Genomic DNA, 55,481 nt, shown 5'->3' on the forward strand with positions numbered 1-55,481 from the left:
GGTAGCGCGGGGCCGTGCCCCGCGAGCGCGCCGCGCGGTGGTTTTGATTTTCCGCCGGGCATGGCCCGGCGCTACCGGGCGGAGCGGTGGTAGCGCGGGGCCGTGCCCCGCGAGCGCGCAGCGCGGTGGTTTTGATTTTCCGCCGGGCATGGCCCGGCGCTACCGAGCGGGGTGGTGGTAGCGCGGGGCCGTGCCCCGCGAGCGCGCAGCGCGGTGGTTTTGATTTTCCGCCGGGCATGGCCCGGCGCTACCGGGCGGGGTGGTGGTAGCGCGGGGCCGTGCCCCGCGAGCGCGCAGCGCGGTGGTTTTGATTTTCCGCCGGGCATGGCGCGGCGCGGTCAGGTTGGCCTGACTTCCCTGCACACCAACTCAGCCAGCTCGCGACACGCGAAGAACAAGCCTTCAACCACGCCCTCATCCAGATGCCGGCGGGGCGTTGCCATGGTCTTGCAGCGGTTGGCGGCATGCAGCATCTCCACGGCGGTGAGGATGCCCGTGGCAGCGCGGTCGATGCGCGCGAGGGACTGACGTCGGCCGTCGGACAGGTTTTCTTCCGGCCACAACATTCCATCGGAGCCTTCTCCATCGCGGATGCGGGTGAGGCAGCCCTGGAAGGTGCTGATATCGGAGGCGGGGTTTTCGTCGTCGGTGACGGCGCCAACAGCATGGAGCGGCGGGTTGTTGCGAGTGGTCATGGCAGTAGCTTCCGTGGCTGTGCTTAACAGCGCCACCGCGCGGAGGCGGGGTGGCGGACGGTGCGTGGCTGCAAACCGGGAAGCATGAGTGCCATTGACCGGTGGGTACGAATACCCCCACGCACCGCCCGCCATATAGGCCGACGGATTGCCCGCCGGTACCGGTTTCCGGGCGGTACCGGCGGGCAAGCGCATACAACAGGCACATCAATACTTCGCGGGTTTGCAGACCCGGCCACCCGTCTTCGGTGGCGCGCCATGTTGGTTACGAACGCAGCCTCGTTTCAATGAGAAAAGTTAGACGATTTCTGACGAAGCGAGCGCGAGACAGGAATTGTTGCATGCAACTCAGATGGCATATGCGACAAGAGAAGACGCAAGCTCGCCGACTCGGTGGCAGCGACGACAGGGAGTGACGCAATCACCTCGCGAATCCACTACGCGTGTGACGCTATTCGCTTACAACAACTTGCAGGCAGCATTACACCGAATTGCCCGGATCCGCGTTTTGGAAGGGCGAGATGACGCATCGAGCCACTCGTGCGTGCCGGATGCGACAGCGGATAGGCTGACGGCGCCGCTGCGCTCGCCGAGCGTGGCCCGGCGCTACCTCCTTGGGTATGGCCCGGTTTTACCTTGCCTGGTCGTACTCGGCCTGGGCGCGTTCCATCTCGGGCCCGTAGTGCAAGGCCCAGTCGTACAACGCGGTAAAGGGCTGCTGCAGCGAACGCCCCAGCGGGGTGATGGTGTATTCCACGCCCACCGGCGTGGTAGGCAGCACGTGCCGTTGAATCAAGCCGTTGCGTTCCAGCCGCTTCAACGCATCGGCCAGTGCCTTGTGGGTGATGCCATCCAGCCGGCGCATGATCTCGTTGAATCGTGACGGGCGCGAACACAGCACGGTGAGGATGAGGATCGACCACTTGCTTGCGATCTGTTCCAGGATCGGCCGCGAACGGTGCACGTCGATCAACGCCTCTTCGGCAACGCAGTCGGTACGGGTATGCGGGCGGGCAGGGCGGGCCATCGGTTTACTCCACGATATCTACGCTAGCTTAAGTGCGTATTTTGCCGTAAGTATAAGCTGTATATCATCAGCCGCACTTACCCAAGCGAGGTCGTGATGAGCAGATTGCAGGACAAGGTGGCCCTGGTTACCGGTGGCGGCTCGGGCATTGGTGGCGCCATCGCGCAGCGCTTCGCTGCGGAGGGCGCAACGGTGTACGCCACCAGCCGCTCGGCGGCAGAGGCCACGCAGCAGCCCTCGGCAGAAACGGGAGCGGGGCGCATTCACCCGCTGCGCGCCGATGCGGGCACGGCAGCCGGGCTGGCACAGGTGTTCGGCACCCTGCGCGCCGATGCCGGGCGCATCGATGTGCTGGTCATCAACGCCGGCATTTCGGAGTTCGCGATGCTGGGTGATATCAGTGAAGACCTGTTCGACCGCACCTTTGCCCTGAATGTCCGCGCGGCGTTGTTCGCCGCGCAGGGTGCCCTCGATCTGATGCCTGCCGGTGGCAGCATCGTGCTGATCGGTTCCATTGCCGGTGCGATCGGCACCCAGGGCTACGGCGTGTATGGCGCGAGCAAAGCGGCACTGCGCGCGTTTGCCCGCACCTGGGCGAACGAGCTGGCGCCCAGGGGTATCCGCGTGAATGTCGTCAGCCCGGGGCCGGTGGATACGGCGATGTTCGATGCGGTGAGCGATGAGGTGCGCAAGGCGATTACCGGCCTGGTGCCGATGGGACGGTTGGGCCGGGTCGAGGAAGTGGCTGCGGCCGCGCTGTTCCTGGCCAGCAGCGAGAGCAGCTTCACCACCGGTGCCGAGCTGGCGGTGGATGGCGGGATGGCGCAGGTATAAGCCTGCGCGGTGCCTGGCTGGGCTAGGGCCCGTAGAGTTTTTCCGGGTCTATCCCGGCCAGGGCCAGCACGCGGTCGCGCCGCACTTGCTGCACCCATGCCGCGAACAGCTGGGGATTGCTGAACCTGCCGGTGGTGCCGCACGCGGGGCAGGTCAGCTCGATCTCCGATTCGACGTGTCGAAGGCCCCCTGGCTCTGAATAGCGCGCTTCGTCGCCGCAGTGCGTGCACTTGCAGTGCAGAGCCTCCACGCGGTCAATTGTTCCATCGAGGCGCAGCAAAGGACGGATCCTGAGGATCCGGAACGCGGAAGGCGGGGTCATGTGTCGTGCCTGTAGGGGGCTAGACACGGGGGCGAAGAATTCGCACCGCAGAGGAGCCAGATGTCTTCACCCTACAGCATGAATGGTTAAGGATGCTCACATGGTCTTGCCGTGTTCCTCTGCGTAGCGTTGATCGGCGGACATGGCCCGGCGCTGCCGCAAACCTGATCGCAGTGCTGCAGAGCCGAGCCCATGCTCGGCTCAATGTCCGTAGGCGCGATGGTCATGAGCAGCCGAGCGTTGGCTCCGCTCTACAGAAGCGGTGTTATCACCCGTTGCCGCGGCTGCGCTGTTGAATGCGCGCGATATCCTTGGCCGGCGACTGCCCAAACGCGCGCGCGTACTCGCGGCTGAACTGGGTGGGGCTTTCGTAGCCCACGGTGTGCGCGGCGCGGATGACGCTGCAGCCTGAGGCCAACAGATGCGTGCGTGCCTGCAGCAGGCGCACCTGCTTCTGGTACTGCACCGGGCTGAGTGAGGTGACTGCCTTGAAGTGGCGGTGGAAGGCGGACACGCTCATGGCCGCATCGGCGGCCAGTTCTTCCACCCGCCAACTGCGGGCATAGTCGCGACGAATCGATTGAATGGCGTGGTTGACGCGCGCCAGTGCGCTGTCGGGGCTGGCGATATCGCGCAGCATCCAGCCCATCGGGCCCTGCAGCACGCGGTACAGGATCTCGCGCTCGTACGCCGGGGCCAGGGCGGCAATATCGGTGGGGTGCTTCATCAGGCGCAGCAGGCGGGCCCAGGCGTCCAATAGTTGCGGCGTGACGGCGGCGACCGAAAAGCCCCTGGTCTGCGGGTTCGTCGCGGGTTCGGGAAGGTCGTTCAGCAGGGTGGCAAGCAGCACAGGGTCCAGGCTGAGCGCCACCGCAAGGTAGGGCGCACCCGCAGGGCTGCTGCGCACGACGCCCGCAGCGGGCAGGTCCACGGACATCACGAAGTAGGTAGCAGGGTCGTAGTGCAACGTCTGCGCGCCCACCGTCATCGATTTGCTGCCTTGCAGGATGAGGTTGACCATCGGCTCATACACCGCCGCCAACTCATGTTCCGGCACGGCGCCTTGCACCATCGATACCCGCGGGATGCCGGTTTCCGTGCGGCGGTTCTGGGCATGCGCGGTCAGTGCGCGCAGTTCTTCAAGCAGGCTGTCCATGGGCGCATTGGACGCCGCGCGCCAGGCCGGTGCAAGCGGCGAAGCAGGATTGGGCAGGAATGGGCGAGGAATGGGGCGGCCACGCGCACGCCGGGTGCCTATCGTGAGCACTGTCCTGAACACGGAGCATCCATGCCCATCACCCTCATTACCGGCGGCAGCCGCGGTATTGGCGCCAGCATTGCCCTGGCCTGCGCGCGTCGCGGCCACGGTGTCATCCTCACCTACCAGCAGAATGTCGAGGCTGCCGACGCGGTGGTGCGGCAGATTGCGAATGCAGGGGGCAGGGCCATTGCGCTGCCGCTGGATGTCGGTCGGGTGCAGAGCTTTGCAGGCTTCCGTTCAGACGTGGAGCGCGTGCTGGCATCGGAATGGCCTGCGGGGCAGCTGTCCGGCCTGGTCAACAATGCCGGGCACGGGCTGTTCAATCCGATTGCCACGGTGAGCGAGGCGCAGTTCGATGGGCTGTTCAACGTCCATCTGAAAGGGCCGTTCTTCCTGACCCAGGCGCTGCTTCCACTCCTGGCGCCGCAGGCAGCCATCGTCAACATCACCAGCGCAACGACACGGGTGGCGACTGTGGGGGTTGCACCCTACGCGTCGTTCAAGGGCGGGCTTGAGGTGCTGACGCGTTACATGGCGAAGGAGTTCGGGCCGCAGGGTATCCGCGTGAATTCCGTATCGCCGGGCCCGATCCGGACGGAGCTGGGGGGCGGCCTGGATGCAGCGTTCGAAACGGTGCTGGCATCGCAGACGGCGCTGGGGCGTGTAGGCGAGCCTGACGAGGTGGGCAGCGTCGTGGCCTCACTGCTGTCTTCGGACAGTGGATGGGTCACGGCGCAGAACATTGAAGTGTCCGGCGGCTATGTCATCTGACCACCACCAAGGAGCTGATTGATGTTGGACCATCTGTTTTTGACGGTTGCCGATACCTCGCGTGCGGTGGCGTTCTACGCGCGGGTTCTGCCGGTACTGGGTATTGATCGCCGCCTTGATTACGACGGCAGCCAAGGGCCGCCGGGGCACCCGGATCTGAAGGGTTTTGGTGCTGACGGCCGGGTGTTCTTCTGGCTGCGGCAGGGCCAGCCGCAGCCAGAGGCTGCGCATGTTGGTTTCGCCGCCACGTCAACCGCGAAGGTGGATGCTGCGTTTTCCGCCGCACTGGATGCCGGAGCGACGGTCATCCATCCGCCTGGCGCACAGCATCACTATGACCCGCGCTACTACGCTGCACAGGTGCGCGACCTGGACGGTTACAGCCTCGAATTCGTGCATAAACCCTGGCAACACGGAGCCTGATGGCCATGCGTGGATCGAGGGATGGCCTGCAACAGGCGGCCCATGCGCTTGTGGCGGCGACCAACGCGTTTGACGTCGATACAGCACTGTCCTTGTTTGCGGACAACGCGGTGATTGATGACCCGTCTACGGGTGAGCGCTTCGAGGGGGTGGCCGGTGTGCGTGAGTATATCGAGCGCTATTTCGTGGCGTACCACACAGTGACCCGGATTCTGTCGGTGGAGCCCGATGCGCGTGCACAGGCGTGCGTTCGCGTGGATTTCAAAGGTGACTTCGGCCACGAGACGGGGCGCCTGGTGATAGCGCTGGACGCGGCGGGGCGCATCCGTCGCATCAATGCAGATCTGGATTGAATTTCCACCAAACGAGTCCTTGCCTGGGAGATGGCCATGAGCCTGTTGGATCACGTTGAATTTGCAGTAAGCAATGCGGATACGTCGCAAGCGTTCTACGCCAGAGCGTTGGCGCCGCTGGGCATGGTGCATCTGGTTCACGTGCAGACTGCTGCAGGCGGCGACCGCCACGGTTTCGGCCGCGAGGGCTATCCCTGCCTGTGGTTCCATGACCAGGATGTGCCTGGGCACGGCACGCATATCGCCTTTGCGGCGGGAACGAGGGCGCAGGTGGACGCCTTTCATCGGGCGGCGTTGGCCGCGGGGGGCATGGACAACGGGGCGCCTGGTGTTCGCGAGCGCTACCACCCGGGCTACTACGCGGCCTACGTGCTGGATCCGGATGGAGTGAACGTGGAGGTGGTGTGCCAGTAGGGTGCTGCGCTCGCCGGGCCCATGCCCGGCTGCGGCACGCGCTGCCAGCCATGGGCTGGCACTACTGAAGTGGGGCGCCCTGGCTGTAAGCTGGCCGCCAACCCCTGGCGGCGTTGCTGATCCCATGGACCTGATCCGACTGCTTCGATCGCTTGAGGAGTTCCTCTACGAGCTGGTGGGCTGGCTGGTGTTCTACCCGCGCACGCTGTGGCGGGTGCTGGTGCGGCCGGGGGAGGTGGCGCGTTACACGCGGCGCGAATTCGCCAAGGATCCGGAACACCGCTTTGCCGATGCGATCAGCCCGGTGCTGATGCTGATCCTGTCGGTGGTGCTGGCGCATGCGCTGGAAATGGCGATGCGCACGGCGCCGCTGTCCCTGTCCGGGCCGCTGGGCAAGCTGCTGTTCTCGAGCGAGCAGGGCCTGCTGCTGACCCGCTCGGCGGTGTTCTGCATCTTCGCGCTGGGCGCGGCGCTGAGTACGTTGTGGCGGCAGCGCCTGCCGATCAACCGCGACACCCTGCGCGAGCCGTTTTCCATCCAGGCGTTCCTGGCGTGCCCGTTCGTGCTGCTGCTGGCGGTTTCGCAGGCGGTGGGTGGATCGGGGACGGCGGAGGCCCGAGGCTGGGGCGCGGCCATCGGGGTGGTGGCCGTGGTGTGGTACCTGTGGGCGCGCACGCGCACGTTCGTGGCGTTGAATGACGTGGGGTATCTGCCTGCGGCAGGGTTCGTGCTGGCGTCGTTCCTGCTGACCTCGGCGCTGGTGTTGGCGCTGGGGTTTGCCATCGTGATGTAGGCCGTGTGCGGTGGGCTGTAGAGCCGAGCCCATGCTCGGCTCCGTGATGCCGGACGGGGTACGTGCTGCCAGCCATGGGCTGGCACTACTGGGCGGGCGCGTGGGAGCAGCCGAGCGTGGGCTCGGCTCTACACGTCCGCGGTTGGATCGTTTGTAGCGCCCGAGCCTGCGCTCGGGCGGCGGGATCCGCCGGACATGGGCGATGCTTGCTTACGCGGCAATCAACAACATCGGGTCGATCAGCGGAATCTCCCGCTTGTCGGGCATGGCGATGCTCTGGCTGCAGAACACATACCCCAGTGGGTTGTCGGCCCGCAGCTGCTTGCGCGGCACGCTCTCGATGTCGCCCACTTCATCCACGGCCAGGCCGATTACATCCACCCCGGCGCGCACCAGCGCCATGGCCGGGCAGGTGTAGGTAAACGGTGTCAGCCCGCTGAGGCGGCGCAGATCGGCAACGCGCAGGACGTTTTCGCGCACGGTCAGCGTGAGGCGTCCTTCGCTGCCGGGGCGGTCAAAGGTTTCCGGGCCGCGTATCTCGACGGTGGCCTGCACATCCACGGCAAACCACTGTTCACCGGCCCGTACGGCCAGGTATTCAAAGAAGGAACGCGACGGCGAGGCCGGTGATCCGGCCGAAGGGGAAGACGGCTGCAAAGGAGATCCAGTGGAAGGGGCAATGCTGCTGCGGCGCCATCATGCCGTCTTGGCGAGCTCAACGGTGTCAGCAAAAGATGAATGCCGAAAATCCCGTTCAGCCAATACTCGGCTCAGACCGGAACGTACGGCACCGTGTGCAGCGCGGCCAGATCGGTGGCCCTGATCGGGCGTGACAGCGCAAAGCCCTGGATTTCATCGCAGCCATACGCCTGCAGCAGGGCGACCTGCTCGAATGTTTCCGCCCCTTCGCCCACGGTGTTGTAACCCAGGCCATGGGCCAGGCCGATGACGGCCTGTACTTTCAGCTGTGCGCGGGTGTCGGTGGGCAGGTCGTCGATCATCGACTTGTCCAGCTTGATCGTGTGGATGGGCAGTTCGGTGAGATAACCGAAGTTGCTGTAGCCACTGCCGAAATCATCGATCGCCACGCGCACGCCGGCCGCCGCCAGCTGCTTCAGTTGTTCGCCGGGCAAGGAATCGGCGCGCAGCCATTCGCCCTCGGTGATCTCCACTTCCACGTCGGTGCAGGACAGGCCCTTGCACAGCAGCGTGGCAATGAAGGCATCGGCCATACCCTTGCGCGCGACATCGCGCGCGGAGAGGTTGATGGACAGGGTGAGTGACAGCCCTTCGCGCCGCCACTGCGCCAGCTGGGTGAACGCGTGGTCGAGCACCCAGGCGGTGACGCCGTGCATCAGCGCGGTGCGTTCGAACACGGGAATGAACTCGGCAGGGCTGACCGCGCCCAGCTGCGGATGGTCCCAGCGCAGCAGTACTTCGGCCGAGACGGGGGTGAGGTCTTCGGCGCGGAAGCGGGGTTGATAGACCAGGTGGAACTGGTCCTGCTGCAGCGCCTGCTGGCCGTCGGTGGCCAGCCGATAGCTGCGCTGCAGGCCTTCATCGCGCAGGGACGAGTACCAGCAGCAGGTGACATGGCCGGCGAGCGCCGAGTGCATGCCGATCATCATCTTGCGCAGCACATCGTCGGCACTGTCGCGGCCCAGCGTGGCCTCGCACAGGCCGGCATGGAACTGCGGCGCCAGCGGTACGGCGGCGGCCATGATCGGGCGGATGAGATCGTCATGCAGCAGGTGGACCAGGCGCTCGATCGCATCGCGGTCGGGCAGTTCGATCACGAAGGCGAAGCGCGTGGCTTCCACGTGGTAGACCTGGGCCACGCCGTCCAAGGCAAGGTTGATGCGCACGCCGGCACGGCGGATGAGTGCTTCCAGCGGTACCATGCCGAGCACCTGGCCGGCCTCGTTGGCCCGTGGCAGGTCGAGCACGTCGATCATCACGGCATAGCACGGCTGCCCGGGCGTACGTACCGAACGCGCGGCGTAATCGATGGCGAACTGGTGGCGGTTGGGCAGGCCGCTGACCGGATCGCGACGGCCACTGAGCGTGCGCAGCTCCAGTTCGTTCATCACTGCCATGCCCAGTGTCTGCAGCTGGCGGCGATCATCGGCGGAGAACTGCCGGGGCACGCTGTCCATCACGCACAGCGCACCGATGGCCACGCCGTTGGCGGCGATGAGCGGGGTGCCAGCATAGAAGCGCAGGTGTGGCGGCCCGGCCACCAGTGGCAGGCTGGAAAAGCGTGGGTCCAGGGCGAGGTCGTTGATGACCAGGCCCGCGGTGGAGCCGATGGTGTGCGCGCAGATGGAATCGCGGATATGCGAACCGGCCGAGGTGAGGCCCTTGCGCGAGATCAGCCGCTGGCGGTCGACTTCGATGAGCGAGACGAAGGCCACCGGCGCGTGGAAGGTGCGTGCGGCCAGATCGGTGAGGCGATCCAGCGAGGCCCCGGCAACGTCATCCAGGACATCCAGGCTGCCCAGCGTCGACATGCGTTCTTCGGTACGGGTCGGGGCCATGTGCTTTTTCCGGTTGAACGGGAGCGCGAGAGCCGGTCGGGGGTGCTGCGGGCAAGTAGGGGTGATGGCAGGGTTGCAGGTACGCGGCGGCGATGCCGTGTAGATGCGGCCAACAGCGCGTCAAGACGGCGGTGGAGGCTGCTGGCTGCGCTTGCGGTAGAGCACGCTCTGGTTGCGGCCGCCGTGTTTGGCGCGGTACAGCGCCTTGTCGGCCTGGCGGATGGCCAGATCGGGGTTGGACTGGGTTTCAGGGTAATGGCTGACCCCGGCAGAAATCGTGACGTGCCCGACCTTGGCAAATGCCTGCGCTTCGATGGCGGCGCGCAGGCGTTCGGCCACCTGCAGCGCGGTATCGGCGCTGACCTCGGGCAGCAGGACCAGGAATTCCTCGCCACCGAGGCGGCACAGCACGTCCTGCGGGCGGGCATTGGCGCGCATGCTCTGGGCGACGCCGGCGATGACCTGGTCACCGGCGTCGTGGCCATGGCGGTCGTTGACGTCCTTGAAGTGGTCTACATCGAGGGTGATGACGCCGAACGGCACGCCGGAGGCCGTGAGGGCACTGAGCGCGCGTTCCAGCCCGCGCCGGTTGAGCAGCTGGGTGAGGGGATCGGTGAGTGCAGCCAGGTCGAGCTTGCCGATGCGATCGCTGAGGTTGCGGAAACTGACCAGCACGGCCTGCTTCAGCTGCGCGGCCTCGAAGTACCAGGAATTGACCGCCTTGACCTGGGAAATGGCGGCGCCGACATCGCCTTCCTGCGCGTGCTGCGCGAGCTGCTGCAGGGGCGAGGCGATGCGACGCGAGCACAGCCAGATCAGCAGCAGCGACAGCAGGCCCAGCGGTGCGGCGTTGCGCAGCACGGTGGCGAACAGGCTGCCCATGGGCGCGGTGGCGGCATCAATGGGGCGCTGGGCGACGATGCCCCAGCCGGCAGCGGGCACCGGTGCGAAACCGGCCAGCATGTGCGCGCCGCGGCTGTTGTGCGAATGCAGGGCACCGGCGCTTCCCTGGCTGAGCGCTTCGACGGCGGCGTTGCGGGTGGCGGGCTGGCCGACCCGGTCCGGTTCGGGGTGGTAGAGCAGGGTGCCATCGCGGCTGACCACGTACAGGTACGAGCCATCCTCGTAGGGGTGCGTGCCGAGCAGGGAATGCAGGACGTTCGGGTCGCGCAGGTGGATGGAGGCGGTGATGTAGCCGGCGTAGCCGCCGTCGGCATCGAATACCGGATGGGAGAGGGTGACGACCAGGTTGCCGGTGTGGGCGATGAAGGGATCGCTGACCATCGGCAGCCGCTGCTGCAGCGCTTTGCGGTTGGCGGCGCTGGTGAGCGCCTTGCCCTGCAGTTCCGGCAGGGCGGGTGAGGTGCCGACCACCACGCCTTGGGCATCCACCGCGATGACGCTGTTGAAGGCATCGGTCTGCAGCTTGATGCGTTCCACTTCATCATCGTGTGCTGCCGGCTGGTCGAGCCCGCGGCTGAGGCGCTCGGCCCCGACCGCGAGCTGCTGCTGCGCGTTCAGCACGAAATGCTGGGTGGACTGGGCCAGCGAGTGCGCGTAGACCCGGTTGGCTTCCAGGCTCTTTTCGACGAGCTGCTGGCGCTGCACCTGGTAGCTGGCCCACAGCGTGTTGCCCAGCATGACCAGCGCCGACAGCGTGGCAAGCGCGAGGATCAGCCGCTGCAGGTTCACCTGCCGGATCGATGCATTCACGCCTGCGCCTCCCTGGCGGCCGGTAGGGGCTCAGGTTACAGCCGAGGGGGCAGGGGAACCGTGCGCGCGGTCTTCACGCGGAAGCCGGTGGATCTGATCTTGTGCCGACCAACGGTCGGCACCCACCAGCCCGACCCGTGCCGACCAACGGTCGGCACCCACCAGTCGGTTCAACCATCCGTGCTGTGGCTCAGGGCTTCCCACTGGTCAATGCTGGTGCCCAGTTCCTGCAGCTTGCCGCGCACCAGCTGCACGGCATCGCTGCCCAGCAGCAGGTGGGCGGGCGGCGCGGGGCTGTCGATCAGCTGCAGCATGGCCTGCGCGGCCCTGGCCGGATCGCCCAGCTGCTGGCCGCTCTTGGCTTCGCGCGCGCTGCGGATGGGATCGAACAGCGCGTCGTAATCCTCGATGGCGCGGGGCGAGCGCACCATCGAGCGGTCGGCCCAATCAGTGCGGAACGAACCGGGCGCGACGGCGGTGACATGGATGCCGAAACCAGCGACTTCCTTGGCCAGCACTTCGCTGATGCCCTCCAGCGCGAACTTGCTGCCGCAGTACCAGGCAATGCCGGGCAGGGTGATGAAGCCGCCCATGGAGGTGATGTTGAGGATGTGGCCGCGGCGGCGCGCGCGCATGTGAGGCAGCACCGCCTTGATGAGTGCGGCAGGCCCGAACACGTTCACTTCGAACTGCTGGCGCAGCTCGGCGAGGGTCGATTCCTCCAGCACGCCTTCGTGGCCGTAGCCGGCGTTGTTGACCAGCACATCGATGGCGCCGATGTCGGCTTCGATGTGGGTGACCAGGGCAGTGATGGCGTCGGCATCGGTGACCTCGAGCAGGCGGCCGAACGCGCGGCCCGGGGCGAGCGCTTCGAAGTCGTGACGGGCGGTGTCGTTGCGCACGGTGCCGACGACGCGATGGCCGGCCAGCAGAGCGTGCTCGGCCAGCGCACGGCCGAAGCCGCTGCTGACGCCGGTGATGAGGAAGAGGCGGGATGTGGTCATGGGGTGGCTCTCGGTTGGGAGCTTGCACGTTAGTGCTTGCACTATGAGCATCCCAGGCCTAGCCTTCGGCCATTCTTGCCTATTCCTATGAGCTGCCCATGCTTTCTGCGGAACAGACGATGCAGGCGCGCATGGTGGGCCTGCTGCAGGCCCTCGCCACGGACGAGGGCTACACGCTGACGGCCCTGCCAGGCGTGCGCCTGCTGCGCTCGAACCGACCGCTGGCGCGGACGCCCGTGCTGTACGACCCCGGCATCGTGATCGTCTGCCAGGGCGTGAAGCGCGGTTACCTGGGCGGGCAGGTGTACCAGTACGACGCGCAGCACTACCTGGCGGTGTCGGTGCCGGTGACCTTCACCATGGAAACCGAGGCGACGGCCGACGCGCCGCTGCTGGCGATCTACCTGCACCTGGACCTGCAGCTGGCCGCGGACCTGATGCTGGAGCTGGAGGCGCACGCGGCCCATGCCCCGGCATCGGCGCAGAGCATGATGGCAAGCCCGATGCAGGCGGCGATGCAGGCGACCGTGCTGCGCCTGCTGGAAGCGCTGGGCGATCCGCTGGAAGCGGTGGTGCTGGGCCCGGCGCTGGTGCGGGAGCTGTATTTCCGTGTTCTGACCGGGGCGCAGGGCGGTGCGATGCGTGAGGCGCTGGCGATGCGCGGGCGCTTCGGGCGCATCGGCAAGGTGCTGCGGCATATCCATGCAGCTTACGCGACGGCGCTGGATGTGGATGCGCTGGCGGTGGAGGCGGAGATGAGCGTGCCGACCTTCCACGACCATTTCCGTGCCATCACCGGTACCTCGCCGATGCAGTACGTGAAGTCCACCCGGCTGCACCAGGCGCGGCTGCTGATGCTGCGGCAGGGCATGACCGCCGAGGCGGCCGCATTGGGCGTGGGCTATGCCAGCCCGTCGCAGTTCAATCGCGAGTTCAAGCGGCTGTTCGGGTTGCCACCGGCGGCCGAGGTGGCGCGGATGCGGCGCAGCTTCGCGCTGCCGCCGGCGCCGGTGGACGCGGTGTATGTCTCATCGCATTGAGGGCGGGGATCGTGGCGGTCGTTGGTCACGCCATCCGCACGGGCGGCTCGTTAACGTGTCGCACGTTTTTCAAGCGACCCCGGCGCAGGATCCTGTGCCACGCTTTCCTCATTTCCGGAAGTACCCATGTCTGCCCTGCCTCTGCATGCGCTGGCCTATCAGAGCACCTTGCCGTGCGCGCTGGCGGCCGATTCGATCGACGAACTGCTCATCGACGCCATGGCGCGCAACCAGGCGCTGTCCGTCACCGGCATCCTGCTGTTTGATGGACACCGGTTCTTCCAGTACCTGGAAGGCCCGGAAGAAGCCATCTACCAGGTGTTCAGCCGCATAGAGGCCGCCACCCGGCACGGCAACGTGGTGGTGCAGTTTGACCAGGCGGTCAGCGAGCGCTACTTCCGCACGTGGACGATGGTCTGCCGAAGTGTGGACGTGTCAGCCCTGCATGCCATTGCCGCCGGCAAGTGGAAGCGCCACTTCCCCACAGTGCGCGATGATCGTCGTGCGGTGCCCGGGCTGGGGCCGCTGGTGGATTTCTGGGAGCTGCCCCACGCGTGAGCGTGCTCACTCGGGCATGACGGGGTGCCCGGCTAGTGTGGCTGAACTCACAAGGGGCAGATGATGGAAGAGTCAAACGGCGGTATGGTGCGCTGGCTGAGTTTCCGCCTGCGCAATGGTCAATCGATCGGCCCCGGCCGCCTGCGCGAAGCGTGGAGCTGGGCGTGTCAGTCACCGCGTTCGGGCGTCCGCCGCGAGCAGTTGGGCGAAGAGCATTGGGTCTACGCCCTGTATGGACCGGAGTTGATTACCTGCCCGCGCACGGCTGAGCAGCGCATGCGTAGCTTCCTGCTGGACGCGGGCTATGTTTTCACGATGGGCTCGCTGGGGAGGCGCGAGGTCGCCTGACGTCCGGTATCGGCAGATGAAATTCCCTCAACCTGCCGCCCCGCCCAGCGCGGGGAAGTGCGGGCGCAGCAGCGCGGCCAGCAGATCCATGCCAGGGCTGGCGATGGCAGTGCGCTGCCCGAATTCGTCCCACTGCGCATTGACCAGGCCAGACACCACGATCTGCCCGGTTTCGACCCGGGTCATCGCCCAATAGGGCACGGCGCGCGCCTCTATGCGTGCATCCAGCACCTGCACGATGGCGTGGTGCGAGCGGCTTTCACGGACGCGGCGCATGACGGTATCCAGCCCGTCCGGTGGCCCTTCGAGGTACTGGAAGAACTGCGTCCCACTGATCAGCAATGCGCCAGTGACGCCGGCAACGCGGTTGAATGAGGCCGACTGGGCGATGATGCTGCGGATCTTTTCGTCGGAAAGACCAGCCGACATGTGGCTGGAATAGGCAAACGCACGGAGCATGGAAGGGGTTCTTGTGTGACGCGCGTCACTATACGAAGCGCTACTGCCTGGACTGTGAGGCTTTGTTCACACGCTGAGCGGCTTGGCCACCCGTGAGCCTGCGTTGACAGCGGCTCCGGCCCGGATGCCGTAGATTGGCGCCAACAGTCTCACTTTCTGCAGCGGGCGGGACGCCCCTGGGGTGCTGCGACTCCCGCTTTCCACCAGGAATTGAAGTGCAACCCCATTTCCCTGTGTTTCCCCGTGCAGCCGGCGCTGCGGCTGAGCGTGTGCGCGACCACGACTGGTCGGCGACCCCCCTTGGCCCTGTCGCCCAGTGGCCCGCTTCGCTGCGCTGTGCGGTGGAACTGATGCTCAATTCCCCCGAGAGCATGTACCTGGTCTGGGGGCCTGAACTGATCTTCCTGTTCAACGATGCCTACGCGCCGATCCTCGGCCCGCGCCTGGATCATGCGATGGGCGCGCCGCTGCGCAGCCTGTGGGCCGATGCCTGGCCTGCGGTGCGTGAGCCGATCGAGCGGGCCTTCGCCGGGCAGGGCTCGCGCTTTGAAAATGTGCCGGTGGCGATGAACCGCTACGGTGCACCGGAAGATACCTGGTGGACGTTTTCGTTTTCCCCGCTTCATGGCGAGGATGAGCAGGTAGCGGGTGCCTTCTGCGTGACCAAGGAAGTCACCGGGATGGTGGTGGCCCAGGATCGGCTGGCGCGCGAGAACGAGCGGCTGATCGCGCTGTTCGAGAAGTCCCCGCTGTTCATGGCATTCCTGACCGGACCGGAGCACCGGATCGAGCTGGTCAACCCGGGATACGCCAGCCTGATCGGTCACCGCGAGGTGCTTGGCCGGCCCATCGTGGAGGCGTTGCCGGAAGTGCTGGACCAGGGCTATCTGCATCTACTGGATGAGGTCTACCGCACGGGTGAGCCATACATCGGCCGCAAGGTGGCCTATGACAGTGGCATCGCGCAGGCTGGCAGTGGCCCGTGCCACATCGTCGATGTGGTGTTCCAGCCGTGCAAGGACGACGCGGGCCGGGTCAACGGCATTTTCGTGCAGGGCCTGGACCTGACGCCGCAGGTGGCATTGGAGCGGCACCTTTCGCTGACCGAGGCGCGGCACCGGCAGATCATGGACAGTGCCCGCGACTACGCGATCATCGCCTTCGACATGGACGGCCTGGTGACGCTGTGGAACCGCGGTGCCGAGGAAATTCTCGGCTGGCACGAAAGCCAGGTGCTGGGCCAGCATGGTGAAGTGCTGTACCTGGACGATGACCGGCAGGCCGGGCGCTTCCGCCACAACATGGAGCAGGCGCTGCAAAAGGGCGGATTGAGTGGTGAGCGCTGGTTGCGCCGGTGCGACGGTGGCCGATTCTGGGCGCACGGCTCGATGACGGTGCTGCGTGGCCACGAGGGTGAAGCGGTGGGCTATGTCGTGGTGTTCCGCGACCGCACGGCCGAGCGGCACGCTTCCGAAGCGCTGGTGCAGAGCGAGCGACGCCTGGGGGCGCTGGTTTCTGCGGCGACCCAGTCGTTGTACTCCATTTCCGCAGACTGGCAGCAGGTGGACCTGATCTATGGCCAGGGCGAGGCGATAGGCCTGCACGACACATCAGGCGCCTGGCGCGAGCGCTTGATCCATCCTGGCGATCGGGGAGCTGTGGACGCTGCCATTGAAGCTGCGCGCGATACGGGATCGGCGCTGGAAGTGGAGCACCGCACCCTGCTGGATGACGGCGCGGTGCGCTGGCTGCAGATGCGTGCGGTGCCATTGCTGGATGAGCAGGGGCGGGTGAAGGAGTGGTTCGGGGCCGCGGCTGACATTACTGATCGTCGTATCGCGCAGCAGCGGTTGCAGCAGCTGACCCTGACCCTGGAAGAACGAGTACAGGCACGCACGGCCGAACTGATGGCCATGGAAGAGCGCCTGCGTCAAAGCCAGAAGATGGAATCGCTGGGCCAGCTGACCGGCGGCATCGCGCACGACTTCAACAACATGCTGACTGCTGTTTCGATGGGCCTGGAGCTGCTGGAGCTGCGGGTTGGCCAGGGGCGCACGGAGGGTCTGGGGCGCTATCTCGAGATGGCCCGCGGTGGCGCTGATCGGGCCGCCGCGCTGACCCAACGCCTGCTGGCGTTCTCGCGACGACAGACTCTGGCCCCGTCCTCCGTGCAGGTTTCGTCGCTGGTGAGCGGCATGCTGGACATCCTCAGCCGCTCCATCGGGCCCTCGATCGAAATCGAAACGCGGTTGCAGGATGGGGGTGACGACGTGCTGGTGGATGCCCCACAGTTGGAGAACGCCCTGCTCAATCTGTGCATCAATGCCCGCGACGCCATGCCGGAGGGTGGAACGCTGGTCATCTCCACTGAGGTCGAGGCGCTGGCGGGACCGCGCAGTGAACAGCTTGGACTGCCCGCAGGGACCTATGTGCGCCTGTCCGTATGCGATACCGGCACGGGCATGGATGCGAGCGTGCTGGACAAAGTGTTCGAGCCGTTCTTCACCACCAAGCCGATCGGGCAGGGCACCGGGCTGGGCCTGTCGATGATCTATGGGTTCACCCGGCAATCGGGCGGACAGGTGGACGTCGAGTCGACGCCAGGGCAGGGGACCACCATTCACCTGTATCTTCCCCAGTTCAATGGTCCGCCGTCGGTTGATGTCCAGCCGCTGTACGACACTGAGAGCACGCCAGTGATGTCTGGTCGCGCAGTGTTGCTTGTCGAGGATGAGGCATCCATTCGTGCCCTGGTGCGGGATGTCCTGTGCGCCCAAGGCCATCGCGTGACCGAAGCAGCCAATGGCAGCGAGGCGCTGGCGCTGCTGGCGACGGGGCAGCCCTTCGACCTGCTGGTGACCGATGTCGGCCTGACGGGCACCTTGAATGGCCGCCAGGTGGCTGACGCGGGGCGGCAGACGCGGCCGGCGTTGCCTGTGCTGTTCATTACCGGCTATGCCGCTTTTGCAGCGGTAGGGGGTGAACACCTTGAACAGGGGATGGAGATACTGACCAAGCCGTTCTCGGCTGCAGAACTCGAGCGCCGTGTGGACCGGCTGCTGGCAGGCGATCTCAGATCGTATTGTGCACCGACTGCAGAAGCTGCCGTAACGAAAATGGTTTGAGCAGAAGGGGAATGTCCTTGGGCACGGACTGCGGATCGCCTGCGCGCTGGCCTGCGTAACCGGTGACCAGGAGTACGCGCAGGGCGGGGTCCAGGGTCATCGCATGGCGTGCAAGCTCGCAGCCGTTCATGCCGGGCAAGCGGATATCGGAAATCAGCAGGTCGAACGACTCAGCTGCGGCAAGTGCATGGACCGCCTTCTCCGCATCGCAGACAGCGATGACCTCATACCCGCTTTCAGTGAGAACATCTTCGGTGAGTTCGCGGATGGCCGTATCGTCTTCGACGAGCAGGATGCGTTGTGTGGTCGACAGAGTCACCGCGCGTGGATTCTCAATGCTGGGCGAGGATGAACCTGCCGGCGATTCCCTCCGGAGAGGGCACCTGGCCGCCGCGCCCTGCGGCTGCGGCGGCTGCGACGGCACTCAATGACGTGCGTCGTCCTTGGCCTTACCCACCGCGCTCTGCACCTTGCCCACGTCCTTCTGTGCCTTGCCCTCAAGTTCCTGGGTCTTGTTGCCGGTGACCTTGCCGGCCACTTCCTTGACGGTGCCCTTGACCTGGTTCTTGGCACCTTCGGTACGATTCTTGTCCATTGCAGAACACCTATGCGTAAGGCCCGGGATGGGCGACCTGATCGTGCGTTGGCGCCGGTGTTGCGTCAGTGAACGAATTGGTAGGGCCATCTTCACCTGCGGCGGTTTGCCGGCCAGCGGCCGGCACTACCGACTTTGGCACCGCGCGCAAGGACGCGGTAGCGCCGGGCCAAGCCCGGCGGAATGTGCGCGCTGCACGAGCGCTCGGCTGGGACCGCCAGCGCTGCGGATCAGTCAGCCAGCACGGCGCCGGCACGCTCGCTGTAGCCAGCGCGGGCGCTGCCGCAGCGCGCAAAGGCGGCAGCACTGGCCGGCAGGCCGGTGGCCTTGATGCCGCGCTGCGTGTCGCCGTCGAACACTTCGGCATAGCGTTCGGCAGCCAGCGTGCCGTCAGGCAGTACGTACAGCAGAACGTGCTGCAACGTGGATTGCCCCTGCAACGGCTGCCCCTGCCGGAACGCAGGCACCTGCACGCGCGCGCTGTGCCACCGCGTGGGTGCATCGACGGTCTGCCAGCGCACCTGCAGCGGCTGGTCGAGTGGCAGCAGCGCGACGCCGGCCGGATAGCCATAGGCGGTGCAATCCGCGGGCACGGCCGGGATGTTCTCGATGGCCTTGTCACCGATGTCCAGTGCGATGCCATCGGCCTCCATCCGCACGATGGGCGCGTGGCCATAATTGTGGATCCCGAACAGCACCAGGCCCTCGAAGCGGCTGCGCTGCAGATGGTCGGCAGCCGATCCGCTGAGGCGCGCGAGCGTGGGTACGACCTCCACATGATCGCTGTAGTGGTAGTAGAGGTGTACCAGCTCGGGTGTGCCGGTGCTGCGCCATCCGGCGTTGAAGCGTGTGGTGTCCGGATACGGCCGGCGGACCAGTGGCACCTCAGTGACGGCGCGATCGCCGGATGGCGTGGCGTACCGGTAGTGTTCCACGGAGCGCTTCAGGCGCGCGTCCTGGTACGGAAACGCGCGGTCCACATCGGACTGCGCGTTGGGATAGCGATGGAAGGCCACGAAGCGCTCGGGCGTATCGCCTTGCATGGGCAGGTCCGGGCCAGCGCCGGAGCCGGTGGACGCATACGGCGAGGTGTCCAGCCACAGCGGCTGACCGCTGAGATTGATGTGCAGCTCGGCAACAGGGTCACGCGACCCGCCCACCATGTTGGCCCAGCTGTGCTGTACGGACTCCCAGAACGGAATGATGAGCGCGGCCGCCACGGTGGGCAGGAACATCCACGCGTGTACGCGGCCGGGCACGCGCCCGCGCTGCCGCACCATGTAGCGCAGCCACGCCAGCAGCAGAACCAGCAGCAACGGGCCACCGATGCAGATTGCCACAGTGGCCAGCGCAACGACGCCCCAGCCCAGGTTGGGCGTCGCCACCGCGATGAGCGAGAGGGTGGCGATGAGCGCAGCCAGCAGCAGCGACACGCCGATGCCAATGCGGTAATTCCGGTACGGGCTGTCAGTCATCACCGTTCCATCGGCAGTGCAGGGCAAGCCCCTATCTTGCAGCGGTGGTGGCGCCGTGGAAAGCCGGTTGAGGAGGCACTCAGCAGCCGACCAGCCGGTCCGCGCCGATCCCGTTGCGATGCTGGCTACGGTATTCGGTTGGGCTGGCGGCCGCCTGGCTGCGGAAATGACGGCGGAACGATTCCTGCGATCCAAATCCGGCCTGCTCGGCAATCCATTGTAGTGGCCGGTCGGTGGTTTCCAGCAGCTCGCGGGCATAGGCCACGCGCTCGCGGATGAGCCAGTCGATGGGCGACAGGCCGGTGGCTTCAAGGAACTGCCGCTGCAGCGTGCGTTGGCTCAGCGCGGCCTGTTCGGCCAGGCTGGCCAGCGAATGCGCCTCGCGCAGGTTGTGGCGCATCCAATCCATCAGCCTGGCCAGCCGCGTGGGCTCGCCATTGGGAATGGCACGGCTGACGCGCTGGCTGCGCTCGGCATCGCGCCATGGCGCCAGCACCAGGCGTTCGGCCACCAGGTTGGCCACGCGCGCGCCGTAATCCTTGCGCACCATGTGCAGCATCATGTCCATGCCGGTGGCCGAGCCGGCCGAGGTGATGATGTCGCCGGTATCGACGTACAGCACATCCTCGCGCACATGGATGCGCGGGAAGTCACGCGCCAGCGTCTCGGTCAGCCGCCAGTGCGTGGTGGCCTGGCGGCCATCGAGCAGGCGAGCCCAGGCCAGCACGAACGCGCCCGAGCAGATGGACGCGATGCGCGCGCCGCGCGCATGGGCGCGGGTGAGCGCATCAAGCAGCGCCTGTGGCGGGCGCTCACTGGGCTCGCGCCAGCCGGGGATGACGATGATGTCGGCGTCATCGACGGCATCGAGCGTGCAGGGCAGCTGCACCTGTGCACTGCCGAGCATGCGCAGCGCACCAGGTTCGCCGGCGCAGAGCTGGGTGCGGTACCAGGCCACGCCCAGTTCCGGGCGGATGGGCGCGAACAGGCCGACCGCGCAGCCGAACTCGAACAGCCCCTGGCCGTGGCAGGCCACGATGGCGACGGTGGGCGCGGTCGGGTCGATGCTCATGGCCTGATGCTACCGAGGTGGTTGCGGTGGGCGCAGCGGCGCGCGGGCATGTGGTGATGCCAGTGGAGCATGTGCGCGGGGGCGTTCGTCTGGCTTGGCGTACCCGACTGGGTAGAGTCGACTGCTAGTCGACTGCTGTTGGCGACACCGTTTGGAAGCCCGCGCTGCGCGCGATAGTCGACTAACAGTCGACTCTACCCCGCCGACCGCCGACCGCCGACCGCCGACCGCCGACCGCCGACCGCCGACATCACTCATCCCCCCGTCGTCCGTCGCCATCCCATGGACATGGCATCGGGCGGCGTGGCGCCCAGCGTTGCCTAACCTCATTACCAGCGGTCATGTGGCTGGCCGGATATGACGGCTGGGTGACGCGATATCCGCTGTTGCGGCGCTGGCCGGGGCCTTTGAATGGAGGTGTGTCTCCGGCCCACCCCCACGAGCCCCCATGCCTGCCGCCCATTCGCCTGTCCTGAACACCCTCGCTGTCCTGATTGCAGCCACGCTGGCCGCAGCCTCCACCCATGCCGCCGAAGCGGATGGCCCCGCAGATGCAGCGACGGCCACGTCCGCCAACCTCGCCGCGTCCACGCTGGATGCCGTCGTGGTGACCGGTTCGCGGAGCAGTACGCGCACCGTCAAGAACAGCTCCACGCCCATCGACGTGATCTCGGCGGAAGATCTGGCGGCCACCGGCCAGGCCAACCTGCTCGAAGCGCTGCAGCGCAGCCTGCCGTCGCTGAGCCAGATCGGTGGCTACCAGAGCGACCAGGAAAGCCTGATCCGCGGCTACCAGCTGCGCAACCTTTCGCCGGGCTACACGCTGGTGCTGGTGAATGGGAAGCGCCGCAACGCCAGTGCCTATGTCAGCGGTGCCAACGGTGGCGGTTACTCCGGCCATGCCTGGGCCGACCTCGCGCTGATTCCGGTGGCGGCCATCGACCATGTGGAGGTGCTGCGCGACGGAGCCTCGGCCATCTACGGCTCCGATGCCATCACCGGCGTGGTCAACGTGATCCTGAAATCGCAGGCGCACGGTGGCGATGTCTCGGTGGAAAGCGGGCAAAGCATTGATGGCGACGGCACCCGCACCAGCGTGCGTGCAAACGTCGGCCTGCCGTGGGGTGAGGATGGCTTCGTGAACCTGTCCGGTGAAACCACGCGCCAGCACCATGCCATCCGCACGCGGCGCTACATCGACGGCTACCTGAGCTACCCGGCGGTGGATGCCAGCGGCAACCTGGTGGCGCTGCGGCCGAACAACCAGCTTCCGGCCGGGGCGACGCCGAACCCGGCTGAGGCCACGCGCGATGCCGAGGCCAACACCATCCTCAGCTCGCCTTCGTACTCGCTGAGGGCCTTTGCGCTGAACGCCGGCCATGGCCTGGGTGAGAACGCGCAGTTCTACGCCACCGCCACGGCCAGCGACCGCAGTGCACAGGCAATCCAGAACTTCCGCCTGCCGGCCACCATCTTCACCACGTACAAGGCGCCGAGCGTGCTGAGCGTCTGGCCCGATGGATTCCTGCCCGTGCTGGAAACCAAAGAAAAGCAGTACACCGGCAGTGCCGGGGTGAAGGGCCAGCTGGCGGGCTGGGATTACGACGCCAGCCTGACCGGCAACCGCAGTACGGTACGCACGTATACGCGCAACTCGGCCAACTTCTCGCTGCCGTATCCGGGGTCGCCCACTGATTTCTATGACGGCAAGCTGGACTACCAGCAGGGCATCGCCAACCTCGACCTGCGCCGTGGCTTCGAGGTGGCGGCGTTCGCTTCGCCACTGGAGGTGAGCGCCGGCGCCGAGTACCAGCACGAGCAGTACGAGCGCGGGGCAGGGCAGTGGGAGTCCTACACCGGCTTCGGCGCGGCGGCCTTTGTCGGCTACTCGACCGCCGATGCGGTGAAGGCCACCCGCAACAGCAAAGCGGTCTACGTGGGGGCGGCCAGCAACATCACCTCGCGCTGGTACCTGGATGCGGCCGCGCGCTGGGAAGATCATTCGGATTTCGGCAGCGTGTCGACCGGGCGCCTGACCACGCGCTTCGACTTCACCGATGCGCTGGGCGTGCGCGCAACGGTCAGCAACGGTTTCCACGCGCCCAGCCTGGGCGCGCAGTTCTACCAGGCCACCGGCAGTTGCCCGTGCGGTACCACGCTGGTCGCACAGGTTTCATCACCGGCGGCCATCGCCCTCGGCGCAACGCCATTGAAGCCGGAGAAAGCCACCAACTACAGCCTCGGTGTGACCTGGGACCCGAGCCCCGCGTTCCACCTGGCGGTGGATGCCTACCAGATCGACATCCGTGGACAGCTGGGCCAGTCCAGCCAGATCGGCTACAACGCCCAGGACCCGGCACGCATCACCGACAACAGCGGTACGGTGCTGACCGCTGCGCAGAAGAACACCATCGACACTCTGCTGGGCACGGCCGGCATCAGCATCCTGCCCGGTGATGCCTTCTATGCCAGCTACTTCACCAACGTGGGCAACACCCGTACGCGCGGCGTGGAACTGACCCTGGAAGCGAACCAGGAAACCGCGTGGGGCAAGCTGCGCTGGACCTACGCGGCCAACGTCGGCCGCACCACCATCCAGAAGGTCAGCGCCATTCCCGGCGCGCTGCAGGGGCTGCCGAACATCAACCTGCTGACGAAATCCAGCGAGTACGCGCTGCGCTTCCGCACGCCCAGCTACACGCAGGTGGCGGGGCTGGGCTGGCAGAACGGGCGCTGGCGCTCGAACCTGGACTTCGCCTACTTCGGCCCGATCAAGCGCCTGAACAACGGCGTGGAATACAAGCAGCCGCCGGTGCTGGTGACCAATCTGTCCGGCGGGGTCGAACTGGGCAGCGGCTGGAGTGCGGCGCTGGGCATCAACAACGTGTTCGACAAGCGCACCCGCAAGGTGCCCGAGTACGCGCGCAGCGCTACCGACGTAGCCAGCATCGAGACCACCTGGGATACCGGCGATGTGCTGAGCACGGTGGGTGCGTTCTGGTACGGGCGGGTCAGTTACCGGTTTTGATTGAAGGGAGCATTGCATGTCATCTGCATTGAACGTGGTTGCATTGATTGGTTCGCCGACGAGCTCGGCGACGTCGCGGACGCTGCTGCTGGTGCGGCACCTGCTGGAGGCACTGCAGCAGCGGCTGCATGCCAGCGTGACGCTGGTCGAGCTGGCGCCGATCGCGCGCTCGCTGGGGCAGTCGCTGTCGCGTGCGGAAGCGTCGCCGGAGGTGGAGCAGGCGCTGGCCACGGTGGAATCGGCCGATCTGCTGGTGGTGGCTGCGCCGGTGTATCGCGGTTCCTACCCGGGGCTGTTCAAGCACCTGGTGGATTTCATCGAGCTGGACGCGCTGGTGGATACGCCGGTGTTGTTGGCCGCCACCGGCGGCAGCGAGCGCCATGCCCTGGTGATCGACCACCAACTGCGTCCGTTGTTCAGCTTCCTGCAGGCGCACACGCTGCCGATCGGTGTGTATGCCACGCCGGCCGACTTCGCGGGGGCGCAGGTCAGCAGCACGGCGCTGCAGGCGCGCATCGACCTGGCCGCCGAGCGTGCAGCCGGTCATCTGGCCGTGCGGGCGGTCGTTGCACCGGCGCCGTTGCGGCGGATCGCGTGAGCGCCGAACGCGCGGCATAACCGGCAGCATTCTGCTTATGGCCAAGGCGCATCTGCGTGGCCGGATGTGACCGCCGATTGTCGCGCGATGGCGCAGAGGCAGCGCCGGTCTTCTCTAGCATCGAATACGAAGCGGCAATGCATTGCCGGACCTGATGAGGACGATACCGTGGCTGTAGACGCAACGCCCAAACCCATCCTGTTCCTGCTCGACCGCGAGTTCGAGGACGGCCAGTTGCCGGGGCAGCGGTTCTTCTGCCGGCACAGCCTGCTGCTGGAAGGCGCGCTGTCGAGCATCGGTGGCCTGGACAGCCAGCTGGACGTGCGCCGCATTGGCTTTGCCCGGCCGCGACGCGAGGTGATCGCGGAGATCGGCGAACAGGACCAGTCGTTGCCCAAGCTGGTGCTGCCGCAGGGCGTGCACAGCGAGCACGCCACCGGCGCGCACCACGAGCGGCAGTACGTCTCCGGCGCTGAACCGATCCTGGCAGCGCTGAACGGCCTGCTTGGCATTCCCGTAGCCCATCCCTGAGCGAGGACGCGCACATGAGCTACCTGACCAGCGTATTGGACAAGAGCCCCGTAGCCGACGGTGGCACGCCCGAACAGGCGCTGCGCAACAGCCTGCAGCTGGCGCAGCGCGCCGAGCAGCTGGGTTACCACCGCTACTGGTTTGCCGAACACCACGCCGCACCCGCCCTGGCCAGCCCGGCGCCGGAAGTGCTGGCAGCCTGGGTGCTGGCGCAGACCCGGCGCATCCGTATCGGCAGCGGCGGGGTGATGTTGCGCCACTACGCGCCGTACAAGGTGGCCGAGAACTTCAACCTGCTGGCGGCACTGGCGCCGGGCCGCGTGGACCTGGGCGTGGGCAAGGCGCCGGGCGGTCTGCCCGCGTCCACGGCCGCGCTGGCGGCGGGGCGGCCGGCCTTCGCGGATTTCGCCCAGCAGCTGCGCGACCTGGAAGGGTATCTGTCGGGAACGCGCGATGACGCACAGGCGCGACCGCTGCCGCAGGCCGCAGCGGAGCGGTTCCTGCTGGGCGCCAGCCCGCAGAGCGCGCGACAGGCGGCCGAGCTCGGTTGGCGTTTCGTCTATGCCGCCCACTTCGATGGCGACCCCTCCCATATCGAGGCCGCCTTCAATGCCTACCGCGCGCTGTCGACGCAGGCGCCGCTGCTGGCCACCGTGGCCTTCGCCGCGCCGACCAGCGAAGCCGCTGCACGCCATATCGGTGCGCTGCGCGTCTACAAGCTGCACCTCGGCCCGGGGCAGACCGTCAACCTGCCCAGCCCCGAGGCCGCGGCCGAGTACGCGCGGCAGGTCGGGGTGAGCGACTTCCGCATCGAGGAAACCCGGCCCAGCGTGCTGTCCGGCGATGCCGCGCACGTCCGCGGCGAACTGGACGCACTGCACCGGCGCTTCGGCGTGGGTGAATTCATCCTCGATGCCCCGGTGGCCGACCTGGATGCCCGCCTGACTTCCCTTGAACTGCTGTCGCCCGCGCCGCGCGCGGCGGTGGCCTGACCTGCAGGAGCGACCCCCATGAGCACCACCCCGCGCCACATTCCGTTCGGCATCATGCTGCAGGGCCCCGGCAGCCACATGCATGCCTGGAAACACCCTTCCAACCCGGCCGATGCCAGCGTCAACCTGCAGTTCTACATCGACATCGCGCGCACCGCCGAGGACAACGGCATCGCTTTCGGTTTCGTGGCAGATGGGCTGTACATCAACGAAAAGTCGATCCCGCATTTCCTCAACCGCTTCGAACCGATCTCGCTGCTGTCGGCGCTGGCTACGGCAACGAAGAAGATCGGCCTGACCGGTACCCTGTCCACCTCCTACAGCGATCCATTCACCGTGGCCCGCCAGTTCGCCTCGCTGGATCTGCTCAGCGGCGGCCGCGCGGGCTGGAACGTGGTGACCTCGCCGCTGGAAGGCTCGGGCCGCAACTACGGCCGCCCGCACCCGGAACACGCGCTGCGCTATCAGATTGCCGATGAGTACCTGGAGGTGGTGCAGGGCCTGTGGGATTCCTGGGACGACGATGCGTTCGTGCGCGCGCGCGACAGCGGTACGTTCTTCGCCCCGGAAAAATTCCGGCGCCTGGACCACAAGGGAAAGTTCTTCCAGGTGGAAGGCCCGCTGAACATCCAGCGGTCGCCGCAGGGGCAGCCGGTGATCTTCCAGGCCGGCTCGTCCGACGATGGCATCGCCTTGGCCGGCAAGTACGCCGATGCGGTGTTCACCCATTCGCCTTCCCTGGACGAGACGCGGGCGTTCACCCAGAAGGTCAAGAACTCCGCCATCGCCCACGGGCGCAGCGGCAACGACGTGAAGATCTTCCCGGGCATCGGCCCGATCGTCGGCCACACGGCGGCCGAGGCCGAGGCCAAGTACCAGGCCATCGCAGCGCTGGCGAGCCTGGAGGACGCACTGGCCTATCTGGGCCGCTTCTTCGACCACCATGACTTCAGCCAGTACGATCCGGATGCGCCGTTCCCCGAACTGGGCGACATTGGCAGCAACTCCTTCCGCTCCACCACCGACCGCATCAAGCAGGACGCGCGCGAGCAGGGCCTGACCCTGCGCCAGGTGGCGCTGCAGGCAGTCAGCCCGCGGCCGAACTTCATCGGAACCCCGCAGCACGTGGCCGACGAACTGATCCGCTGGTTCGACGCGGGTGCCAGCGATGGGTTCATCCTGGGTTTCGCGGCGCAACGCGAAGGGCTGGATGACTTCGTGCGGCTGGTGCTGCCGATCCTGCAGGCGCGCGGGTACCACCAGCGCGAACTGGAAGGGCAGACCCTGCGTGACCATCTCGGCCTGCCGCGCAAGGCCAGCCGCCATGCGACCGACGCCGAGCCGGCGCGGAAGGTGGGGTAAGACGATGAGCGGAGACACATCGGTAGCGCCGGTCCATGCCCGGCGGAACACGCCGGCAACAGGTGTATTGCCCGAAATTGCCGCGCGCGCCGAAGCGGCCATCGCCTTGCGGCACGACCTGCATCGCCACCCCGAACTGGCGTTCGAAGAGCACCGCACCAGCGCCCGCGTGGCCGAGCTGCTGCAGCAGTGGGGCTATGCAGTGACCACCGGCATCGGTGGCACCGGCGTGGTGGGTACGCTGCAGCGCGGGCAGGGCAGCCGCCGGCTGGGACTGCGTGCGGACATCGATGCGCTGCCGATCCGGGAAGACTCCGGCCTGGCCTATGCCAGCCAGAACGAAGGCCTCATGCACGCCTGCGGCCATGATGGCCACACCGCCATCCTGCTGTCGGCCGCGCATTACCTGGCCCACCACGGGCGCATCGATGGCACGCTGCAGCTGGTGTTCCAGCCGGCTGAAGAGACCGGGTCGGGCGCCTCGAAGATGATCGAGGACGGCCTGTTCGAGCGTTTCCCGGTGGATGCCATCTATGGCCTGCACAACTGGCCGGGCGTGCCAGTGGGTCACTTTGGTTTCGTCGATGGACCGGCGATGGCGTCGGTGGACTGGGCGCGGTTGAAGGTGATCGGCAAGGGTGGCCACGGCGCCGAGCCGCAGGGCAGCGTCGACCCGATCCTGGTGGCGGCGCATATCATCACCGCGCTGCAGAGCGTGGTGTCACGCAACGTGGACCCGCGGCAGATGGGCGTGGTCACCGTGGGCTCGATCCACGGCGGGCACGCGGCCAACGTGATTCCCGATGTGGTGGAACTGACGCTGACCGTACGCGCCTACCTGCCGGAGGTGCGCGATACCCTGCGCCGCCGGGTGACCGACATCGCCGAGCAGACCGCCATAGCATTTGGTGGACGTGCCGAGATCGAGTTCCCGCGCGGCTTCCCCAGCGTCATCAACCACCCGCAGCAGACCGCCTACATCCGCGAGGTGGCGCTGCAGGCGTTCGGCGCTGGGCAGGTCGTTCCCGAATTTGCACCGCGCACCGCCAGCGAGGATTTCGCTTTCCTGCTGCAGGCACGTCCGGGCAGTTTCGTGTTCGTCGGCAATGGTGACAGTGCGCCGCTGCACAGCCCGCGGTATGTGTTCAACGACGCTGCCATCGCGCCCGCCGCCAGCCTGTGGGCGCGCCTGGCCGAGCACTACCTGGTGGGGGACGCGGCATGAGCGTGCTGTACGACAACGAGCGTTTCCTCTACACCTCGGTGGATGACCCGCTGGCGCGGCCCCTGTTCGATGGCCTGGAACAGGAATACGACAGCCGTTATGCCGACGTGCGACGTCGCATCGGCGGCAGTGCCCGCGAAGAACTGCAGCGCTATCCGGCACAGGCCTTCGCCGCGCCGGTGGGCGCTTTCCTGCTGCTGCTGCGCGATGGCGTGGCGATCTCCGGCGGCGCCTTCATGCCGCACCGCGATGCGCACACCGCCGAATTCAAGCGCATCTGGACGCTGCCCGGCCTGCGCCGCCAGGGCATCGCCCGCCGCGTGCTGCAGGAGCTGGAAGACCAGGCCGCACGCCAGGGCTATCGCCGCGTGTTCCTCACCACCGGCTTCCGCCAGCCCGAGGCGGTGGGCCTGTACCTGGGCCATGGCTACACCGCGCTGTTCGATCTGCAGGCGGACCCGGAAACCATCGCCCATCTGCCGTTCGAGAAACACCTGCACGCGGCGGCACCACTGCCGCACGCCGACGCGGCCGTGCGGCACGGAGTCCATGCATGAGCACGCCCTCGACCGCATTGGACGGCATCGCTGCCCGTCCGGCCACCGCACCCTCAACGGCGTTGAAGATCGTTCCGGCGCGCCATCCGCTGCAGACCGTCGGCACGGTGCTGGCGCTGGCACTGATCCTGATCGCGCTGCAGTCGGTGCTGGGCAACCCACGCTGGGGCTGGGGGACGTTCGCCGAATGGTTCTTCGCGCGCCCGGTGCTGGAAGGGCTTGGCCGCACCTTGCTGCTGACTGCGCTGGGCACGGGCCTGGGCTTCGCGCTGGGCACGCTGCTGGCGCTGGCGCGGGTGTCAGGCTCGCCGCTGCTGTCGGCGGTGTCGTGGGGCTATGTGTGGCTGTTCCGCTCGATCCCGCTGCTGGTGCTGTTGCTGCTGCTGAACAACCTCGGCTACCTGTACAGCACCATTGAACTGGGCGTGCCATTCACCGGCATCAGCCTGTTCTCGTACCCGACCACCCAGCTGATCGGGGTGTTCACTGCCGCGGTACTGGGCCTGACCCTGAACCAGGCGGCGTTCTCGGCCGAAGTGATCCGTGGCGGCATCCTCTCGGTCGACCATGGCCAGTACGAAGCGGCGGCCGCGCTGGGCCTGCCGCGCGGCCGCCAGGTCCGCCGCATCATCCTGCCGCAGGCGATGCGCTCGATCCTGCCGGCGGCCTTCAATGATGTGATCGGGCTTGCCAAGAGCACCTCGGTGGTCTACGTGCTGGCGCTGCCCGAACTGTTCTACACCGTGCAGGTGATCTACCGCCGCAACCTGGAGGTGGTGCCGCTGCTGATGGTGGCCACGGTCTGGTACCTGGTCATCCTCACCGTGCTTTCTCTGCTGCAGCGACGCGTGGAGCAGCGCTTTGCGCGTGGCCAGCTGCAGCGTGAGCGCAGTGTCTCCCGCGTGTCTGCACCGCCACGGCCCGTTGTGCAGGGCGTTGCACCCGTGGCCAGCCGCCCGCGCATCGCCGCCCAGGTCGAGGCCGGGCAGGGCGCATCGGTCGTGCTGCAGGGCGTGGGCAAGGCCTTCGGTGAACAGCCCGTGCTGGAAGACGTGAACCTGGAACTGCGCGCTGGCAGCGTGACCGTGCTGATCGGTCCTTCCGGTGCGGGAAAGTCGACCCTGCTGCGGCTGATCAATCACCTGGAACGCGCCGACAGCGGCTTCGTGACGGTCGGCGGCCAGCTGATCGGCTACCGCCGCGACGGTGACACCCTGTACGAACTGCCCGAGCGCGAGATCCGCCGCCGTCGTGCCGAGGTCGGCATGGTGTTCCAGGGTTTCAACCTGTTCCCGCACCTGACGGCGCTGGAGAACATCATCGAGGCACCGATCGCGGTGCGTGGCCTGCCGCGTGCGCAGGCCGAACAGCAGGCGCGTGACCTGCTGCAGCGCGTTGGCCTGGCTGACAAGGCGGACGCTTTCCCACGACAGCTGTCCGGTGGCCAGCAGCAGCGCATCGCCATTGCCCGCGCGCTGGCATTGCAGCCGAAAGTACTGCTGTTCGATGAGCCGACCTCGGCACTGGACCCCGAGCTGGTGGCCGAAGTGCTGAGCGTGATCGAAGAGCTGGCCCGCTCGGGCACCACCCTGGTGATCGTGACCCATGAACTGAGCTTCGCCCGCCGCGTCGCCGATACCGTGGTGATGATGGACCAAGGCAGGGTGATCGAGCAGGGCAATCCCGAGGCGCTGTTTGAGCGGCCGCGCCAGCAACGTACCGCCGATTTCCTGGCCAAGACCCTGTAATTCCCCAAGGATCACCATGAGCCCTACAGCATCGCGCCTTCCCTCGCGCAGCACCCTGTTGATCGGCGCCGTGCTGGTCATCGGCATTGCCGGCATCGTCTATTCGCGCGTGCAGGCGCCAGCCGCCGCGCCCGGCGCCAGCGTGACCCTGGCCGGTGCCGATGCGCCTGCACTGATTGGCACGCCCGACCCGAAGGCGCAGTCGCTGATTCCCGCCGGCTACCGTTTCGTAACCCCCGGCGCGCTGACCGTCGCGACCCATCCGGCACAGCTGCCGCTGGCTGATTACGGTGCTGACAGCAAGCAGGTGGTGGGCGTGGAGCCGGACATCGCCAAGCTGATTGCCGATGGCCTGGGCTTGAAGCTGGTGCTGGTTCCAGTGGCGTGGGCTGACTGGCCGCTGGGGCTGGAATCAGGCAAGTACGATGCGGTGCTCTCCAACGTGACGGTTACTGAAGAGCGCAAGAAGAAGTTCGATTTCTCCAGCTACCGCTTCGACCTGCTGGGCATCTACACGCGCGCCGATGGGCCGATCCGCAAGATCGAGAGGCCGGCCGACGTGGCCGGGCTGAAGGTGGTGGTCGGCGCCAGCACCAACCAGGACCAGATCCTGCGGCACTGGGACCAGCAGAACATCGCGGCGGGCCTGAGGCCCGTGGAGTACCAGTACTTCGATGATGCGGTAGTGGGGCGGTTGGCGGTGATCACCGGCCGTGCCGATGTCTCGTTCGAGCCGAACGCCACCGGTGCCTACTCGGCACGTGATGGCAAGGTGCGGCGGGTGGGCCTTTTCCCCGGCGGCTGGCCGGATGCTGCGGCGATTTCGGCGACCACGCGCAAGGGCAGTGGGCTGGCCGATGCGATCACCGCCGCGTTGAACACACAGATCCGCAGCGGTACCTATGCGCAGGCGCTGGCACGCTGGAACCTGGCCGAGGAAGCCGTGCCGCAATCGCAGACCAATCCACCGGGGTTGCCCAATCTCTGACGCGGGGCCATGCGCAGTGGCATTCACCAATGCGCCTCCAGCGTACTGAACGGCTTCGCCACGCGCACACCATCGGCATCGAAGCCGCTGACCGGCCGGCCATCCACCCGTACCGCCTTTGGCATCGTGCGGTCCGGCCACCAGACTTTCACTGCCGTCCTGCGGTGCAGTCCCTCAGCCAGCGTGATCGTCAGCACGCCGTCGCGTTGCCGCGCCTGCATCTGCAACGTGCCATACGCCGTTGGCAGGCGCTCTACCGCGAGCCCGTCACCGGCCACCCACGACGGCGGCGTGCCCGGCAGCAGTGAGAGCGCATCGTCGTCTTCGCGCATCAGCATGCCGAACAGCGTGCGACCGTACTCGGCACCGATCCAGGTGTGCGGCATGTCGCCCAGGTAGCGCGGGAAGCGAAGGCGGGAATGCACGACTTCGGCCAATACCTGCCACTCAAGCGGGCGCCGATCGTGCAGCAGTCCCTGCAGCAGTTCATCGGCCGCGTCAGGCTGGCCCAGATGCACGTAGCTCAACACGTTGCGGATTTCATAGGGCGTATAGGCGTACAGAGCACCGGGCTGACTGCGCTTTCGGACATCGTCGAGGTAGCGCGCGAACGTGGTCCTCAATGCTTCGGCCGGCAGCACGCTCTGCGCCCCGGTCGGGTCCAGTGCGATCGATACGCCGGTGGGATCGCCATCGCCGAGGTCGGCCGAAGAAGGAATGAAGTCGATGCCCTTCCACGCCATCGTCGCGCGGATCGAGGCATGCAGCGCGTCGTACAGCAGCTTGTACTGCTCGCGTGCCCACGCGGCTGTTTCATGATCGCCGAGTGCCTCGGCCAGCCATGCACCGTCGTGCCAGCCCTTCAGGCCCCAGTAGTCGTCCCAGTAGCTGTGGGTAGGCGAGGGGTAGCCCTCGTGGCTGATCGACGGCGCAAGAATGCCGGCGAAACGTTCCGGCGCGGGTTGGTCGGCCTTGTAGCCCGGCACCAGCGTGCGCTCGCGCAGTTCCTGCAGGAAGCGCAGCGCTGCTTTCACTTTCGGCAGGTACTCACGCACCGATTCCGGCCCACCATCCAGGCGCGCGACATCGGCAACCAGTGCAACGTACTGGCCCTGGCTGTCGTACTCGATGTCCGAACCGAAGCCGGTGTTGACGCTGCCATCGTCGTTGAGAATGGGCGAGACCAGGCCATTGGCATGCACGCCGTGCGTGCTGTACCAGGCCAGGTAGTCGCGTGCGACGGCTGCTTCGCCCATGCGCAGCAGCACTGCCGAAGTGGCCATGCCGTCGCGGATGAAGGATCGGTTGTAGTTGCGCGGCCCGGGCTGCATGGCCGGACCGGTCTGGTTGATCAGCATGTAGGCGGCCTGCGCGCGCAGCATGTCGACCAGGGAGGGATCGGGCAGGCGCAGGCCGACCGTGCCCAGCCGTGCCTCCCAGTCTGCCGATGCCTGCGTGGCCAGGGTCTCGAACGCCGCATTGGCATCGCGCGGGAGCGCGGCCAGGTCCAGCGCAGGTGCCTCGGGCAGCACTCCATTGGCATTCGCCGCGGCCGTACCCAAGGGGAATGCGACCACGATGGCATCGCTCGCGCCGGGTGCCAGCGAGACGTGGTAGTTGAGCGCGGCTGCGGCAAGCCCCTGGTCATCCTGCGCCTGCTGCGCGGCAGGCAGTTGGCCAGCAGCGAGGGTGGCGGTGATCTCCGTTGCGCCGTCCTTGCCGAAAGGCGCCACGCCGGACGCCGCTACCGGCGTGAGCGACTGCAGCAGCGTGCGGCCATTGACGCGCACGGTGTGTCCGTCGACGGCCACCTCGCGGATCGGCGAGAGCCCACCGTTCTGCCACGGTGGATTCATCTGCATCGGGCGCACGACCAGGCTCAGCGTGCCGTCGATCGGGGTGCTGCCGGTGTTGTGCAGGCGATGGCGCAGGAAGGTCACCGGCTGCCCATCGCGTTCGATGGCGAACACTTCACTGCGCAGCTCCAGGCCAGGCTGCGGCACCCAGGTGACGGACGGCATCGGCTTCCAGCCATCGCGCAGGGCATGCTGCATCGCCTGGCCAGCGGCGCCTGCGGTATGGCCGTCGGCATTGCGCCAGAGGGGCTGCACCAGCGGCGCGCCTTTGAATGCCTCCAGATTGCCATGCTCGTCGAAGATGGATTTCTGCCTTCCCCCGTGGATGCAGACCGCGGTCCAGTAGGTCTGCTGCATCTGCAGCGACGCGGGGAACAATGCGCGCTGGGCGCCGCTGGCGGTGATCTGGTACTGCTTCATCGGCGTCATCACGGCTTTCGGGCCGAGCAGCCGCAGCCGCGCAATCTGCGGTGCAGCGCCGTCCACGCTCAGCCGGAACGCGCGCAGGGGTTGCGCTGTGCCGGCGGCCAACCAGCTCTGCCGATGGTGGGCTGCCTGTGCATCATGTGCGAGTTCCTGCCAGTGGCCGTGTGCATCCTGCGCCTGCAGGCGGGCAGGGCCGCGCGCGCCATCGGCCCAGTCGATCACCAGGCCGGCGGTGGATTGGGCCTGCGGCAGCGTGATCTCGAGAACACGGGAACCGCCTTTGCCGCGAGGGATCGCCACGGCGCTGCCGCCTTGCCAGAGTGCGGCTGCCTGCGTTGCATCGACACCGCCGATGCGTGCACTGAGCGTGGCGTCCAGCGGCTCCACCTCGAAGATGGAGACGCCCCAGTCGGACGTGCGTTGCGGGCTGGCCAGCCGCAGGTAGCGCGCCTGCCGTGGCGAAAAGTACAGGGTTTCCACATCGCCCAGCGAGTCGGCCATGGTGTATGCGGTCTGCCACTGCGTGCCGTCCACCGAGGTCTGCAGCGAGTAGCCCTCAGGATTGGAGACATCCCAGGTCAGCCGCGCGCCTGCCAGCAGTGCGGGTGCGCCCAGGTCGATCTGGAACCAATGGCCGGGGCTGAAGGCGCCGCCGGTGACGGTCTTCGGGTCGCCGTCGATCAGGTGGCCGATGGCCATGGCCGGCACCTGCTGCGAGGAACTGCTGGCCTGCCATTGGCTGCGCGGGGGAAGGGTCTGGGCCTGAGCGGACGCTGCCAGCGCGGCGAGCAGCAGGGCAGTGGCGGGACGGCACAGGAGAAGAGGGCGGGAGACCTTGGAGCGTTCGGCGCACAACGTCATTGCGGGCAACCTCGCGGGTTCGGCCGTAAGCGGGCGAGGGATACGCTAGCAAGGGATGTAAGCGGTTACATGACGCGCTGCAATAGCTCTTCGGGGTGTCAGCGACGTGGGTCAACGAATCTCCAGGCGGGGCCATCCCGTCTTGCTGACGTGTGTGGCTCTGGACGCGTGGATGGGACCGGCTATCGTCAGATCGGGTATTGGATTTCATTGGGTTGTCAGTTGACAACTCGCCCATGCCATGGGCAGACTGTGGAGAACTGGGAATGTCTCGAGCGCGTCATCCCGACAAGGACATCGAAGCGGCATTGCAGTTCGCGGAGGATCGAGGGTGGAGGCTTCGCGTGGCGGGCGGCAATGCGTGGGGCCGGATGTATTGCCCCTTCAACGACACCGATTGCCGATGCGGAGAGTTCTGCATCGTCAGCATCTGGAGCACGCCCCGCAGTGCAGGCAATCATGCAAGGGCCTTGCGGCGCGTAGTCGAGAACTGCAGTCGTGAGCAATGAACTCAGGCTTCGTCAGAAGCGAGGTGGTCAATCATGGAATTCAACTTCACGCTGAAGTACCGCTTGCCGGACACCTGCGATGAAATCGATGTCCTCGAGCAGCGCTTGGCTGAAGCCGGGTGTGACGATGCACTTGTGGGCATCGGTCTGCCTGGACGACTGGCGCTGGCGTTCTGCCGTGAGGCGGGCAGCGCAGGGGCTGCCCTGCGTTCGGCGCTGGATGACGCGCAGCGGGCGGTGCCTGGTGCCGAGCTGGTCGAAGTGAGCCCCGACCTGGTGGGGCTCACCGACGTTGCAGACCTGCTGGGAATGTCGCGGCAGAACATGCGCAAGCTGATGCTTGCCAACCCGCAGTCGTTTCCGTCCCCGGTCCATGAGGGGTCGACCTCGATCTGGCATCTCGCCGACATTCTCGGTTGGCTGCGGGCGCGGGGCAGCGCGAAGGTCACCACGGAGATGACCGAACTCGCCGCCGCCGCGCTGCAGCTCAATCTTGCGCGGGAAGGGCGCAGGCTGCAGCCGAAGGCGTAGCGCCGGCCTGGATCGGCGCCCACTGCGTTACCGCTGCACCTGCTCCCACCAGCGGGAGCCGGCGTGCGGCGCCTGCATGTCCAAGGCCTCGCCCATGATCGGCGTGGTCACAGCGACGTTCCTGGCCGCCGCCAGTGCAGTGATCCGCTCGAACGGCTGCTGCCATTCGTGCAGGGCAAGATCGAAGGTGCCGTTGTGGATCGGCAGCAGCCACTTGCCACGCAGGTCCAGGTGCGCCTGCAGGGTCTGTTCGGGCTGCATGTGCACGAACGCCCAGCGCTGGTCGTAGGCACCCGTCTCGATCATCGTCAGGTCAAACGGACCGTACTTCTCGCCGATCGCCTTGAAGCCATCGAAGTAGCCGGTATCGCCGCTGAAGAAGATGCGGAAATCGTCATCCTGGATGACCCACGACGCCCACAGGCTGCGGTCACTGTCGCCGAGGCCGCGACCGGAGAAGTGCTGGCCCGGGGTGGCGGTCAGGCGCAGGCCGTTGGCTTCGGTCGACTGCCACCAGTCCAGCTGTTCGACCTTGGCCGCATCCACGCCCCAGGCAATCAGCTGGTCGCCCACGCCCAGCGGCGCGATGAAGCGAGCGGTCTTGCCGGCCAACTGCATGACCGCAGCATGGTCGAGATGGTCGTAATGGTTGTGCGAGAGGATCACCCCGGCGATCGGCGGCAGGTCCTCGATGCTGATCGGCGGCGCATGGAAGCGCGCCGGGCCCATCCACTGCACCGGCGAGGCACGCTCGGAGAACACCGGGTCGGTCAGCCAGTACTGTCCGCGCAGCTTCAACAGGAGGGTGGAGTGGCCAAGCCGGAACAGGCTGCGATCGGGCGCGGCATCCAGCGCCGCACGGTCCAGTGCCTGCACCGGGATGGGCGCCGTCGGCACGGTGCCCTTGGGGCGGTTGAAGAGGAACGTCCACCACAGCTCGGCGCCGGCGCGCAGGCCCATCGCCGGTTTCGGCAGGGCGTTGCGGAACTTGCCATCGCTGTACTGCGGTGAATCGGGGAAGTCGGGGAGGGACCAGGACTTGCAGAAGGTATAGGCAGTCACGGCAAGGGTTCCGAACAGGAGGACAAGGAGCAGGCGCTTCATCGGTGACGTCCGCTGGGTACACTGCACAGTGTAGTTTCCGATTTCAGGAAAGTACACCGGCCGGTGTAAAATGCGCGCATCCGTTCAGTTTCCTGGTTCCCGCCATGACCCGTGCCCCGCAACGCCTGACCGACCGCAAACGCGAAGCCATCGTGCGCGCGGCGGTGGAGGAGTTCCGCAGCGCCGGCTACGAGGCGACCAGCATGGACCGCATCGCCACAGCCGCAGGCGTCTCCAAGCGCACCGTCTACAACCATTTCCCCAGCAAGGAAGAACTGTTCGGCCACATCCTGGAAGAACTCTGGGAAAGCAGCATGGCCGCTGTCGTACTCCCCTATCGCGCCGATCTGCCGCTGGACGTGCAGCTCCTGCAGTTGCTGGGGCAGAAGCTGGAACTGCTGGGCGATGCCAACTTCATCGATCTGGCCCGCGTGGCGATGGCCGAGATCATCCACTCGCCGGAGCGCGCGCAGGCCATCGTCTGCCGCATGGGCGAGAAGGAAGGCGGGGTGAGCGCGTGGATCCGCGCGGCCGTCGCCGATGGGCGCCTGCGTGAGGTCGATCCGGAATTCGCCGACCACCAGTTGCAGGGCCTGGTGAAGGGCTTCGCGTTCTGGCCGCAGGTGACCATGGGCCAGCCACCGTTGGGGCCGGCGGAAAGGCGCAAGGTCGCCGAGTCGGCGGTGGCGATGTTCCTGGGCTTCTACGCGCGCTGAGTCACGGCGCGCTCACCGCGCGCCAAGCTGCTGCAGATAGGCGCAGAACATGTCAGCGACCGCATCGGCGTAGGTGCTGATCTCCACCGCCGTACGCGGCATGCTGGAAAACTCGCGGCCGGTGGCACCCAGCGTGGTGTGGATCAGATCGACCGCCAGTTGCTGTTGCGCTGCGCTGGCATCGGGGAGTGTTTCGGTCATGAATGCGAGCATGGCCGCGTCGGCGCCATTGCGGGCCTGCTCGGCTTCCGGCGCATCGCGGTAGAGCGGCGCGGCGTCAACCAGCGCACCGCGCATCTGCGCCTCTTCGCATTCGGACTGGATGAACGCCTGTACCAGTGCGCGCAGACGCTGCAGCGGCGGGCCGTCGGTGCGCTGCAGGATGTCGCGCAGCATCGCGCTGGTCTGCTGCCACTCATCGTGTTGCAGCCGGAACAGGATCGCTGCCTTGTTGGGGAAGTACTGGTACAGCGACCCGATGCTGACGCCGGCCCGCTCGGCTACCCGCGCGGTGGTGAAACGGGGCGCGCCTTCATCGCGCAGAACCTGAGCAGCGGCCTGCAGGATGGCTCCGACCAGGTCGTTGGAACGAGCCTGGCGAGGCTGTTTTCTCGAGGAAATCTGCGGCGGACGGCGCTCGGACATGGGGCGGTTCCAATGCGAATAGTCAGCCCAGGGGAGGGCGCCTAATCTTGTTTGCGACGGATTACTCGCATTCTAGCCGCCGGCTGGCGCCCGTGAAACGTCATTGACCCCTCTCTGGAAGCCCTGCATGACCACCCTGACATCCTCCCCCGTGGCGCCGCTGCTGCAGCGCCTGTTTGACGAAGCCGACAGCGCCCTCAGCCCGGCCCTGACTGCGGTGCCGCCGGCCGAACGGCAGCGCCTGCTGGGCAGCCGCGGCGAGTACACCCGGCTGTATGGCGAGCTGCTGAAGGACCTGTGGCTGCCGGTGTCGGCCGACACCGGGAAGCTGCTGTACCTGCTGGCGCGGAGCAGTGGCGCGCGCCACATCGTTGAATTTGGTACCTCGTTCGGTATTTCCACCATCCACCTGGCCGCAGCGCTGCGCGACAACGGCGGCGGCCGCCTGGTCACCACCGAATTCGAACCGGGCAAGCTGCAGCGCGCCGCCGCGCACCTGCGTGAGGCCGGACTGGATGACCTGGTGGACCTGCGTGCGGGCGATGCCCTGCAGACGCTGGCGCAGGACCTGCCCGCCCCGATCGACCTGGTGCTGCTGGATGGCGCCAAGGTGCTGTATGCCGAGGTGCTGGACCTGCTGCAGCCGCACCTGCGCCCGGGCGCGCTGATCGTGGCCGACAATGCCGACGATAGCCCGGCTTACCTGCAGCGCGTGCGTGCGCCGGGCAGCGGCTACCTGTCGTTGCCGTTCGCCGAGGATGTGGAATTGTCGATGCGGCTGGGCTGAGCGCGGCGCATGCCTGTGCTGCGCTGCTGCGGCAGCGGCAGCAGGGCGAGCACTGCATGGTTACCCACGGCGATTCTCAGCGTGGTGGACAGCTTCGGGAACGCCCGCTGGGTGAAACCGTTCCTTGATCGCTATGGGGCGACCGCCGATGAAACGCGTGTTGGCTTCCATCGCTTCCTCCGATGCCCCTGGCGAGGGATGCATGTTGATGTTGTGACCGGATTGCCTGCGCGTTCACTGGGCTTGATGCGACACTGGATCCAACCCCACGGTACGCGCTCAACCATGCCATTCGCTTCGGCGCAGCAGATCGGCGAAGTCCTGCAACAGTCCTACGGCGTCATGGCCACCGCCGTGGTGCCGCGTGCGGTGGGTGCCGACGCCAATGCCGGCGTGTTCCGTATCGACGCACGCGGCAGCCAGTGGTGGTTGAAGTGCCGCAGCTACGAGGTGGGCGCGGTGGTGTGGGAGGGCCTGCACTGGATGCGCGGCCCGCTGGGCATCGAAGAAGTGGTGGCGCCGTGGCCGGCACTGACCGGGGGGGCCTCGGTTACGCGCTGGGGCCTGCAGTTCACCCTGTTCCCCTATATCGAAGGGCAATCCGGTTTCGAGGCACCGTTGAGCGCGGCGCAGTGGCGCCGGCTGGGGGAAGTGCTGCGCCAGCTGCACGATGCAAAGGTACCCGCCACGTTGGCGGAAGGGCTGCCACACAGTGTGCTGGATGCGTCCGCGCTGCAGACCGTTGGCCAGTGGCTGCAGCAACCGGCAGCGCTGCCGGTGGCACAGGACCGTTGGAGCCGTGCCTTCCTGGCCATGTGGGGGCGGCAGCGACCGCGCATCGCCGCATTGCACGCGCGGGCCCGGCAGTTGCAGCAGGCGTTGCATGACAGCGTGCCGCGGTTGTACCTGTGCCATACCGATCTGCACGCGGGAAACGTGCTGATGGGGCACGACGGAGCACTGCACCTGATCGACTGGGACGGCCTTTCGCTGGCGCCCCGCGAACGCGACCTGATGTTTGTCGGCGCGGCGGTGGGCGGCCGTTGGGGGCGTGAGCGCCCGCAGGGGTTTGCCGATGGTTACGGCGATGACATGGGCGATCCGCAGTGGATTGCCTGGTACCGGCACGTGCGCATCCTGCAGGATCTGGTGGAGTTCCAGCAGATGCTGATGGGGGCAGGGGGCGACTACAGGCCACCGCAGCAGCGGCGGCAGGCGCTGCATCATCTGGGCGAGTTGTTTGCACCGGGGAATGTGTTCTGCGCGGCCGAACGGGCCTACAGCGCGGTGTAAGGGTGTTCGGCAGGGCTGCGACCTGCACCCGCAGAGGCAACGTCAACGTCAACGTCAACGCCAACGTCAACGCCAACGTCAACGCCAACGTCAACGCCAACGTCAAAAGCGGGCTGTCCGTGGGATGGCGGGGTGGGTCCGGTTGAGGGGGACGCTGCAAGTACGTCCATGTAAGCTCGGTCGCCGCTTGCTCGTGTGCGCTGTCCTGCGCACACGGCAAGACCGGGGTTGGGCGTCCTGCCCAACCCGCCCGAGGCATGCCTCGGGCCCATGCGGCTCACGCCCCCTCAACCGGACCCACCCCGCCTTCGACAGTTTCCTGCGATCTGTTGGAGCCTGCTGCTGATGGTGGTGGGTGCCGACCGTTGGTCGGCACGGGGTCGGATCCGGAATTAATTTCGATATCTGACAGATTTCATCCACGCATGGCGTGGATCTACTGGGACGGCGTTCTGCTCTGGTAGACACGGATGAATTCATTCGATATCTGACAGATGTGCCGACCAACGGTCGGCACCCACCCACAGTGCCCCGCCATCCCACGGAATGCCGCTCTGGCTTTTGAAGTTGACGTTGATTCTGCAGGTGCAGGGCTGCAAGCCCTGCCCAAACACCACTTACTCAGCCGGCTTGGCCGCCGCCGTCGCTGCCACGCTCGCGGCCCGCCGTGCCAGTACCGCCTCACGGTGCGCGATGTACGCATTCGCCGCCAGGATGATGCCCGCACCAATCAGCGTCCAACGATCCACGCTCTCGTCGAACAGCAGCCACCCGCACAACGTCACCAGCGGCAGCTGCAGGAAGCTGATCGGGGTCAGGGCCGACACTTCGCCCAGGCGCAACGCGCGCGTCCACAGCAGCTGGCCGACCGTACCCATCACGCCGGTCGCCACCAGCCACACCCAGGCCAGCCCGGTGGGCCAGACCCAGACGAACATCGCCGGCACCAGCGACAACGGCACCCAGAACACGTAGGTGTACAGCACCACCGTGTCGGCGCTGTCCACGCGGGTCAGCTGCTTGATCTGGATGGCCACCAGCGAACTGAGCAGCGCCGCGGCCACCGCGATCAGGCTGCCCGCAGAGAAACCCGCAGTGCCCGGCCGGACGATCACCAGTACGCCGATGAAACCCACCACGACGGCGGCCCAGCGGCGCACGCGCACGGTTTCGCCCAGCCACAGCACGGCGGCAATGGTGACGAACAACGGCGTGGAATAGGACAGCGACACCGCTTGTGCCAGTGGCAGGTGGCCGAGGGCCCAGAACGCGCACAGCATCGAGCCCAGGCCGATCGCACTGCGTACGAAGTAGCGCGGCAGCTGCTGGGTCTTCAGCGGTGCGCGGCCCGGGCGCAGCAGCATCGGCAGCAGCGCCAGCAGGCCGAAGGCGTTGCGGAAGAACGCCACTTCCTGCGTCGGCACGTAACGGGTGGCGTAGCGGATGGCCACGGCCATCAGACCAAAGGCCATCGTGCTGGCGAGCATCAGCAGCGCCGCCCGCGCCGGGGTGGCGAGCGGCGGCCGGGTGCTGGCGTTCACCACTGGGCGCCGAGCAGGCGCGGCTCCGGTTCGATCGGCACGCCGAACTTCTCAAGTACCGACGCGGAAATGCGCCGGGCCAGGGCCAGCAGCTCGGCGCCGCTGGCGTTGCCATGGTTGACCAGCACCAGGGCATGGCTGGGCGCCACGCCGGCGTCGCCGTCGCGGAAGCCCTTCCAGCCGCACGCGTCGATCATCCATGCCGCCGAGACCTTGCGCTGGTCATCACGCTCGGCCGGGAACACCGGCAGCTCGGGGAAGTGCTGCTGCAGCACTTCCACCTGTTCCAGTGGCAGCACCGGGTTCTTGAAGAAGCTGCCGGCATTGCCGATCACGTCCGGGTCGGGCAGCTTGCGGCGGCGGATGGCGATGACCGCGTTGGCCACGTCCACCGCGCTGGGCAGCTCCACGCCCTGTGCCTGCAGCTCCTCGCGGATGCCGGCGTAATCCATGCGCAGGTCGTGCAGCAGCGGCAGCTTCAGTTCGATGGCGGTGATCAGGTAGCGGTCCGGCTGCTGCTTGAACACGCTGTCGCGGTAGGCAAAGCCGCATTGTTCGTTGTCCAGCCGCAGCCAGGCCTGCTCCTGGCAGTCCCAGGCTTCCACGGTCTGGATGAACTCGCCCACCTGCGCGCCATAGGCGCCGATGTTCTGGATGGGCGCAGCACCGGCGGTGCCGGGGATCAGCGCGAGATTTTCCAGGCCGGACAGGCCCTCCTGCAGCGACCACATCACCAGGCCATGCCAGGACACGCCCGCACCGGCGCGGATCACCGCGTGGTCGGCACGGTGTTCCAGGAAGCTGATGTCGCGGTTGCCGAACACCAGCACCGTGCCCGGCAGGTCATCGGCGATGAGCACGTTGCTGCCGCTGCCCAGCACCAGCAGCGGGCCAGTGGCGACGCTGGGCAGGGCCAGCACGTCGGGCAGCAGGGTGGGGTCGTGCAGTTCCAGCAGCTGCGCCGCCTCGGCGCGCACGTGGAAGGTGTTCAACGCCTGCAGCGGGGCATTCGAGGTGAGGGTCCAGCGCAGCGGTGCGGCGGAGGTGTCGTGGCTGTCCATGGGCGCGCTCACAGCGGCGCCACCGCGCCACGGCTGGGCGCTTCGCGGCGGCGACGGATCGCTTCCACGCAATCAGACACCAGCGACGGGCCGCGATAGATCAGGCCGCTGTAGCACTGCACCAGGGCGGCGCCGGCAGCCATCTTGGCCACCGCGTCAGCGCCGGAGAGGATGCCGCCCACGCCCACCAGTGGCACCGATTCGGGCAGGCGCGCACGCAGGCGGCGCAGCACCAGCGTCGACTGGTCCAGCACCGGTGCGCCGGACAGGCCGCCGGCTTCGCTGGCCAGCGGATCGCCGGCGATGCCGCTGCGATCGATGGTGGTGTTGGTGGCGATCACGCCGTCCACCTGCAGCTCACCCAGGACGCGCGCGGCGGCATCGATATCGCGTTCGCTCAGGTCCGGGGCCACCTTCACCAGCATCGGTACGCGGCGACCGTGCTGCGCGGCCAGGTCTTCCTGGCGGTCGCGCAGCTGGCTGACCAGTTGGCGCAGAGCAGTTTCTTCCTGCAGTTCGCGCAGTCCAGCGGTGTTGGGCGAGGAGATGTTGACGGTAATGTAGTCCGCCAACGGGTACACCTTGTCCAGGCAGGTGATGTAGTCATCGACCGCCTGCTCGTTGGGGGTGTCCTTGTTCTTGCCGATGTTGATGCCCAGCAGGCCGCGGCGGTTGCGCGCGCGCTCGACGTTGCGCACCAGCGCATCGACACCGGCATTGTTGAAGCCCATGCGGTTGATGATGGCCTGGTGTGCCGGCAGCCGGAACAGGCGCGGCTTGGGATTGCCGTCCTGCGGGCGCGGGGTGATGGTGCCGATCTCAACGAAGCCGAAGCCCAGCGCGAACAGTGCATCGATGTGCTCGCCGTTCTTGTCCAGGCCGGCGGCCAGGCCGACCGGATTGGGGAAGGTCAGCCCGAACACGGTGCTCGGCATCGGCGCGATGCGTGCGGCCAGCAGCGGCGTGGTGCCGGTGCGGTAGGCCAGGTCCAGTGCGGACAGGCCGAGGCCGTGGGCGCGCTCGGCGTCGAGCGAGAACAGGAAGGGGCGGGCAAGCGAATACATGCGTCGGTTCAGTCCAGCGTGCCGAGGAAGGCTCGGGTTCGATATTCAAAGGCGACCTGTCCATCCACCGCATGGGCGTTGAACAGGTCCTGCAGCGCAGCCAGCATCGGCGCATGGCGCGGGTGTCCCGGCTGCGGTGCGTAGGAAGAAGACAGCAGACGCCCGCGCAGGGCGTCGAAGTCCAGGTGCTGCACATTGGGCAGCTCGATCATGCCGCGCAAGCCGGGGCCGAACCAGGCCTGCATGGTGGCATCGTCCTGGTAGCGCTCGGCCACTGCGGTGTAATCGGTGCCGTAGTCCAGCAGCAGCTGCTCGTAGCCGATGAGGAACGGGCTGGCATCGAGCAGGCGCGAGTTCCAGTAGACCAGCGCCATGCCACCGGGGCGCAGGATGCGCTGCCATTCGGCGCGCACGGCCACGGTGTCGAACCAGTGGAAGGCCTGGGCGGCACTGACCAGGTCGACACTGGCATCGGCCAGCCCGGTCGCTTCGGCGCGGCCATCGACGGCGCGGAACTGCGGGTACAGCGGCGCCAGCCACTGCTCGGCAGCGGCGCGCATGGCGGCATTGGGTTCCACCGCGAGCAGGGGATGGCCCGCGGCCAGGAAGGCACGACTGGAAATGCCGGTGCCGGCGCCGATGTCGGCAACCCGGGCAGAGGCGGGCACGGCCATCGGGCCGTGCAGCCAGTCCATCAGCGCAGCCGGGTAATCCGGGCGGTAGCGCACATAGTCGGCGACCCTGCTGCTGAAGCGTTCAGTGCTGTCTGACGCGCTCATGGCCGTCAGTTCGACATCGCGGCCAGCCAGGCCAGGCCGCCGAAGAACAGGACGATGACCAGCAGGCCCAGGCCCAGCATGATCACGTTCAACCAGCCCAGGATCAGGCCGGTGAGGGCCAGGCCGTCGCCTTCCAGCTCGGTGGGGCGGCGGCGGATCTCACCGCGCGCCATGTGCCCGGTGACGATGGCGACGAGGCTGGCCACGAAAGGCAGCACGGTCCAGCTGGCGATGCCCAGCACCAGGCTGAGGACGGCCAGGGCACTTGTCTGTCGGGGTGCCACGCTCATGGGGGTCCTCCTTGGCAGTGCGCACATGATAGTGCCTGCGGGCCGCCAAGCCCATGGGCAGCAGCGCGGTGGCCTGGGCAGGCGTCGACCTTGGTCGCCGAAGAGCGCCAACCAGGGTTGGCAGCTACCCGCGCGGAAAACTCAGCCCATCAGCACCTGGCCACCATCCACGTTGAGCACATGCCCGGTGATCCAGCGCGCCAGCGGCGAACACAGGAACAGCGCAGCATCGGCGATCTCGCGTGGGTGGCCGAAGCGGCCGAACGGGATCCGCGCCAGGGTCGCGTGGTACAGGTCGGGATCTTCCACGCGGCGACGGTCCCACAGGCCGTCGGCAAACTCGATCGAACCCGGCGCGATGGCGTTGACCCGGATGCGGTCCGCTGCCAGGGCCAGCGCCTGCGACGTGGTGTAGTGCGAGAGCGCGGCCTTGGCCGCCGCATAGGGGGCGCCGCCGGGGCGCGGCTGCTGGGCGGCGATCGAGGACAGGTTGAGGATGCAGGCATCGGCTGAAGCCCGCAGCCAGGGCAGCGCGAGGCGTGAGGCACGCACGGCGGCCATCAGGTCGATCTGCAGGCTTGCCGCCCAGCCATCTTCGTCATCGGCCATGCCGTAGCCGGTGGCGTTGTTGACCAGCACGTCGATGCCGCCGAGTGCGTCGGCGGAGGCCTGCAGCCAGCCGCCGATCTGGCCGGTGTCGGCCAGGTCGGTGGTGAACACGTGCAGGGGCGTGCCGTGTGCCTGGGCATCGGCCCGCAGTGCCTGCAGCCCGGGCAGGCCGCGTGCGCAGACCGACACCGCTGCACCGGCGCCGGCAAATGCCAGCGCCAGTTCACGGCCGATTCCCTTGCTGCCGCCGGCAATGAGCACGCGGCGGCCGCTGAAGTCGAGGGTCGGAGCCCCTGCGGGGATCCGACCTGCAGCCATGTCCGGCATATTCGCCATTACAGGTCGAACTTGATGCCCTGGGCCAGCGGCAGCGAATCCGAATAGTTGATGGTGTTGGTCTGGCGGCGCATGTAGACCTTCCATGCATCCGAACCCGACTCGCGACCACCGCCGGTGTCCTTCTCGCCACCGAAGGCGCCACCGATCTCCGCACCGGACGTGCCGATGTTGATGTTGGCGATGCCGCAGTCGCTGCCGGCAGCCGACAGGAACTTCTCGGCGGTCTTCAGGTTCTGGGTGAAGATCGAGGACGACAGGCCCTGCGGCACGCCGTTCTGCATGTCGATGGCCTCATCGATGCTGTCGTACGGCATGACGTACAGGATCGGCGCGAAGGTTTCGTGCTGGACCACCGCGTCGCTGTTCTTCAGGCCCGACACGATGGCCGGCAGCACGAAGTTGCCGGCACGATCGATGCGGGTGCCACCGGTTTCGATGGTGCCGCCGGCGGCCTTGGCCTGGGCGATGGCATCGAGGAACTGCTGCACGGCGCCGTCACTGTTCAGCGGGCCCATCAGGTTGGCGGCATCGGTCGGGTCGCCGATCTTGCCTTCCACCTGCTTGTAGGCCTTGACCAGGGTGGCCAGCACGTCGGCGTAGATGGAGCGGTGCACGATCAGGCGGCGGGTGGTGGTGCAGCGCTGGCCGGCGGTGCCGACCGCACCGAACACGATGCCCGGCACGGCCAGCTTCAGGTCGGCGGTCTCGTCCAGGATGATGGCGTTGTTGCCACCCAGTTCCAGCAGGCAGCGGCCCAGGCGGCGGGCGACCTTCTCATTGACCGTGCGGCCGACCTGGGTCGAGCCGGTGAAGCTGATGAGCGGCACGCGACGGTCGTCCACCATCTTCTCCGACAGGGCGGTGCCGGCGTCGTTGACCAGGAAGAAGATGTCCGGGAAGCCAGCTTCGCGCAGTGCGTCATTGCAGATGCGCATGGAGGCGATGGCGGTCAGCGGGGTCTTGTTGGACGGCTTCCAGATGCAGATGTCACCGCAGATGGCGGCCAGGAAAGCATTCCAGCTCCACACCGCGACCGGGAAGTTGAAGGCCGAGATGATGCCGACCAGGCCCAGCGGGTGGTACTGCTCGTACATGCGGTGGCCGGGGCGCTCCGAATGCATGGTGTAGCCGTACAGCATGCGGCTCTGGCCCACGGCGAAATCGGCGATGTCGATCATCTCCTGCACTTCGCCGTCGCCTTCGGGCTTGCTCTTGCCCATTTCCAGGGCGACCAGCGAACCCAGGGCGTCCTTGTGCTTGCGCAGCGCTTCGCCGCACAGGCGCACGGCTTCGCCGCGGCGCGGGGCCGGGGTGGTGCGCCAGGTCTTGTAAGCCTCCTGCGCACGGGTGATGACCGTCTCGTACTCGGCCTCGGTGGTGGCGCGGACCTGCGCGATCGGCTCGCCGGTGGTCGGGTTGACCGGGGTGATCAGCTCACCGCCGGTGGCGCTGGACCATTCCCCGTTGCCCAGGTAGGTGCCAGCGTTGATCGCGTCCAGACCAAGGGACTTGAGCAGCTCGGAAGACATGCAGACTCCTGTGTTTCGTTACGTAGTTGGTGCCGCCGCGGGCAGGTGGGGGACGCGGCGGACTGAGCCGGCGATGGTAGCAGAGGCATGTGGCCGGGCTTGGTGCAGTGCGGGGTGGGGACGCCAAAGGCTTGACGGGCCTGCGTCACGATTTCAGAGCGGGCCTGGCGAGACGAAAGTGATAGAAATCAGTGCCCTATGTCTCGCTTGCTGCGCGGATCGCGTCAAATGATTGCCAGATGGCGGCTATCTTTTGTGACGGACTTCGGACACAATCGGGACGAAGTCAATCAAACCGCAATCAAATGTGTGCACCGGCTGGGGAGATCGGTGCTGCTTGGGATCATGTCCGGATCCGCGGAATCGTCTGAGGAGATGTTTTGTGCTACATGGATCCGTAGAAGGCCTTTCCAGCCACCCCAACCGGGCGCGCCGCCGCGTAGAGGCCCGCGCTGCACTTGAACTGGCATTGCGCCTGGGCGACCTTGCGGTCGTCCCGCTCACCGCCGTTCTCTCCCACGTGGTGTTCTATGGTTCGGCTGTGCCGGACCCGTCCCAGCGTGTCGTATTCGGCGCGCTGCTGCTGAGTGCGATGGTCTGTTTCATGATCGCGCCCGTGTACCGCAACTGGCGCGCGCGCGGCCTGATCACCGATCTGTGGGTGCTGTTCCTGGCCTGGTCCGCGTCCTTCGCGCTGTTCTCGGTCTATGCGGTGCTTGTCGACATGGCCGGTTCCGTGCCTACGCGCTGGCTGCTCGGCTGGTTCGGTGCGGGACTGATGCTGATGATCGGCACGCGCGTGGCGCTGCGGGTGCAGTTGCATCGACTGCGTTCGCGCGGCCTGGATCGCGAGCGCGTGCTGCTGGTCGGCCTGCGCTCTTCCGGGCTGAAGCTGCACCGCCTGCTGCGCGGCAAGCCCGAGCTGGGCAAGGAAGTGATCGGCTACTTCTCCGTCAAGGGCGATCTGGCGGTACGTCGCGGTGGCGACGCGCCGCGCTGCCTGGGTGCGCTGGGTGACCTGCCGCGCTACATGGACCAGCATCGCGGTGAATTCGATCAGTTGTGGGTGTCGATGACCCCGGGCGACGCCGGTGACATGAAGGCGATGCTGAAGCAGATCGAGCGCTTCCCGGTGCCGGTGCGGCTCATTCCCGACACCACCGGCTGGGGCACGCTGAATCCGGGCGTGCACCAGGTCGGCAACGTGCCGATGATCGGTGTGCGCCAGGGGCTGTCGGACCACAATTTCCGCCTGGCCAAGCGCGTGGAGGACATCCTCGTCGCCGGGCTGGCAGTGATTGCACTGGCGCCAGTGTTTGCGGTGCTGGCGATCGGTGTGAAGCTGAGCTCGCCTGGCCCGGTGCTGTTCCGCCAGCGCCGCCATGGCCTGGGGGGCAAGGAATTCTCGATGCTGAAGTTCCGCTCGATGCGGGTTCATGCGGAAGGTTCCTCGGACAAGATTACCCAGGCCACCCGCAACGATCCGCGTGTCACCCGCTTTGGCGCCTTCCTGCGCCGCAGCAGCCTGGATGAGCTGCCGCAGTTCTTCAATGTGCTGGGTGGCAGCATGTCGGTGGTGGGGCCGCGGCCGCACGCCGTGCAGCACAACAACCATTACGAGCGCCTGATCGACCGTTACATGCACCGCCACTACGTGAAGCCGGGCATCACCGGCTGGGCGCAGGTGCACGGGCTGCGCGGGGAGACCCCCGAACTGCGCTCGATGAAGAAGCGCGTGCAGTACGACATCGATTACATCCGCCGCTGGAGTCCGACCCTGGATGTGCGCATCATTGTGATGACGGCCTTCAAGGTGCTGGGCCAGAAATCGGCATACTAGGCACCGAGGCTGTTGCCGGCGACGCGCCGGTCGCGCCCGCGTGGAAGCGCCCGGTCTGCAGCAGCGGCCGGGCGCTGCGTTTCATGTATCGAAGAACTGATGGAAGCCGTTGTCCGTGTTCAAGAATATTCTGGTTGTGTGTGTCGGCAACATCTGCCGTAGTCCGTCGGCTGAAGTGATGCTGCGTGAGGCAGTGCAGGGCAAGGGCATCACGGTGTCCTCGGCCGGCCTGGGGGCCCTGGTCAACCATGGCGTGGATGCGACCGCGCAGGCGCTGTTGACCGAGCATGGCCTGGATGGCAGCAGCCATCGTGCGCGGCAGATCGACCGCAGCATCCTGGGGGCCTCGGATCTGGTGCTGGTGATGGAGCGCAAGCACGTCCATCGCATCATCGAGATCGCGCCGGAAGCGTCGGGCAAGACCTTCCTGCTGGGCAAGTGGCAGTCCGACCGCGAGATTCCCGATCCGTATCGCCAGCAACGGGCGGCATTCGAGCACGTCTACACGCTGATGGATGAAGGCGTGAAGAGCTGGGTCCGCTACCTTTGAGTGCCCGCGCCTGCTGAAGGCGCGCTGCAGGCAGAAAGCCGGGAGCCGTCAGGCCCCCGGCTTTTTTCATTCGCCGACGTTGCGCAGGTTGTCGTAGAAGAAGCGCTCGTCGCGGTCGCCGGTCATGCCGTACAGGCCGTACTTGCGGCCGAGCATGGCGCCACCGTCGCGGATCAGCGGGTTCCAGTTGAAGGCTGCACGGCCGCGCGTGGAGCGTGGCAGGAAGCCGTCGAGCGGAATGCTGAAGTAGATGCCCTTGTCGAAGCTGCCTTCGCCGAAGTCGCGTGCCGAGACATTGGTCTTGGTCGCATAGGCGCCCATGGTCACGCCGTTGTCGAACACGCGGGCCAGGTCCAGGGTGGCACCCTTGTCGCCGGCCAGGTACTGGCCGACCGACAGCGAGCCGATGACGCGCTGCTGGGCGTCGAAGGCATAGTAGAACGTGGCATGGCCGGTGGTGATGCGATAGTCGCGCAGGCCAAAGTGCTGGTCGTAGTCGCGCTGCTGCACCCGGTTGAGGTTGGCGCCCACCGCCCAGCGCTCGCCGCTGGGGCGATACAGCAGTTCGCCGCCGACGCCGGCATACATCCACTCCAGGTAACCGGCGTAGGCAATGCCATACAGGTCCGGCGCCAGTCGCCCGGCGATATTGGCCTGCAGGTTGGGAAGCATCACGTCGGAGGTGGTCAGGTACTGGCGGATGTCGGTGCGCACGCGCGGCAGGCGGCTGGGCGCGTTGTACTTGAACTTGTGGTAGTTGTTGGTGATATCGGCGCTGACGGTGCCGGTCAGCCAGATGTTGTCGCGCAGGAACAGGCTGCCGGTGTAGTTGGCTGCGACCTGGTACAGGATGAAGCCATCGGGGCCGCCCAGGTTCTGCCGGTAGCCGACGTTGAAACCGCCGCCGAAGGGGCTGCGCTTGGGCTTGTACAGCGTCTCCCGCGCGCGCGCGTCGGGTGCCTGCAGTTCCGTGCTCCGGCGCAGGACGTCTTCGCTGACCGTGCCATCCAGGTAGCCGGCGAATGCTTCGCGGTTGATCGACAGATCGGCGATCGGCATGCCCACGCGGGTGGTGCGCAGGGTGAACCAGTCGTAGTCATCGCCGGTCGCATTGGCAAGGATGCGCGTGGCGCGGCCCAGGCCCTTGGAGGCATGCAGGTAGCGGCTCTGGTACCCGTCAATGTAAAGCTCGTCGCCGCGGCGCGAAATGCGTTCGACACGGAAGCCGGCATTGCGCTGCAGTTCGGCGGTGACCGCTGCCCAGTCGGTGCTGGTGGCGGTTGCGGCACCGGCGGCGTCGCTGCTGGCGACGGCTGCGCGCTGCTCGGCCACGGCGGTCGCGGGCAGCAGTCGCTGCGGCGGCGGGTCGAACGGCTTCGGTGCTGCAGGCGTGTTGCCCGGGTTGCCGCGCAGGGTGAGCGAGAACATCGCCGCATCACCGCGCTCCCAGGCGGCGGTCAGCTCGACATTCCGGTTCGGGACATAGACCAGGCCCACGTTGATGGGCGTGCGCTGGCGCAGGTTGTTGTCGCGCGGTTCGCGGCGATAGTCGTTGCCGTCGTACTCGACCTTCAGCAGCAGCTCGTCCATCGGCGTCTGGTAGGTGATGCCACCGAAAATGCCGACCGGACCCTTGAACATGTTGCTGAGGCCGAACTTGCCGGCTTCGGTCGTGCTGCTGATGGCGCCGCGTCGCCGGTTCTTGAACCGGTCATCAATCAGGCCCAGCGGATTGGAGAAGTCTCCACGGTTGCCGATGTAGCCGGTGGCCAGGCCGATCGATGCGTCGATGGGGCCAAAATTCTTGTTGGCGACCAGATACTCGCTCGAGAAGAAGCCGGTGCCGCCGAAGTCGCGCACGCCGAAGGCCACTTCCGGCAGCATGCGCGACTCTTCCCACAGCCGCAGCTTGAAGTCGATCGACTTGTCCTTGTAGTGCTGGTTGCCGGCGTAGCTGCGCCCGTAATACAGGTTGTTGACGTTGATGTAGCGGAAGGAGGCCTCCAGCCACGGGAACGGCTGCAATGTCAGGTTGTAGCGCGCGTACGGAGCGTTGTAGGACGCTGTGAAGCTCAGATCGCCATCGTCGGCCATCCGCGCGGTCGGCGTCTGCAGCAGGCCGATCCCACCCCACTCGTTGGCAGTGGGCGGCGGCGCTTCCTGGGCATGCAGTGCGCAGGACAGTGACAGGGCGAGCGCGCTCAGCGCGAAACGGGCGGGGCGCGCCGGGCGCGCGCGCGTGCAGGGCTGGGTCATCACGGGCTGACAGGCTGGGTGGCGATGAACGCGGCGAAGTCGCTGTTGAACAGCGGATCGAGGCGCTTGAGGAGCGGGGCGCGCAGCGGCACGAACAGCGTGCCGCCGGCAGCAATGGCCTGGGGATCGGCGCGATTCCACAGGGCGATGCCCAGCTGCTGGACCCGCCCGTCGGGCTGGATCACGAAGATGTCATTGCGGTCGGCGAGGGCGCTGGGCCGGCAGTCACGCAGGTAGTCGCGTGCATCGCGCTGCGGGACGTGGGGCAGGACGCAGGCTTGCCCGACCGCGCCCATCACGGTGATCGTGCGCGGCTGCTGCGGGAAGCGCAGCGTATCGCCGTTGGCGAGCACCGGATTGTTCGCGGGCTGGACCTGGATCAGGCGCGCGGAACTGGCGATGGGCATGCGCCCGGTGGCCGGATGTGCGTCGAGCCACGCCTGCAGCGTCTGCGCCAAGGCCGAAAGCTGTGTGTCGCTGGCCTCTGCCAGCTGCCCGGCACCGTACTGCAGGCCAGCGCGAAGACGCACCTGGGCTTCCATGGCCTGCGGGCGCTCGAAGCTGGTGCCCAGCAGGTAGGCGTCAGCGCTTGGGCGGGCCAGCAGCAGGGCGTCGGCGAGGCGCGCGTTGGCCGGCAGCTCGTGCGTGCCAGCCGACTCGGCCGCGCCTTCGATGCGCACCTCGGTCGCCTGGACGGCGCTGGCTGCAAACAACGCGGCGATGATCACCGGGCCGGAAAGTCGAAACGTCATGGCTCAGTCCTTGGCCGGGCGATAGGGTTTGAGCTGGGTCAGCTCCGCGACACGGCCGGGCGCCAGATGCTGGCGGCTCTTCCAGATGAAGCCGGTGGCCGGATCGGCCCAGTAGACGTTGCGGCCGTGCATGCCGCCCTGCAGTTGTTCGTCGTAACGCTGCAGGGTGCGGCGCGTGCCGAGGATGTTCACTTCCTCCAGTGCGCCACGGCTCAGGGTGCCGGTCACGGCCACGTCGACCTGGTACGCAGGAACCCAGTCATAGCGGCGCTGCACCTTCACCGGCGTGGTCACGCTGCGCAGGTCGTCGAACGGCGAGGGGCCGTCGATGCGCGCGCGCCACTGCTGCCCCAGCCCGCTGCCTCCCAGCAGCAGGCCGTGGCGGTCCAGCTCGAACACGGCGTGCGCGCCGGCATACCACTGCTGGCGGCCACCATCGACGTAGCCCAGGACGGCGACGGCGACGATGTCAGGTGTGTCCACCTGCAGCTGCGGGAAGCGGTTGCTGGCCACGCCCTCGGCGGTGGCCTGGGCCGGGCGATGGGTGATCAGCCGGAAGGTTTCTGCCGTGGACCGGCTGCCGGTGGTGCAGCCGGTGAACAGCAGGGCGGCGACGACGGCGGGCAGCAGCGCGGCAAGCGCGCGGTGTGCCGGCCGCTGGCTGGCCGCGTCCATGCGCGCCATATCAGTTGTCCCTGACTTCGGTTCCGGTACGCGCTGCGTTGTACAGGATGCTGGTGAACGGCAGCAGCTGGTTCACGAAGCGGTTCCAGCGGCTGACGCCGGCGGCGCCGACGAACACCACGTCGCCCGGCTGCAGGTGGAACTGGCTGCCGGCCGCGAATGCGGTGGGCGAGCGCGCCTCCAGCTGGTAGACCATCGACGGCTCCTGCAGCAGGTCGGTGCTGCCGCGGATGACGTACACGGCGTTGCCGTTGGCGGTCTGCTGCAGGAGGCCGCGTGCACGGCCCAGTGCCTGGTTCAGCGAGACATCGCCGGTGCGGAAGCTGTAGGCGCCCGGCAGGTTCACCTCGCCCACCACGAAGATCTCCTTGCGATCCAGGTAGGGCACGAAGATGGAGTCGCCATCCTTGAGGAACAGCTGGCGGCCGCCGAACTGGCGGGCCAGGGATTCCAGGTTGATGGTGTAGGTGGTGCCGTCACGGCTGAGCTGGATGCCCGACAGGTCGGCCTGGGCACTGTTCAGTCCGGCCTGGCTGATGGCGTCGGCCAGGGTCAGCGGCGAGGTGCCCAGTGCGATGGGCGAGGACCGCTCGGCGGCGCCGGTCACCCAGACGCGCTGGCTGCCGTAGGTCAGGACAGACACGTCCACCTGCGGCGATTCCACGTACTGGGCCAGGCGGCGGCTGATCTCTTCGCGGATTTCCACCGGCGTCTTGCCCGAGGCTGTGACCTTGCCGATATAGGGGTAGAACATCGCGCCGTCACTCTGTACCAGCCGGCCCGCCAGAGTGCCTTGCTGCTGCGGGCCGGCGGGAACGGTCAGTTCCGGGTGATCCCAGACGGTGATATAGAGAATATCGCCAACGCCAACCTTGTACGGGCCAGGCTCATGGTCGAACAGAGTGGTCGGCAGAGACTTCTGCGCCCGCGCGGCATTCTCCTGGGCGATCAGCTTCGGAGTGATGGTGACGATTTCCAGCTGCCCGTCACCGCTGTGGCGGTCGATGGCAACGTCGCTGCGGCGCAGGTGCTGGCCCGGTGCAAGCGCGCAGCCGGACAGTGCCAGTGCGGTCAGTGCAGCGGCAAGAAGACGATGGGTGGTGTTGTTCATGAGAATGGGATTCTGGCAGGCATAAAAAACCCCCGCCGGGTCGCGCCCGGCGAGGGCCTGTGTGGTACGCAGTGCGCCGATCAGCCGCCGGTGCCGCCCGTACCACCCGTGCCACCGGTACCGCCGGTGCCACCCGTGCCGCCGGTGCCGGGGCCGCCCGGGCCCGGGCCACCCGGATCGGTGCCGCCGCCGCCATCGTTGCTGCCGCTGGTGCTGTCGCCACCAACGCTGTAAGCCACGGCAGCCGCAGCAACAGCAATCACGGTGGTACCAACCACTGCAGCAGTCGAGACGCCCGCAGCTTCTGCGCCGGCGACTTCAGCGGCGGCTGCTTCCGAGGAGGTTTCTGCGCCGGTGGTAGCCTGCGCTTCCTGCGCGAAGCTCATCATCGGGGAGGCGGAAAAGGCCGCCAGTGCCACAACTGCGATCGTCTTCTTGAACATGGGGAGGCCTGCTCCGTCAGGGAAAATTCCACCTGTATATTCGGTGGATGAACCTTG

53 protein-coding genes are annotated in these 55,481 nt (G+C 67.0%); 25 read left to right on the forward strand and 28 right to left on the reverse strand.

All coding sequences use genetic code 11. The annotated features are described in order from the left end of the window. Positions 1 to 338 precede the first annotated feature (338 nt). On the reverse strand, positions 339 to 695 hold the full coding sequence (locus AC3WL7_RS16035; protein ID WP_492751558.1) for a hypothetical protein: 357 nt from the start codon (positions 693 to 695) through the stop codon (positions 339 to 341). Positions 696 to 1,326: 631 nt separating this feature from the next. Next, on the reverse strand, positions 1,327 to 1,722 hold the full coding sequence (locus tag AC3WL7_RS16040) for a winged helix-turn-helix transcriptional regulator (RefSeq protein WP_492751560.1): 396 nt from the start codon (positions 1,720 to 1,722) through the stop codon (positions 1,327 to 1,329). A gap of 96 nt (positions 1,723 to 1,818) precedes the next feature. Here AC3WL7_RS16040 and AC3WL7_RS16045 point away from each other — a divergent pair, with 96 nt between their 5' ends. Beyond that, positions 1,819 to 2,556, forward strand: a complete 738-nt coding sequence (locus tag AC3WL7_RS16045) for an SDR family oxidoreductase (RefSeq protein ID WP_492751562.1) — start codon at positions 1,819 to 1,821, stop codon at positions 2,554 to 2,556. Between the two features lie 22 nt (positions 2,557 to 2,578). Here AC3WL7_RS16045 and AC3WL7_RS16050 read toward each other — a convergent pair whose 3' ends face one another. Both AC3WL7_RS16050 and AC3WL7_RS16055 read right to left on the reverse strand, forming a co-directional pair. Beyond that, positions 2,579 to 2,878, reverse strand: coding sequence for a hypothetical protein (locus AC3WL7_RS16050; RefSeq protein WP_492751564.1), 300 nt, complete (start codon positions 2,876 to 2,878; stop codon positions 2,579 to 2,581). Between the two features lie 268 nt (positions 2,879 to 3,146). Then, positions 3,147 to 4,034 (reverse strand): AraC family transcriptional regulator, encoded by an 888-nt coding sequence (locus AC3WL7_RS16055; RefSeq protein ID WP_492751565.1) that lies wholly within the window; start codon positions 4,032 to 4,034, stop codon positions 3,147 to 3,149. Between the two features lie 132 nt (positions 4,035 to 4,166). Here AC3WL7_RS16055 and AC3WL7_RS16060 point away from each other — a divergent pair, with 132 nt between their 5' ends. The 5 genes from AC3WL7_RS16060 (at position 4,167) to AC3WL7_RS16080 (ending at position 6,893) form a co-directional block, all read left to right on the forward strand. Beyond that, positions 4,167 to 4,910, forward strand: a complete 744-nt coding sequence (locus AC3WL7_RS16060) for an SDR family NAD(P)-dependent oxidoreductase (protein WP_492751566.1) — start codon at positions 4,167 to 4,169, stop codon at positions 4,908 to 4,910. A 21-nt stretch (positions 4,911 to 4,931) separates the two neighbouring features. After that, a complete protein-coding gene (locus AC3WL7_RS16065) occupies positions 4,932 to 5,333 on the forward strand; it encodes a VOC family protein (RefSeq protein ID WP_492751567.1) in 402 nt (133 codons plus the stop codon). Next, positions 5,333 to 5,686 carry a nuclear transport factor 2 family protein gene (locus AC3WL7_RS16070; protein WP_492751568.1) on the forward strand — a complete coding sequence of 118 codons (354 nt, stop codon included), beginning with the start codon at positions 5,333 to 5,335 and terminating at the stop codon, positions 5,684 to 5,686. Before AC3WL7_RS16065 ends, AC3WL7_RS16070 begins: the two co-directional genes overlap by 1 nt. A gap of 42 nt (positions 5,687 to 5,728) precedes the next feature. Next, positions 5,729 to 6,100, forward strand: a complete 372-nt coding sequence (locus AC3WL7_RS16075) for a VOC family protein (RefSeq protein WP_492751672.1) — start codon at positions 5,729 to 5,731, stop codon at positions 6,098 to 6,100. A gap of 124 nt (positions 6,101 to 6,224) precedes the next feature. Beyond that, positions 6,225 to 6,893, forward strand: coding sequence for a hypothetical protein (locus AC3WL7_RS16080; protein WP_492751570.1), 669 nt, complete (start codon positions 6,225 to 6,227; stop codon positions 6,891 to 6,893). Between the two features lie 210 nt (positions 6,894 to 7,103). Here AC3WL7_RS16080 and AC3WL7_RS16085 read toward each other — a convergent pair whose 3' ends face one another. The 4 genes from AC3WL7_RS16085 to AC3WL7_RS16100 form a co-directional block, all read right to left on the reverse strand. After that, the gene (locus tag AC3WL7_RS16085; RefSeq protein ID WP_492751572.1) at positions 7,104 to 7,550 is read right to left on the reverse strand and encodes a chemotaxis protein CheW; all 447 of its coding nucleotides are present in this window, start codon (positions 7,548 to 7,550) and stop codon (positions 7,104 to 7,106) included. 113 nt (positions 7,551 to 7,663) lie between these two features. Further along, positions 7,664 to 9,430 (reverse strand): EAL domain-containing protein, encoded by a 1,767-nt coding sequence (locus tag AC3WL7_RS16090; protein WP_492751575.1) that lies wholly within the window; start codon positions 9,428 to 9,430, stop codon positions 7,664 to 7,666. A gap of 120 nt (positions 9,431 to 9,550) precedes the next feature. After that, positions 9,551 to 11,143 carry a diguanylate cyclase gene (locus AC3WL7_RS16095; protein ID WP_492751577.1) on the reverse strand — a complete coding sequence of 531 codons (1,593 nt, stop codon included), beginning with the start codon at positions 11,141 to 11,143 and terminating at the stop codon, positions 9,551 to 9,553. 170 nt (positions 11,144 to 11,313) lie between these two features. Then, positions 11,314 to 12,147, reverse strand: a complete 834-nt coding sequence (locus AC3WL7_RS16100) for an oxidoreductase (RefSeq protein ID WP_492751578.1) — start codon at positions 12,145 to 12,147, stop codon at positions 11,314 to 11,316. A 98-nt stretch (positions 12,148 to 12,245) separates the two neighbouring features. Here AC3WL7_RS16100 and AC3WL7_RS16105 point away from each other — a divergent pair, with 98 nt between their 5' ends. The 3 genes from AC3WL7_RS16105 (at position 12,246) to AC3WL7_RS16115 (ending at position 14,093) form a co-directional block, all read left to right on the forward strand. Then, complete coding sequence (locus tag AC3WL7_RS16105; protein ID WP_492751582.1) at positions 12,246 to 13,187, forward strand: AraC family transcriptional regulator; 942 nt, start codon at positions 12,246 to 12,248, stop codon at positions 13,185 to 13,187. 126 nt (positions 13,188 to 13,313) lie between these two features. Then, positions 13,314 to 13,745 carry a BLUF domain-containing protein gene (locus AC3WL7_RS16110; protein ID WP_492751584.1) on the forward strand — a complete coding sequence of 144 codons (432 nt, stop codon included), beginning with the start codon at positions 13,314 to 13,316 and terminating at the stop codon, positions 13,743 to 13,745. A gap of 63 nt (positions 13,746 to 13,808) precedes the next feature. Continuing rightward, positions 13,809 to 14,093 (forward strand): hypothetical protein, encoded by a 285-nt coding sequence (locus AC3WL7_RS16115; RefSeq protein WP_492751586.1) that lies wholly within the window; start codon positions 13,809 to 13,811, stop codon positions 14,091 to 14,093. A 27-nt stretch (positions 14,094 to 14,120) separates the two neighbouring features. Here the strand turns inward: AC3WL7_RS16115 and AC3WL7_RS16120 are convergent, their stop codons facing one another. Continuing rightward, positions 14,121 to 14,552 carry a BLUF domain-containing protein gene (locus AC3WL7_RS16120; protein WP_492751588.1) on the reverse strand — a complete coding sequence of 144 codons (432 nt, stop codon included), beginning with the start codon at positions 14,550 to 14,552 and terminating at the stop codon, positions 14,121 to 14,123. A 350-nt stretch (positions 14,553 to 14,902) separates the two neighbouring features. On the opposite strand from AC3WL7_RS16120, the gene AC3WL7_RS16125 reads away from it, so the two are divergent. Continuing rightward, positions 14,903 to 17,677, forward strand: a complete 2,775-nt coding sequence (locus AC3WL7_RS16125) for a hybrid sensor histidine kinase/response regulator (RefSeq protein WP_492751591.1) — start codon at positions 14,903 to 14,905, stop codon at positions 17,675 to 17,677. On the opposite strand, the gene AC3WL7_RS16130 is transcribed toward AC3WL7_RS16125, so the two are convergent. The 4 genes from AC3WL7_RS16130 to AC3WL7_RS16145 all read right to left on the reverse strand — a co-directional run bounded on the left by AC3WL7_RS16130 (position 17,625) and on the right by AC3WL7_RS16145 (position 20,819). Then, positions 17,625 to 17,969, reverse strand: a complete 345-nt coding sequence (locus AC3WL7_RS16130) for a response regulator (RefSeq protein ID WP_079225198.1) — start codon at positions 17,967 to 17,969, stop codon at positions 17,625 to 17,627. The two genes, AC3WL7_RS16125 and AC3WL7_RS16130, sit on opposite strands and share 53 nt — an antisense overlap. A gap of 132 nt (positions 17,970 to 18,101) precedes the next feature. Beyond that, positions 18,102 to 18,272, reverse strand: coding sequence for a CsbD family protein (locus AC3WL7_RS16135; RefSeq protein ID WP_200732715.1), 171 nt, complete (start codon positions 18,270 to 18,272; stop codon positions 18,102 to 18,104). A 230-nt stretch (positions 18,273 to 18,502) separates the two neighbouring features. Further along, the gene (locus AC3WL7_RS16140; protein WP_492751594.1) at positions 18,503 to 19,747 is read right to left on the reverse strand and encodes a hypothetical protein; all 1,245 of its coding nucleotides are present in this window, start codon (positions 19,745 to 19,747) and stop codon (positions 18,503 to 18,505) included. Between the two features lie 79 nt (positions 19,748 to 19,826). After that, entirely contained in the window at positions 19,827 to 20,819 is a 993-nt protein-coding gene (locus AC3WL7_RS16145) for a helix-turn-helix domain-containing protein (protein ID WP_492751596.1), read from the reverse strand. Between the two features lie 448 nt (positions 20,820 to 21,267). Here AC3WL7_RS16145 and AC3WL7_RS16150 point away from each other — a divergent pair, with 448 nt between their 5' ends. The 9 genes from AC3WL7_RS16150 (at position 21,268) to AC3WL7_RS16190 (ending at position 31,848) form a co-directional block, all read left to right on the forward strand. After that, complete coding sequence (locus AC3WL7_RS16150) at positions 21,268 to 23,847, forward strand: TonB-dependent receptor plug domain-containing protein (RefSeq protein ID WP_492751598.1); 2,580 nt, start codon at positions 21,268 to 21,270, stop codon at positions 23,845 to 23,847. A 16-nt stretch (positions 23,848 to 23,863) separates the two neighbouring features. Continuing rightward, a complete protein-coding gene (msuE, locus tag AC3WL7_RS16155; protein ID WP_492751600.1) occupies positions 23,864 to 24,445 on the forward strand; it encodes an FMN reductase in 582 nt (193 codons plus the stop codon). 168 nt (positions 24,446 to 24,613) lie between these two features. Continuing rightward, positions 24,614 to 24,976 carry a DUF3088 family protein gene (locus AC3WL7_RS16160; RefSeq protein WP_492751603.1) on the forward strand — a complete coding sequence of 121 codons (363 nt, stop codon included), beginning with the start codon at positions 24,614 to 24,616 and terminating at the stop codon, positions 24,974 to 24,976. A 14-nt stretch (positions 24,977 to 24,990) separates the two neighbouring features. Continuing rightward, entirely contained in the window at positions 24,991 to 25,968 is a 978-nt protein-coding gene (locus AC3WL7_RS16165) for an MsnO8 family LLM class oxidoreductase (protein WP_492751605.1), read from the forward strand. An 18-nt stretch (positions 25,969 to 25,986) separates the two neighbouring features. Then, positions 25,987 to 27,330 carry an LLM class flavin-dependent oxidoreductase gene (locus AC3WL7_RS16170; protein ID WP_492751607.1) on the forward strand — a complete coding sequence of 448 codons (1,344 nt, stop codon included), beginning with the start codon at positions 25,987 to 25,989 and terminating at the stop codon, positions 27,328 to 27,330. A gap of 4 nt (positions 27,331 to 27,334) precedes the next feature. Next, a complete protein-coding gene (locus tag AC3WL7_RS16175; protein WP_492751609.1) occupies positions 27,335 to 28,555 on the forward strand; it encodes a M20 aminoacylase family protein in 1,221 nt (406 codons plus the stop codon). A gap of 5 nt (positions 28,556 to 28,560) precedes the next feature. After that, positions 28,561 to 29,112: a GNAT family N-acetyltransferase gene (locus AC3WL7_RS16180; protein WP_108747815.1), complete on the forward strand. Its 552-nt coding sequence runs from the start codon at positions 28,561 to 28,563 to the stop codon at positions 29,110 to 29,112. Further along, positions 29,109 to 30,860 (forward strand): amino acid ABC transporter permease/ATP-binding protein, encoded by a 1,752-nt coding sequence (locus tag AC3WL7_RS16185; protein ID WP_492751611.1) that lies wholly within the window; start codon positions 29,109 to 29,111, stop codon positions 30,858 to 30,860. The genes AC3WL7_RS16180 and AC3WL7_RS16185 overlap by 4 nt, the downstream gene beginning before the upstream one ends. A gap of 16 nt (positions 30,861 to 30,876) precedes the next feature. After that, positions 30,877 to 31,848, forward strand: a complete 972-nt coding sequence (locus AC3WL7_RS16190; protein WP_492751612.1) for an ABC transporter substrate-binding protein — start codon at positions 30,877 to 30,879, stop codon at positions 31,846 to 31,848. A 23-nt stretch (positions 31,849 to 31,871) separates the two neighbouring features. Here the strand turns inward: AC3WL7_RS16190 and AC3WL7_RS16195 are convergent, their stop codons facing one another. Continuing rightward, positions 31,872 to 34,991: a discoidin domain-containing protein gene (locus tag AC3WL7_RS16195; RefSeq protein WP_492751613.1), complete on the reverse strand. Its 3,120-nt coding sequence runs from the start codon at positions 34,989 to 34,991 to the stop codon at positions 31,872 to 31,874. Between the two features lie 542 nt (positions 34,992 to 35,533). On the opposite strand from AC3WL7_RS16195, the gene AC3WL7_RS16200 reads away from it, so the two are divergent. Beyond that, positions 35,534 to 36,031, forward strand: a complete 498-nt coding sequence (locus AC3WL7_RS16200) for a helix-turn-helix transcriptional regulator (protein WP_492751615.1) — start codon at positions 35,534 to 35,536, stop codon at positions 36,029 to 36,031. Between the two features lie 27 nt (positions 36,032 to 36,058). Here the strand turns inward: AC3WL7_RS16200 and AC3WL7_RS16205 are convergent, their stop codons facing one another. Then, entirely contained in the window at positions 36,059 to 37,135 is a 1,077-nt protein-coding gene (locus AC3WL7_RS16205; protein ID WP_492751617.1) for an MBL fold metallo-hydrolase, read from the reverse strand. A gap of 104 nt (positions 37,136 to 37,239) precedes the next feature. Here AC3WL7_RS16205 and AC3WL7_RS16210 point away from each other — a divergent pair, with 104 nt between their 5' ends. Continuing rightward, on the forward strand, positions 37,240 to 37,851 hold the full coding sequence (locus AC3WL7_RS16210) for a TetR/AcrR family transcriptional regulator (protein ID WP_492751619.1): 612 nt from the start codon (positions 37,240 to 37,242) through the stop codon (positions 37,849 to 37,851). 12 nt (positions 37,852 to 37,863) lie between these two features. Here the strand turns inward: AC3WL7_RS16210 and AC3WL7_RS16215 are convergent, their stop codons facing one another. Beyond that, a complete protein-coding gene (locus AC3WL7_RS16215) occupies positions 37,864 to 38,496 on the reverse strand; it encodes a TetR/AcrR family transcriptional regulator (protein ID WP_492751621.1) in 633 nt (210 codons plus the stop codon). 127 nt (positions 38,497 to 38,623) lie between these two features. Here AC3WL7_RS16215 and AC3WL7_RS16220 point away from each other — a divergent pair, with 127 nt between their 5' ends. Beyond that, positions 38,624 to 39,283, forward strand: coding sequence for an O-methyltransferase (locus AC3WL7_RS16220; protein ID WP_200732699.1), 660 nt, complete (start codon positions 38,624 to 38,626; stop codon positions 39,281 to 39,283). A 285-nt stretch (positions 39,284 to 39,568) separates the two neighbouring features. Continuing rightward, positions 39,569 to 40,576, forward strand: coding sequence for a phosphotransferase enzyme family protein (locus tag AC3WL7_RS16225; RefSeq protein WP_492751624.1), 1,008 nt, complete (start codon positions 39,569 to 39,571; stop codon positions 40,574 to 40,576). 617 nt (positions 40,577 to 41,193) lie between these two features. On the opposite strand, the gene AC3WL7_RS16230 is transcribed toward AC3WL7_RS16225, so the two are convergent. From AC3WL7_RS16230 to amaB, 7 genes are all read right to left on the reverse strand, one after another. Continuing rightward, positions 41,194 to 42,063, reverse strand: coding sequence for a DMT family transporter (locus AC3WL7_RS16230; RefSeq protein ID WP_079225199.1), 870 nt, complete (start codon positions 42,061 to 42,063; stop codon positions 41,194 to 41,196). 50 nt (positions 42,064 to 42,113) lie between these two features. Continuing rightward, positions 42,114 to 43,178 carry a UDP-N-acetylmuramate dehydrogenase gene (gene murB, locus AC3WL7_RS16235; RefSeq protein WP_492751626.1) on the reverse strand — a complete coding sequence of 355 codons (1,065 nt, stop codon included), beginning with the start codon at positions 43,176 to 43,178 and terminating at the stop codon, positions 42,114 to 42,116. Between the two features lie 8 nt (positions 43,179 to 43,186). After that, positions 43,187 to 44,242, reverse strand: a complete 1,056-nt coding sequence (locus AC3WL7_RS16240) for a quinone-dependent dihydroorotate dehydrogenase (protein ID WP_108746560.1) — start codon at positions 44,240 to 44,242, stop codon at positions 43,187 to 43,189. Between the two features lie 8 nt (positions 44,243 to 44,250). Then, the gene (locus AC3WL7_RS16245; RefSeq protein WP_492751629.1) at positions 44,251 to 45,021 is read right to left on the reverse strand and encodes a class I SAM-dependent methyltransferase; all 771 of its coding nucleotides are present in this window, start codon (positions 45,019 to 45,021) and stop codon (positions 44,251 to 44,253) included. Positions 45,022 to 45,026: 5 nt separating this feature from the next. Next, positions 45,027 to 45,311: a DUF4190 domain-containing protein gene (locus AC3WL7_RS16250; RefSeq protein WP_492751631.1), complete on the reverse strand. Its 285-nt coding sequence runs from the start codon at positions 45,309 to 45,311 to the stop codon at positions 45,027 to 45,029. Between the two features lie 141 nt (positions 45,312 to 45,452). Further along, entirely contained in the window at positions 45,453 to 46,238 is a 786-nt protein-coding gene (locus AC3WL7_RS16255) for an SDR family NAD(P)-dependent oxidoreductase (RefSeq protein WP_492751633.1), read from the reverse strand. Positions 46,239 to 46,255: 17 nt separating this feature from the next. Continuing rightward, positions 46,256 to 47,788 (reverse strand): L-piperidine-6-carboxylate dehydrogenase, encoded by a 1,533-nt coding sequence (gene amaB, locus AC3WL7_RS16260; protein WP_079221672.1) that lies wholly within the window; start codon positions 47,786 to 47,788, stop codon positions 46,256 to 46,258. A gap of 382 nt (positions 47,789 to 48,170) precedes the next feature. On the opposite strand from amaB, the gene AC3WL7_RS16265 reads away from it, so the two are divergent. Both AC3WL7_RS16265 and AC3WL7_RS16270 read left to right on the forward strand, forming a co-directional pair. Then, positions 48,171 to 49,628 (forward strand): undecaprenyl-phosphate glucose phosphotransferase, encoded by a 1,458-nt coding sequence (locus AC3WL7_RS16265; RefSeq protein ID WP_492751636.1) that lies wholly within the window; start codon positions 48,171 to 48,173, stop codon positions 49,626 to 49,628. 115 nt (positions 49,629 to 49,743) lie between these two features. Then, the gene (locus AC3WL7_RS16270; protein ID WP_079225201.1) at positions 49,744 to 50,178 is read left to right on the forward strand and encodes a low molecular weight protein-tyrosine-phosphatase; all 435 of its coding nucleotides are present in this window, start codon (positions 49,744 to 49,746) and stop codon (positions 50,176 to 50,178) included. 66 nt (positions 50,179 to 50,244) lie between these two features. Here AC3WL7_RS16270 and AC3WL7_RS16275 read toward each other — a convergent pair whose 3' ends face one another. From AC3WL7_RS16275 to AC3WL7_RS16295, 5 genes are all read right to left on the reverse strand, one after another. Beyond that, entirely contained in the window at positions 50,245 to 52,434 is a 2,190-nt protein-coding gene (locus tag AC3WL7_RS16275; protein ID WP_492751638.1) for a YjbH domain-containing protein, read from the reverse strand. Then, entirely contained in the window at positions 52,434 to 53,186 is a 753-nt protein-coding gene (locus tag AC3WL7_RS16280; protein WP_492751640.1) for a capsule biosynthesis GfcC family protein, read from the reverse strand. The genes AC3WL7_RS16275 and AC3WL7_RS16280 overlap by 1 nt, the downstream gene beginning before the upstream one ends. 3 nt (positions 53,187 to 53,189) lie before the next feature. Continuing rightward, entirely contained in the window at positions 53,190 to 53,870 is a 681-nt protein-coding gene (locus tag AC3WL7_RS16285) for a YjbF family lipoprotein (RefSeq protein ID WP_492751642.1), read from the reverse strand. 1 nt (position 53,871) lies between these two features. Then, positions 53,872 to 54,981, reverse strand: a complete 1,110-nt coding sequence (locus tag AC3WL7_RS16290) for a polysaccharide biosynthesis/export family protein (RefSeq protein WP_492751644.1) — start codon at positions 54,979 to 54,981, stop codon at positions 53,872 to 53,874. An 80-nt stretch (positions 54,982 to 55,061) separates the two neighbouring features. After that, a complete protein-coding gene (locus AC3WL7_RS16295; RefSeq protein WP_108759371.1) occupies positions 55,062 to 55,424 on the reverse strand; it encodes a hypothetical protein in 363 nt (120 codons plus the stop codon). Between the last annotated feature and the right edge of the window lie 57 nt (positions 55,425 to 55,481).

The organism is Stenotrophomonas sp. FW305-3-2-15-E-LB1 (assembly GCF_058787375.1).

Bases quoted from the DNA above. Each gene is read 5' to 3' on its own strand.
- msuE (WP_492751600.1), top strand. From the start codon at position 23,864: ATGTCATCTGCATTGAACGTGGTTGCATTGATTGGTTCGCCGACGAGC.
- AC3WL7_RS16065 (WP_492751567.1), top strand. From the start codon at position 4,932: ATGTTGGACCATCTGTTTTTGACGGTTGCCGATACCTCGCGTGCGGTG.
- amaB (WP_079221672.1), bottom strand. From the start codon at position 47,788: ATGTCTTCCGAGCTGCTCAAGTCCCTTGGTCTGGACGCGATCAACGCT.
- AC3WL7_RS16050 (WP_492751564.1), bottom strand. From the start codon at position 2,878: ATGACCCCGCCTTCCGCGTTCCGGATCCTCAGGATCCGTCCTTTGCTG.
- AC3WL7_RS16105 (WP_492751582.1), top strand. From the start codon at position 12,246: ATGCTTTCTGCGGAACAGACGATGCAGGCGCGCATGGTGGGCCTGCTG.
- AC3WL7_RS16185 (WP_492751611.1), top strand. From the start codon at position 29,109: ATGAGCACGCCCTCGACCGCATTGGACGGCATCGCTGCCCGTCCGGCC.
- AC3WL7_RS16150 (WP_492751598.1), top strand. From the start codon at position 21,268: ATGCCTGCCGCCCATTCGCCTGTCCTGAACACCCTCGCTGTCCTGATT.
- AC3WL7_RS16040 (WP_492751560.1), bottom strand. From the start codon at position 1,722: ATGGCCCGCCCTGCCCGCCCGCATACCCGTACCGACTGCGTTGCCGAA.
- murB (WP_492751626.1), bottom strand. From the start codon at position 43,178: ATGGACAGCCACGACACCTCCGCCGCACCGCTGCGCTGGACCCTCACC.
- AC3WL7_RS16230 (WP_079225199.1), bottom strand. From the start codon at position 42,063: ATGCTCGCCAGCACGATGGCCTTTGGTCTGATGGCCGTGGCCATCCGC.
- AC3WL7_RS16285 (WP_492751642.1), bottom strand. From the start codon at position 53,870: ATGGCGCGCATGGACGCGGCCAGCCAGCGGCCGGCACACCGCGCGCTT.
- AC3WL7_RS16170 (WP_492751607.1), top strand. From the start codon at position 25,987: ATGAGCACCACCCCGCGCCACATTCCGTTCGGCATCATGCTGCAGGGC.
- AC3WL7_RS16280 (WP_492751640.1), bottom strand. From the start codon at position 53,186: ATGACGTTTCGACTTTCCGGCCCGGTGATCATCGCCGCGTTGTTTGCA.
- AC3WL7_RS16110 (WP_492751584.1), top strand. From the start codon at position 13,314: ATGTCTGCCCTGCCTCTGCATGCGCTGGCCTATCAGAGCACCTTGCCG.
- AC3WL7_RS16165 (WP_492751605.1), top strand. From the start codon at position 24,991: ATGAGCTACCTGACCAGCGTATTGGACAAGAGCCCCGTAGCCGACGGT.
- AC3WL7_RS16210 (WP_492751619.1), top strand. From the start codon at position 37,240: ATGACCCGTGCCCCGCAACGCCTGACCGACCGCAAACGCGAAGCCATC.
- AC3WL7_RS16200 (WP_492751615.1), top strand. From the start codon at position 35,534: ATGGAATTCAACTTCACGCTGAAGTACCGCTTGCCGGACACCTGCGAT.
- AC3WL7_RS16195 (WP_492751613.1), bottom strand. From the start codon at position 34,991: ATGACGTTGTGCGCCGAACGCTCCAAGGTCTCCCGCCCTCTTCTCCTG.
- AC3WL7_RS16255 (WP_492751633.1), bottom strand. From the start codon at position 46,238: ATGGCTGCAGGTCGGATCCCCGCAGGGGCTCCGACCCTCGACTTCAGC.
- AC3WL7_RS16145 (WP_492751596.1), bottom strand. From the start codon at position 20,819: ATGAGCATCGACCCGACCGCGCCCACCGTCGCCATCGTGGCCTGCCAC.
- AC3WL7_RS16190 (WP_492751612.1), top strand. From the start codon at position 30,877: ATGAGCCCTACAGCATCGCGCCTTCCCTCGCGCAGCACCCTGTTGATC.
- AC3WL7_RS16060 (WP_492751566.1), top strand. From the start codon at position 4,167: ATGCCCATCACCCTCATTACCGGCGGCAGCCGCGGTATTGGCGCCAGC.
- AC3WL7_RS16100 (WP_492751578.1), bottom strand. From the start codon at position 12,147: ATGACCACATCCCGCCTCTTCCTCATCACCGGCGTCAGCAGCGGCTTC.
- AC3WL7_RS16225 (WP_492751624.1), top strand. From the start codon at position 39,569: ATGCCATTCGCTTCGGCGCAGCAGATCGGCGAAGTCCTGCAACAGTCC.
- AC3WL7_RS16120 (WP_492751588.1), bottom strand. From the start codon at position 14,552: ATGCTCCGTGCGTTTGCCTATTCCAGCCACATGTCGGCTGGTCTTTCC.
- AC3WL7_RS16115 (WP_492751586.1), top strand. From the start codon at position 13,809: ATGGAAGAGTCAAACGGCGGTATGGTGCGCTGGCTGAGTTTCCGCCTG.
- AC3WL7_RS16215 (WP_492751621.1), bottom strand. From the start codon at position 38,496: ATGTCCGAGCGCCGTCCGCCGCAGATTTCCTCGAGAAAACAGCCTCGC.
- AC3WL7_RS16175 (WP_492751609.1), top strand. From the start codon at position 27,335: ATGAGCGGAGACACATCGGTAGCGCCGGTCCATGCCCGGCGGAACACG.
- AC3WL7_RS16275 (WP_492751638.1), bottom strand. From the start codon at position 52,434: ATGACCCAGCCCTGCACGCGCGCGCGCCCGGCGCGCCCCGCCCGTTTC.
- AC3WL7_RS16295 (WP_108759371.1), bottom strand. From the start codon at position 55,424: ATGTTCAAGAAGACGATCGCAGTTGTGGCACTGGCGGCCTTTTCCGCC.
- AC3WL7_RS16035 (WP_492751558.1), bottom strand. From the start codon at position 695: ATGACCACTCGCAACAACCCGCCGCTCCATGCTGTTGGCGCCGTCACC.
- AC3WL7_RS16080 (WP_492751570.1), top strand. From the start codon at position 6,225: ATGGACCTGATCCGACTGCTTCGATCGCTTGAGGAGTTCCTCTACGAG.
- AC3WL7_RS16205 (WP_492751617.1), bottom strand. From the start codon at position 37,135: ATGAAGCGCCTGCTCCTTGTCCTCCTGTTCGGAACCCTTGCCGTGACT.
- AC3WL7_RS16245 (WP_492751629.1), bottom strand. From the start codon at position 45,021: ATGAGCGCGTCAGACAGCACTGAACGCTTCAGCAGCAGGGTCGCCGAC.
- AC3WL7_RS16055 (WP_492751565.1), bottom strand. From the start codon at position 4,034: ATGGACAGCCTGCTTGAAGAACTGCGCGCACTGACCGCGCATGCCCAG.
- AC3WL7_RS16070 (WP_492751568.1), top strand. From the start codon at position 5,333: ATGGCCATGCGTGGATCGAGGGATGGCCTGCAACAGGCGGCCCATGCG.
- AC3WL7_RS16220 (WP_200732699.1), top strand. From the start codon at position 38,624: ATGACCACCCTGACATCCTCCCCCGTGGCGCCGCTGCTGCAGCGCCTG.
- AC3WL7_RS16125 (WP_492751591.1), top strand. From the start codon at position 14,903: ATGCTCAATTCCCCCGAGAGCATGTACCTGGTCTGGGGGCCTGAACTG.
- AC3WL7_RS16240 (WP_108746560.1), bottom strand. From the start codon at position 44,242: ATGTATTCGCTTGCCCGCCCCTTCCTGTTCTCGCTCGACGCCGAGCGC.
- AC3WL7_RS16135 (WP_200732715.1), bottom strand. From the start codon at position 18,272: ATGGACAAGAATCGTACCGAAGGTGCCAAGAACCAGGTCAAGGGCACC.
- AC3WL7_RS16090 (WP_492751575.1), bottom strand. From the start codon at position 9,430: ATGGCCCCGACCCGTACCGAAGAACGCATGTCGACGCTGGGCAGCCTG.
- AC3WL7_RS16045 (WP_492751562.1), top strand. From the start codon at position 1,819: ATGAGCAGATTGCAGGACAAGGTGGCCCTGGTTACCGGTGGCGGCTCG.
- AC3WL7_RS16140 (WP_492751594.1), bottom strand. From the start codon at position 19,747: ATGACTGACAGCCCGTACCGGAATTACCGCATTGGCATCGGCGTGTCG.
- AC3WL7_RS16250 (WP_492751631.1), bottom strand. From the start codon at position 45,311: ATGAGCGTGGCACCCCGACAGACAAGTGCCCTGGCCGTCCTCAGCCTG.
- AC3WL7_RS16290 (WP_492751644.1), bottom strand. From the start codon at position 54,981: ATGAACAACACCACCCATCGTCTTCTTGCCGCTGCACTGACCGCACTG.